Raw genomic sequence first — 53,076 nt, 5'->3', positions numbered from 1 at the left:
ATGCCGGGCCAGCACCGCGTCCACCTCCGGCGTCAGCGCCGCCGCCAGACGAGCCGCCGCGGGGCGGCCCTCGTCCCGCAGGGCGTCGACGGCGGCGAGCAGCACGGTGCGGCCGGCTCCCTTCGGCACGCCGGCCGCAGCCCGCTCGTACAGCTCCGCGCCCTCCTCCAGGACCAGGCCCGGGTCGATGCCGGCCGGGATCTTGATGCCGGCCGCGTGGCGCCAGGTGGCCACCGGATCGCTCCAGGCCTCCACCCGGTACGACCAGCGGCCGACGGCGTTCGCGGTGACCTCGGCGCCCCAGCGATCGCTGCCGGGCCCGAGCTCGCGCATCGGCGTCCAGGGCCCGGGGCGCCCTTCGGGGTCCTTCAGGACGACATTGGCCGCCACCGCGTCGTGCCCCTCACGGAACACGGTGGCGGTGACCTCGAACGTTTCACCCACGACCGCCTTCGCCGGCCGGTCGCCGCTCTCCACGGCCGGGCGGACGTCCCGTACCGGGATTCGGCCGATGGCCCGGGTCCTTCTCATGGTCCTCACCTCCAGCGTGCTCGAAAGCCGGGCCGCAGGGCCCGGTCAGGGGACGGGGATGTTCGGGAAGGCCGTTACCTTCCCGCCGGGGATCTGCGCTCGGCAGCCGGGGATCTCCGCTCCGCCGCCGACGGCCTGCGTCGGACCGCCGTGGCCGGACGAGGCCGTTCGCCGGGTTCCTGCAGACAGGTGACGTGCTGCTCCTGGAGGCAGGTGATCTGCTGTTCCTGCAGGTAGGTGACGTGGTTCGTGCGCAGGTACCGCTCGGCCGCGTCCGCGGCCTCCCGAGCGCAGCGCTTGCCCATCAGCACACAGAGCGTGTAGCCGGAGTCCTCGAAGGTGGTCCGCACCGTGCGGTCGTTCGGTGCCGCGAGCATCACGCGTTCCCAGGCCCGGTAACGCCGCAACTGCCGGGCGACTTCGGCTTTGGCGGGTAGCAGCATGGCGCCGATCACCTTTCGGGGCTCGAGGGACACGGTCTCCCGACGGTCGGACGGCGGCCGTGCGCACAGCGACACGGATCCGGACGGCGATCGAGTTCTTCACACATGGTGCATGCGTGGCGACGCACCGTCTTGTTGGATCTTCAACCAGTAATGATTTCCCTGGGCCGTTCAGGTCACCCGAACCCGCTCACATGCGTGTACGGCCACCTCAGCTGTGCGCTCGTGTTGCACGAACGGACTATCACCCTCAGGCTGAGTGTGACTCAGAAGCGATAGGCGCTCACGTTCCGTGTTCGGGGCTCGTCCCGCAGGACCGCGGGAGCGAGAAGGAGCTGAGCTTCGCGGTGAGGAGCCGACCGATGAAGACCGCAGTGCCCTGCTACTACCACCTCGACGTGGAAGTCAGCCCGGAACGGGTGGGACAGGTCAGCCGTATTCTGGCCGCTCACCTGAAGTTCTGGGACCTGGACAACCTGGTCCAGCCCGTCTGCGGCGGTGCCGAGATGCTGCTCAAGGCCATCGACGAACACGCCACGGACAAGAACACGTCGATCGAGATGTGGTGGAACGGGCAGCACCTGATCACCGCCATCGGGGACAACGACCGCGCCCTGCGCCCGGACCAGGAACTGCGAGGCTGCCTCGAGCACCTCGCCGCGATGAGCGACGGCTGGGGTTGCTGCGCGACCGAGACCGGCAGCAAGGTCATCTGGTTCTCGCAACGCGCCCGCGCCGGGGAGCGCGTCCCGCTGGTGCCGACCGCTCCCGCCCCGCGGGAGAGCGAGGGCCTCGATGTGCCCCGTGAGGAACGGGTCACGCAGCTGGCCGGGCCGGCCAGCACCCCGGGCGACCTCCTGGAGGAAGCCCGGTGACCCGCCGGCAGCCACGGAAAAGGGCGTCCGCCTGGGGCGGGCGCCCTTATCCCCTGGGGGCGGACTACGACGGTGAGGGCACCAACTTCGCGCTCTTCAGCGAGGTCGCCGAACGCGTCGAGCTGGTCCTCGTCGACGACGACGGCACGCACACCCAGGTGCCGCTGAACGAGGTCGACGGCTTCGTGTGGCACGGCTACGTGCCCGGTGTCGGCCCCGGCCAGCGCTACGGCTACCGGGTGCACGGGCCGTGGGCCCCGGCCGCCGGCCACCGCTGCAACCCGGCGAAACTGCTGCTCGACCCCTACGCGCGCGCGGTGGACGGGCAGATCGACAACCACCCCTCGCTCTACGAGCGCAACCCGGACGGCCCGGACCCGGCCGACAGCGCCGGGCACACGATGCTCGGCGTGGTGACCGACCCGGCCTTCGACTGGGGCGACGACGCCCGGCCCGGCCGGCCCTACGCCGACACGGTGATCTACGAGGCGCACGTCAAGGGCATGACCCGCACCCATCCCGAGGTGCCCGAGGAGCTCCGGGGCACCTACGCCGGGCTGGCCCACCCCGCGGCCGTCGAGCACCTGACCTCCCTGGGCGTCACCGCCGTGGAGCTGATGCCGGTCCACCAGTTCGTCCACGACGGGGTGCTGCACGACCGCGGCCTGTCGAACTACTGGGGCTACAACACCATCGGCTTCTTCGCGCCCCACAACGGCTACGCCGCCCACGGCACGCGGGGCGAACAGGTCGCAGAGTTCAAGCGGATGGTGAAGACCCTGCACGCGGCCGGCCTCGAAGTGATCCTCGACGTGGTCTACAACCACACCGCCGAGGGCAACGAGATGGGGCCCACGCTGTCCTTCCGCGGCATCGACAACTCCTCGTACTACCGCCTGGTCGACGGCGACTGGGAGCACTACTACGACACCACCGGTACCGGCAACAGCCTGCTGATGCGCCACCCCTACGTCCTCCAGCTGATCATGGACTCGCTGCGGTACTGGGTGACCGAGATGCACGTCGACGGCTTCCGCTTCGACCTCGCGGCGACGCTGGCCCGGCAGTTCCACGAGGTGGACCGGCTGTCGGCGTTCTTCGACCTCATCCAGCAGGACCCGGTGATCAGCCGCGTCAAACTGATCGCCGAGCCCTGGGACGTCGGCGAGGGCGGCTACCAGGTGGGCAACTTCCCGCCGCTGTGGTCGGAGTGGAACGGCATGTACCGCGACGCGGTCCGGGACTTCTGGCGCGGCGAGGACCACACCCTCGGCGAGCTGGCCTCCCGGCTCACGGGCTCCTCGGACCTGTACCAGCACAGCAGGCGCCGGCCTCGTGCCAGCGTCAACTTCGTCACCGCGCACGACGGCTTCACCCTGCGCGACCTCGTCTCCTACAACGACAAGCACAACGAGGACAACGGCGAGGACAACCAGGACGGCGAGAGCGCCAACCGGTCCTGGAACTGCGGTGCCGAGGGGGCGACCCGCGACCCGTCCGTGCTGGACCTGCGGATACGTCAGCAGCGCAACCTCCTCGCCACGCTGCTGCTGTCCCAGGGCATCCCGATGCTCTCCCACGGGGACGAACTCGGGCGCACCCAGGGCGGCAACAACAACGCCTACTGCCAGGACAACGAGATCTCCTGGATCGACTGGCGGCTCACCGAGGAGCAGCGCGAGCTGCTGGAGTTCACCCGGTACGTCATCCGGCTGCGTACGGGACACCCCGTGCTGCGCCGGCGTCGCTTCTTCCTCGGTGAGACCCTGACCCGGGCGGACCAGCCGCTGCCCGACCTGGTGTGGCTGGCGCCGGACGCCCGCGAGATGACCGACGACGACTGGCAGCGCGGCGACGCGCACTCCGTCGGTGTCTTCCTCAACGGCGACGCCATCGCCGAACCCGATCCGCGGGGGCGCCCGGTCGTCGACGACTCGTTCCTGCTGCTGCTCAACAGCCACTGGGAACCGGTCGACTTCCGTCTCCCGAACGCCTCCTACGGGGAACGCTGGAAGGCCCTCATCGACACGGCCGCCCCGGAGGGCACCCCCGACGAGTCCGAGCACAAGGCGGCGACGGGCCTCACCGTCGACGCCCGCAGCCTGGTCCTGCTGTCGCGGCCGTCACGGGCCGCACGTGAAAGGGAGTGACAAGCAGGGTCAGCGGTCGCGGCGCGCGGTCACCGTGAACTGCGCACCGTCATGGTCGCGCAACACCGCCTCGTCGCTGCCCTTGGACAGGACGCTGCCGCCGTGGAGTTCCGCCGCACGGGCGCAGGCCTCCACGTCGTCGACGGAGAAGTGGACCTGCCAGTGCGGCCGGATCGCCGGGTCGGGGGCCGCCTCCAGCGCCCCGGACTCGATCCGGGCCACCACGTCCCCGCGGCTGCGCAGCACGACCTCGCCGCCCTCGTAATGGACCTCGCAGCAGCCCGGCCGCTGGGTCGCCCACTCGAGGATCTCGCCGTAGAAGATCGCCGCGTCGAAGGCGTCCCGGGTGTGGAGCGTGATGAAGGCCGGCTGCGCGTTGCGCCAGGTCTCCCAGTCGGTGAAGAGGTCGCCCTCCCAGATGCCGAAGGTCGCCCCGTCCCGGTCGGCCAGCAGCGCCGCCCGCCCCGGCGGCAGGGAGATCGGCCCGACCGCGACCGTACCCATGCGCTCCTGCACCCGCGCCACCGCTTCGTCCGCGCTGCGCACCGCGAAGTAGGGCGTCCACGCCACCGCCATCTGCCACATGGCCGCAACCCCCGCGATGCTGGCCACCGGCGAGCCGTCCACCAGCGCGATCCGGAACCGGTCGCCGAGCTTGGCGGGCCGCCACTGCCAGCCCAGCACGGCCCCGTAGAACTCCTCGGTCGCCTTGACGTCCCGGCTGGTCAGGCTCACCCAGCAGGGTGCGCCGAACACGGAGTGTGATGAGACGACGTCCTTCGTGCCGGAGGAGGTGGGCATGTTGTGGTTCATGGCAGTCGCGTCCTGATCTCGTCGGCCTGGCAGCCACCGGAGGATTGACACCAGTGTCCAACCGGAACCGCTGTGGGCGCCTGCCGAGTACCCCGGCGAGGGCGCCGAAACGGCGTCCGGCCTGGTCCGCCCCGGTGGCACCGGGCGGACCGAGTGACGACGATGGATGGGTCGGACACTGCGTCAAGGTACTCAAGCATCCGGTGGGACCTTGAGGGCAGCGGCGCACCGGACCCGGAGGTGACCATGCCCACGGACGGGGGCTCGGATCGGATCCTCGAACTTCAGGAGGAGGTCCAGCAGCTGAAGGAGGCCGTCGTCTCCCACGCCGTCGTGGACCAGGCGATCGGGATGGTGGTGGCGCTCGGCCGGATCTCCCCCGACCAGGGGTGGGCCGTGCTGAAGGAGGTCTCCCAGCACACCAACATCAAGCTGCGCAACGTCGCCGAACTGATCCTCGTCTGGGGACGCACGGGCGTGATGCCCGAAGAGATCGGGGCCGCGCTGGAGGACGCCCTCGACCGGGCCGGACCGACGCAGATCCCCGGATCGCCGCCGCAAGGGTGATCCCCGGAGGCACGAGGGGCCGGTCGCCCCCCGCCTCACCGGGCCTCGGCGAGCAGCTCCTCGCGCAGATGGGCGAAGCAGCTGCTGAGCAACCGGGAGACGTGCATCTGCGAGATGCCGAGCTGTTCGGCTATACGGCTCTGCGTCATGCCCTTGAAGAACCGCAGGTAGAGGATGATCCGCTCGCGCTCCGGCAGAGCCTCGAGACAGGGCCGGACGGCCACCCGGTCGACGATGATGTCGAAGGCCGGGTCGGGCCCGCCGATCGCGTCCCCGAGGGCGTAGCCGTCGGTCCCGGGCATCTCCGCCTCCAGCGACAGCGCGGAGAAGCACTCCAGGGCCTCCATGCCGGTGCGCACCTCACCGTCGGTGAGCTGGGCGAACTCGGCGATCTCGGCGACCGTGGGGGCGCGCCCCGGGGTGGTCTGCGACAGTTCCTTGACGGCGTGCCGCACCCGGTTGCGCAGGTCCTGGACCCGGCGGGGCACGTGCAGCGTCCACATGTGGTCGCGGAAGTGGCGCTTGATCTCGCCGGTGACCGTCGGTACCGCGTACGCCTCGAAGGCGTTGCCGCGGGCCGGGTCGTAGTGGTCGACCGCCTTCACGAGGCCGAGGGCCGCAACCTGGTAGAGGTCCTCGAGGGACTCGCCACGGCCGCGGAAACGGACGGCGATCCGCTCGGCCATGGGAAGCCAGGCCTCGACCAGCTCGTCCCGCAGGGCCTTGCGCTCGGGCCCCGCGGGCAGCCGCGCGAGACGCGCGAACGCCGCCGCGGTGTCGGGGGCGTCGTCGTGGGGGTGCGTTCGGGTGCCGCCGGCGATACGCATGGTGCGCACCTCCCTGAGCAGGTGCTGAATGGGACAGACACCGTGGGAAGCGCGGCCTCGGACCTCACGAAAGCACCGGGAGTCCGGTCGGCCGGCTCCCCACGCATGTGCCTCCTGTCCGAAGCACTGACAATTCAGACAATACGGCATTTGAGGGATGGAGGCGCTCTGAGTGTCGCTGCCCTTTCGGGGAACGGCTCTTGATCTCTCTTGGCCTCGTCTCGGGCAGCTTGGCTCTGCTGCAGAGCTAATCCCGGCGGCATGAAGCCGGAGGCCTTCCCCGAAGAGCCGGCCGACGCGCTCGTCGGGGTCCAACGGCTGATCCGACGGCGCCTGCGGCGGCAGATGCCCACCACCCTGCTGCCCGTGCCCTCGTCCAGGCCGTCGTGGTGCTCCTCTGCGCGCTCTCCTCCTCGGCGCGCCCCACCATCTGGCGTCCGACTTCGCGGTGCTGTGCCTCGCCGCCGCACTCGGCGTCACCGCGGCCTCGGCCCTGCTGGGCCGTCTGGCCCGTTGATCTTCACTCGTGGAAGTGATGTGCGGCACGCCCGGGCAAGCGCTTTCTCCCGGTCTTTCCGGATAACCGCTGGGCACGGCTTGATCACCGATCAAAAAGGATGAACTGCCAGGCCACAGTGCATTCTGCTCATTTGACAGTGCGCTGAGACCACAGATAGGAAGCAGCTTCCAGAGGTCGAGAGGGTGCAGCGTGTACGAGCCGAACGTGGTCGGGGACTGGCAGGAGTACGACGAGCATGCCGGTCTGCGCGTCCGCGTCCACCGTCTGGAACCGGCCGAGCCGCCCCGCGGCCGGGACGACGCCGCCGAGGGACTGATGTACTTCTGCCTCCGCGTGACGGTCGAGAACCGCGGCAGCCGTCATCTCGGCGTGCACCTGGAGGACGGCCAGATCGACGTCCGCCTCGGTCCGGACGGGGAGAGCGCCTTCATCGACTGGCGCAACTCGCAGTTCATCGAGGGCTTCGACGTCTACCCGCTGCGCCGGGCCACCGCCGTGCTGTACGCGGCCGGCGCCGAGGCGTCCCTGAGCCTGGTGGACGTCCAGGTGCAGTTGCGCGTCGAGGAGGAGTGGACCGATCGCCGGCTGTGGTCGGGCGGCATCGGCGCGCACGAGGGGGCCGCCGGCGGTCAGCAGGGCGCGGTGCGCGACAGCCTGGCGCACCAGGTGAGCGTCTTCCTGCGGGATCAGGCGGAGGAAGGCACCGCCTGATCCGGCGTCAGGACGTCGCGGGGGTCAGTGCGGGATGCCGTCGATGATCTCGCGGGCACCCTGACGCAGCAGGGCCACGGCGACCGAGGTGCCGAGCGTGGCCGGGTCGAGCCGGCCCGCCCACTCGTGGGCGTTGAGTCGCGTCTTGCCGTCCGGAGTGAACACGCAGGCCCGCAGGGACAGTTCGCCACTGCGGTCCACCTGCGCGAACCCGGCGATGGGGCTGTTGCAGTGCCCCTGGAGCACATGCAGGAACATACGCTCGGCGGTGGTCTCCCGGTAGGTGTCCGGGTCGCCGAGACCGCTCACCGCGTCGATCAGCGCGACATCGTCCTCGCGGCACTGCAGCGCCAGCACGCCCGCGCCGATGGGCGGCATCATCGTCTCCGTCGAGAGGATCTCGCTGATCACGTCCTCACGGCCGATGCGCTCCAGGCCGGAGACCGCGAGCAGCAGGGCGTCCGCCTCCCCCGCGGCCAGCTTCGCGAGTCGCTTGTTGGCGTTGCCCCGGAACGGCACGCACTCCAGGTGGGGATGCGTGGCGGCCAGTTGCGCGACGCGGCGCACCGAGGAGGTGCCGATCCGTGTCCCGGCCGGCAGTTCGTCCAGGGTGAGCCCGCCGGGGTGAATCAGGGCGTCGCGGATGTCGTCCCGCTTGAGGAGCGCCGCGAACACCGTGCCCGCCGGGAGCGGCCGGTCGGCGGGTACGTCCTTCACGCAGTGCACGGCGAGGTCGGCCTCGCCGGCCAGCAGCGCCGCGTCGACCTCCTTGGTGAACGCGCCCTTGCCCTCGACCTGGGACAGATCGCCCATCCACTTGTCGCCGGTGGTCTTCACCGGCACGACCTCGGTGCGCACTCCGGGATGGGCGGCGGCCAACTCGGCCCGGACGCGGTCCACCTGGGCGAGGGCCATGGGGGAGTCGCGGGAGACGATGCGAATCAGTTCGGGGACGGACATGCGGACACGATAGACCCTCGCAAGGGGGCGTTCGTGCCGTATCTCCCCCGACCGCCGGGCGGGGAACGCCAGTTCGGCACGAGTGGATCATCCCGCGGTACGGCGTTCCCTCACGGCCCCGCCGGGTGCCGACGGAAGCCGGACCCGGCCGGAAGACCCGCTCCCGGCCGGACCGCGTGCGTCAGGCGTACGGGTCGAAGGCGATGCCGGAGGGCTTGGCCTTCGCGAGGTGGTTGGCGAAGTTGCCGTCCTTCAGCCCGAAGTTGGCGCTGCCGAAGTCGTAGGACGTGAGCTTGTCGCGCACCCCGGCCGGGTAGCCGTTCCAGCCGACCAGCGCCGGGTACTGCCAGGTGTGCTTGTGGTTCTCCGGCGGCTCGTCGTTCGCGTTCGCGGCGCGGAAGCAGTGCGTGCTGATGCCGTCCTTGTGGTAGACGATCTTCGCGTGCGTGCCGTCGAAGCGGATCGCGGACGCCGCGTGCACGGTGAACCCGCCGTGGTTGGACGTCGACACGTACTTGACCTGGTTGTCCTGCACGAACACCGCGACGTGCTCGAAATCGTGCCGGTGGCCGCCGATGCTGCTGCCGGCCACGGCCTGGTCCTTCTCGAAGTAGAGGGCGTACAGGACGGCGCACCAGCCGTTGTTGCACTTGGAGCGCGCGTAGCCGTTGGTGTTGTCGAGGTCCGAGGCGTCCCGGCAGTTGCCGTTCAGGGCGCCGGTCGGGTTGAGCCCGCCGTTCACGGTGCCGTCCGGGCCGATCGCGGGCGTGGAGTAGCAGCCGTCGGTGTCGTAGTCGTAGGCGGGCTGGTACGTCTGCTCCAGCGTGTCCGCGTTGGCGGGCAGTGCCGAGGGCGGGGCGGCGTGGGCCGTGGCGGGGACCGCGAGGACGAGGGCGGCGGCACCGGCCGCTCCGGTGAGCCATCTCCTGCGGTGGTGGGCGAACGGGCGTGACGACACTGCGTCCTCCTTGGTCCGGGCGCAGCCCAACGGCTGTGGGGGAAAGGGAGGTTCAGCTTCCAGGCTGATCGCGTCCATGCCAAGAGGGGTGGAGGATCCCAACAGTGAATCGCTGCCCAACAGTTGGCCACCGGCCGTCGTTTCAGACCAGGTCGTCCGGGATGTCCGCCGCCGCGTCCTCGGGTGCCAGGTCGGGCCGGAGCCGCAGCCAGGACGGCTGCCTCAGCAGCCCCTCCCGGGTGCGGGTGCTGTAGCGGACCTCACCGACCAGGCGGGGGACGACCCAGTGCGCACCCGGCGCGCGCGGGGCGGGGTCGAAGGGGCAGACGCCGGTCGCGGCGGCCCGCAACAGCGCGGCGAGTTCGGCGCGTTCGGCCTCGCTCCAGCCCGTGCCCACGCTGCCGACATAGCGCAGCCGTCCTGCGGCACGCTGCCCGACCAGTACCGCGCCCGGCAGGCCGGTGAGCCGTCCCTTGCCGGGCTGCCAGCCGCCGACCAGGACGTCCTCGGTGCGCATGTTGCGGATCTTGATCCAGGCCCGGGAGCGCGTCCCCGGTTCGTACACGGAGTCCAGCCGCTTGCAGACCAGGCCCTCCAGACCGTGCTCACGGGTGGCGCGCAGCGCCTCGGCGCCGTGGCCGACGAGCGCCCGCGGGGTCGACCACGAGGGTCCGGCGAGGCCGAGGTCCTCCAGCGCCGTGCGGCGGCGTGCGTAGGGGAGCCGCAGGAGGGAGTGGTTCTCCAGATGCATCACGTCGAACAGCACGAGATGGACCGGGACCTCCGCCGCCCGCCGCGCGGCCCTGGCGGGTGCGTGGGCCAGGCCCATCCGGGACTGCAGCAACTGGAAGCTGGCGCGGCCCTCGGCATCCAGGGCCGTGACCTCGCCGTCCAGCACGGCTGCCGTGGTGCCGAGGGCGGTGCCCAGCGGCCGGAGTTCCGGATAGGCCGCGGTGATGTCGTCCCCGGAACGGGCACGCAGCAGCACACTGCCGTCCCCGGGCAGATAGACCACCACCCGCTGGCCGTCCTGCTTGGTCTCGTAGGCCCACCGCGCGTCCTGCGTGGCGGGTGGCAGGGTGCCGGACGTGGCGAGCATGGGCGGGATCAGCGGCAGGTCCACGGGTGAGGTGTCGACGAACCGACCGGTCCTCACGCGTGTTTTCCGGCTGTTTCCCCTGAACGGCGCCGACCCCGGCAGCGGCGGCGAGGCCATCGCCAAGGTTCGCCGACGTCGGCGCCGTGAACAGGTGCACCGGCGGCCCGGGCACCAGCGCAAAGGCCAGGTCCGTCAGGGCGGACAATCGGCGCACCACCGGCGTCCGCCCGTACCGCCCGCCCGCCCGGCCTCCCGGATCCCGGATTCGCTGGCCCGGCATTACCCCGCCCTGGCCCGGGCGCCAGCGCAAAGGCCAGGTCCGTCAGGGCGGACGATCGGCGCACCACCGGCGTCCGCCCGTACCGCCCGCCCGCCCGGCCGGCCTCCCGGATCCCGGATTCGCCGGCCCGGCATTACCCCGCCCGGCCCCCATGACCCCGTCCGGTAGATCTCCCAGTAGCTCATCGGTGCTCCGTCCAGCAGGCCGAGCAACGGCACGCTGCGCCCGTCGCCGGCCGGCTGGGCGCGCACAGCTCCAGGCCGTGGCCGATCTCGTTCTCGCCGCTGTTTCGGCTACACACCGGGCCGCCGTCACCAGCGCTCCCGGGACCCGGTGAACTGACCTGTCTACCGGGCGGTAATAATGCGCGGCAGGCCTTCAGAGGAGGAACCGTGTCCCGGTCCGAACGCTCACCCCTGCTGCTCGCCGGCCTGCTGGCCACCGCGGGCATCGCCCACTTCGCCACCCCACGCCCGTTCGACGCGACCATCCCGCGCGGCCTGCCGGGCACGCCCAGAGCCTGGACCTACGCGAGTGGCGCCGCCGAGCTCGCGCTGGCCGCCGGCCTTGCGCTGCCGCGCACCCGCAAGGCCGCCGCCCTGGCCACGGCGGCCTTCTTCGTCGGAGTGTTCCCCGCCAACGTCAAGATGGCCGCGGACTGGCGCCACCGCCCCACCCCGCAGAAGGCCGCCGCCTTCGGACGCCTGCCCCTGCAGGTGCCCCTCGTGCTCTGGGCCCGCGGCGTGGCACGGAACGCGGAGGGCAGGTCGTGAGCGCGCGCGTGGAGACCGGAGACACGGTCGAGGACTTCGCCCTGCCCGACGAGACCGGCACCGTCCGCAGCCTGTCCGGCCTGCTCGCCGAGGGCCCGGTCGTGCTCTTCTTCTACCCGGCCGCCCTGACCCCGGGCTGCACGGCCCAGGCCTGCCACTTCCGCGACCTCGCCGCCGAGTTCGCCGCCGTCGGAGCACGCCCCGTCGGCATCAGCGGCGACGCCGTCGAGCGGCAGCAGGAGTTCGCCGGACGGCACGGCCTCGGCATGCCGCTGCTGTCCGACGCCGACGGGGCGGTCCGCGAGCGATTCGGTGTGAAGCGCGGCTTCTCGCTGGCGCCCACCAAGCGCACCACGTTCGTCATCGCACAGGACCGCACCGTCCTCGACGTCGTCCGCAGCGAACTGCGCATGAACGCTCACGCCGACCGGGCCCTCACCACGCTGCGCGCCCACCGGGCCTGACACTGTCCCGAACGTCCCGCAGCGGTTGATAGAGGGCTGAAAAGGGATAATCCTGGACGAATGGAGGACGCCTCCGCTGCTGCGATCATCGACGCCCGCGGCATCGTGACGGGGTGGAGCGAGGGTGCCCGGCGGCTGACCGGCTACCCGGCCGAGGAGGCCGTGGGGCGGCCCGTGGGGGAGCTGCTCGCCGAGGACGTGCCTCCCGAGGCGGTGTCCACACTGTCGGGCACCGTCATGGTGCGGCACCGAGACGGCTTCCTCGTCGGGGTCCGCGTCAGCGCCTGCGCCGTGTCGGGCCCGGGCGGGGCAACGGACGTCTATGTGATCACCGCCGCGTCACCCGGCCGCGAGGAGACGTCCCTCGCGGGCCGCGCCTTCCAGCAGGCGTCCATGTCGATGTCCGTCTTCGACACCGGCCAGCGCTATCAGCGGCTCAACGAAGCCGCCTGTCACGTGATGGGCGTGTCCGAGGAGACCCTGCTCGGCCGGCACTTCCCGGAGACCGTGGAGGAGGCCGAGCACATGCGCGGCTTCAACTGGCATCTCCGGCACGTCGTGGAGACGGGCCGGCCGGTGCGCTACGAGAGCTACACCGGCGCGCCGGCCCTGAACCGGGAGCACGCCTGGGTCACCGAGATGTGGCCGGTCCGGGACGCCGCCGGCGCGCTCGTGGGGACCGCTCTGGCAGCGTTCGACAGCACCGAGCAGTACTGGGCCCGCCGGCGGCTGGCCCTGCTCAACGAGGCCGCGGCCGCCATCGGCACCACACTGGACGTGGTTCGCACGGCCGAGGAACTGATCGAGGTCATGGTGCCCCGGTTCGCGGACTTCGCGAGCGTCGACCTGTTCGACTGGGTGCTCGGCGCGGACGAGCAGCCCGCGGTGCCCGCCGAAGAGATCACCCTCAGGCGGGTCGCGCACGGCTCCGTCACCGAGGGCACCCCCGAAGCGGCCGTGCATCTGGGAGAAGTCGACGTCTACACCGCGTTCTCGCCGATCGCACGGGCCCTGCGGGAAGGCGGAGCCGTCCTCAGCCAGGCAGGAGAACCCGCCTTCATGCGCTGGGTCGCCGAGTGCAATTCCCGCGCCCCGGAAGGACGCCCTTACCGCACAGGCGCCCATTCGATGATGGCCGTACCGTTGCGGGCCCGCGGCACCACGCTCGGTGTCGCCATGGCCGTGCGTGTGGCACAGCCGGAGGACTACGCCGCCGACGACGCCGTGTTCGCCGAGGAGCTCGCCAGCCGGGCCGCGGTCTGCGTCGACAACGCCCGCCGCTTCGCCCGCGAGCGCACCACCGCCCTCGCTCTCCAGCACAGCCTGCAGCCCAGGGGCCTGCCCGGACAGGCAGCCGTCCAGGTCGCCCACCGCTATCTGCCCTCCGGCTCGGCCGCCGGCATCGGCGGCGACTGGTTCGACGTGATCCCGCTGTCCGGCAGCCGCGTCGCGCTGGTCGTCGGGGACGTCGTGGGGCACGGCATCCCCTCGACGGCGACCATGGGCCGGCTGGTCACCGCCGTCCGCACCCTCGCCGACGTCGACCTGGCGCCGGACGAGCTCCTCACCCACCTCGACGACCTGGTCACCCATCTCGCCTCGGACGAGCAGGGCGACGACGTCGCCGAACTCGGCGCGACCTGCCTCTACGCCGTCTACGACCCCGTCACACGCCGTCTGAGCCTGGCCGCCGCCGGGCACCCCGCGCCCGCACTGGTGCTGCCCGACGGGTCCGCCCGGCTGGTCCCGATGAGCGCGGGACCCCCGCTGGGCGTGGGAGGGCTGCCGTTCGAGGCGACGGAGCTGCAGCTGCCCGAGGGCTCCGTCGTCGCCCTCTACACCGACGGACTCGTCGAGGACCGCGACCGCGACGTCGACCACGCCACCGACGAGCTGTGCCGGGCCCTGACCGCGCCCGCCGACTCGCTGGACGCCCTGTGCGACACCGTGCTGAAGGCCGTACTGCCGGAGGAGCCCAGCGACGACGTGGCCCTGCTGCTGGCCCGGACCCGGGCGCTGGGCGCCGACCAGGTCGCCACCTGGGACGTGACGCCCGACCCCGCGGAGGTGGCCGCCAGCCGGCAGGCCGCCACCGACCAGCTCACCGCGTGGGGCCTGGACGAGACGGCCTTCGTCACCGAACTCGTCGTCAGCGAACTGGTCACCAACGCCATCCGGTACGGCGCCCCGCCCATCCGGCTCCGTCTGATCCGGGACCAGACGCTCATCTGCGAGGTGTCCGACGGCAGTTCCACCTCCCCGCACCTGCGGCGGGCCCACCAGGACGACGAGGGCGGCCGCGGCCTGCTGCTGGTCGCCCAGCTCACCCAGCGCTGGGGCAGCCGGCAGACCAGCCGGGGCAAGACCATCTGGTGCGAACAGTCGCTCACACCGGAGTTCTGACCGGCCCGGCAGCTCTGACGGGCCCGGTCGCGAGGAGGCGCTCCTCGCCGCTCACTCCGCGCCCGCGGCTGCGTCCGACGCGACCTGGGCGAGTGTGCGGCCGGACTTGGCCGAGCGTGCACGACGCGGATCGGGAGCCCCGTGCGCACGGGCCGCGCCTCCGGCCCGCTTCACCAGCAGCCAGGCCTCCTCGCCGTCACCTCCCCGACCGCTGCGGAACCGGGTCAGGGCGTACTCGCCGTGCACCTTGGAACCGTTCAGCCGGAACGTGGCGTGCCCGCGCTCCAGCGACTGTGCGAAGTCGACGGGCCGCCCCTCGCGGTCGTGGCTCAGCGGCTCGTACGTGCCGTGGTCCCAGACGATCACCGTGCCGCCGCCGTACTCGCCGGGCGGGATGACTCCCTCGAACTCCTCGTACTGCAGCGGATGGTCCTCCGTGGGCACGGCCAGGCGTTTGTCCCTCGGGTCCGCCGAGGGGCCCTTGGGGATCGACCAGGACTTCAGCACGTCGTCCACCTGCAGCCGGAAGTCGAAGTGCATCGTGCTCGCGTCGTGGATCTGCACCACGAACCGGGGCCCGTCCCCGGCGGACGCCCCGCGTCCCCGGGGCTCGCCGGTCCGGTCGAAGTCGCGCTTGCCGCGGTAGTCCCGCAGCCGGTCCCGCTCAGCCACCTGCGGCTCCCTCCTGTCTCGCGCGGCCCCGGGTACCCGTCAGAACTCCTCGTGCACCTCGGGGTCGCCCCCGACCCTCCGCTGCGCCCGGTCCGCGACGGCCCGCATCTCGTCCTCGCCCAGCTCGAAGCCGAAGACGTCGAGGTTGGCGCGCTGCCGCTCGGGATTGGCCGACTTGGGGATGGGCACCGCCCCGAGCTGTGTGTGCCAGCGCAGCACGACCTGCCCCGGCGACACCCCGTGCGCCTCGGCGATCCGCGCCACGGCGGGGTCCTCCAGCAGAGGCGTGCCCCGGCCCAGCGGGCTCCAGCTCTCGGTGACGATGCCCTTGCCCGCGTGGAAGGCGCGCAGCTCGTCCTGCGGCAGCAGCGGGTGCAGCTCGATCTGGTTGACCGAGGGCAGCACCCCGGTCTCCTTCTCCAGCCGCTCGATGTGCCCGGCCGTGAAGTTGGAGACGCCGATCGAGCGGACGAGCCCCTCCTCCCGCAGTTTGATCATGGCCTTCCAGGAGTCGACGTACCGGTCCACGCGCGGCAGCGGCCAGTGGATCAGGTACAGATCGACGTACTCCAGGCCGAGGCGGGCCCGGGACTCCTCGAAGGAGGCGAGGGTCTCCTCGTAGCCGTGGTGCCGGCCCGGGAGCTTCGTCGTCACGACGACCTCCTCGCGCGGCACCACCCCGGAGGCCACACCCCGGCCGACCCCCGTCTCGTTGCGGTAGTTCGTCGCCGTGTCGATCAGGCGGTAGCCCGCCTCCAGTGCCGAGAGCACCGCCTGCTGCGCCTCGTCGTCGCCGAGCGGCCAGGTCCCCAGGCCCAGGGCGGGGAGCGTCGTACCGTCGTTGAGCGTGTGTGTCGGGATGCTGATCACCGTCGCACCTTCCCGTTGACCGTGTCGTCCCTCCAGCGTCACGGACAGGGTGAGCAGTGATCAACCGGACAGGTGGGAGACGGGGCGCCGGACGGCATGGGCGGCACCCGCCGCCCAGCCCGGCTCGGCCACCGGCCCGACCCCGTGGCACACCCTGCGCCGCAGCCGTGCGGCCGTGTCGGCCTGGTCACCGGCCTGGCCTGTAAACGAGGTGTCTCGTCCGAGACCCTCGCACGGGTCGTCATCGCGTTTCTGCCCGAGGTCTATCGCTGTCTGAACTCGCCTGCACGCCGTGCGCGTTCAGGTGACGCCGTGACCACGGCAATCGGGGAGGCCGGTGCCAAGGCCGTGATTGCACATTCATTGGAACGGCCGCGGGGCACGGCCGGATGTCCGGCGGCGGGTGCACATGGCCGACGCGGGTGATCTCGTGGCGCTGCCCCGTCGCCTGGGGTGACAGATTTCCCGTGGACCAACACGAAGAGATGCACATGGCGTTGGCGGACTGCCACACCTTGCCGATGTATCTCAGGAGCGGTTCGACAGCTGCCGCGGCCGCCCCGTTCTGCGCATGACCGGACCGGATCCGCAGCGAGACTCTGTCGCCCCGCGCGGAGATCACTGTCACGATCTTCGGGAAGGCCACACCACGCCCACGACCATCGGAGTGCTCATGACGACGGACAGCCGGACGACGGACGAGGCCGCGCGGAAGGCCGGTGTGGAGGTGAAACCGGTCGCCGGGTACATCGGGGCCGAGATCGCCGGGGTCGATCTGGCCGGGGATCTCGACGACGCCGTGGTCGCCGCGATCCGGGCGGCCGTGCTGCGGTGGAAAGTGGTGTTCTTCCGGGGGCAGCGGCTGGACCACGCCGGGCACGTGGCGTTCGCGCGCCGGTTCGGCGAGATCGTGGAGTTGCCCCGGCGGGGCAAGGCCTCGCCCCCGGACTTCCCCGAGGTCGAGACGACCGCCGACCGGCTGGAGCTGGGCGGACGGTTCGGGATGGAGCACGACGAGTGGCTGCGGCGCCGCCGCCACACCCTGCTGCGCGGCTGGCACTGCGACCACGGCGCCCGCGTCGATCCGCCCGCCGCGACGATCCTGCGCGCCGAGACCGTACCGCCCTACGGCGGCGACACCACCTGGTCGAACCTGGCGGCGGCGTACGCCGGACTCTCCGCGCCGCTGAGGCGGTTCGTCGACGGACTGCGGGCCGAGCACCGGCTCGGCGTCGGCTACCAGCCACGGCCCGGCGACGACGCGTACGTCCGGCACCTGCTGGACCGGCAGGTCGCCACGCTGCACCCCCTGGTGCGCGTCCACCCGGAGACGGGCGAGCGGATCCTGTACGTCAACGGCTACTACGTCGAGCAGATCGACGGCCTCTCCCGGCCCGAGAGCGGCGCGGTCCTGGAGATGCTGCTGGAGCAGGCGGTCCGGCCCGAGTACACGGTGCGGTTCCGCTGGGAGGCGGGCAGCGTGGCGTTCTGGGACAACCGCGCCACCATGCACCTCGCCCCCGGCGACACCGCCCACCTCGATCATCCCCGGATCATGCACCGCGTGATGCTTGCCGGGGACGTGCCCGTCGGGGTGGACGGCAGGCCGTCGGAGCCGATCACCGGGACCACGCCCGGCCGGTGGTGACCCTGGTCCGGGCCGGAGGCCGGGCTGCGCGTGCAACCCTCGTCGGTCGCCGCGGGGCCCATGTGGACGTACCGGGGAACGATCACTCCTAGCTGGGCAGCGGTGCAGGAGTCCACGGCGAGGCCGTTCACCGTCAGCCGGTCGACGAGTCGTTGCGGCGTGGGAATGCGCTCCACTGCGTCGCCGTGACGCTCCGACAGGGTCCCCGTGAAGCTGGTCGCCAGCACGCTACCGAGGCGGAAGTCAGGGAACTCACCAGGCATGGAACCGCCTTAGCAGGTTGCGACATGGCTCCGAGGGCTGCTAGAACCTTCTAAGCCGGTTCCACGATGGCCAGGAGGCCTCATGCCCCGTCTGACCAGCGACGTGCAAGCATGCGAAGCCCACGCAACCGACGCCGACCTCGATGATCTCCGCGCGCGACTGGCCGCGGCGCGACTACCGGAGTCCGAGACGGTTCACCGTGCCGCGCCCGGCCCTCGCCGATGGGACCAGGGCGTTCCGCTCGCCGACCTCGTCGAGGTGGTGAACTACTGGCGCACCGGATACGACTGGCGGTCGTTCGAGGAACGCCTTGACCAGATCGGCCAGTTCCGCACGACCATTGATGATCTGGGAATCCACTTCCTGCACCGCCGATCCGCTCGCGCGGACGCCACTCCTCTGATCTTGACGCACGGCTGGCCGGGCAGCATCGCTGAATTCGTCGATGTGGTGGAGGAGCTGGCAGATCCTGAAGACGCGGACGCGCCGGCGTTCCACGTCGTGGCTCCGTCGCTGCCGGGCTTTGGTTACAGCGACAAGCCGGCCACCACCGGCTGGGGCACCGAAAAGATCGCGGCCGCATGGGTGGAACTGATGGGAAGGCTCGGATACGGCGAGTTCGTAGCCCACGGCGGCGACTGGGGAGGCAATATCACCACGGTTCTCGGTGGCAGGTTCCCGGCGCACGTTCTCGGCATCCACACCACGTTCGCTGAGGGACCGCCCGGGTTGCCGACGGACGGGCTGACGGCGGTCGAGCGCAAGTGGGCCGAGGATACCCGCCATTTCTGGCGTCACCGCGCGGCGTACGCGAAGCAGCAGGCGACCCGGCCACAGACCATCGGCTACTCGCTCGTCGACTCACCGGTCGGACTTCTCGCCTGGATCCTCGACAAGTTCGCCGAGTGGTCGGACACCGAGGACAGCCCGTTCGAGACGATTTCAAGGGACCGCATTCTTGACGACGTCACCCTGTATTGGCTGACGCGGACCGGCGCATCGGCGGCCCGCATCTACTACGAAAGCCACAACTCGCTCGATCCCGAACTGCGGGTCGACGTCCCGTCGGCAATCACCATGTATCCGCGCGATGTCGAGAAGTGTCCGCGCCCCTGGGCGCAGGAGCGGTACCGGCAGATCGTCCGATGGGGGACGCCCGAAAAGGGGGGTCATTTCCCGTCGCTGGAGGTTCCCGAGTATTTCGTCGAAGACCTGCGCGAGGGTCTCGCGGCCGTGCTGGCCGCTCATCGGTGAACGCCGCGTCGACCGCTCCGGGACTCAGCGCCCCGCCCGGAGCATCTGGCTGGCGGCCAGCTCGCGATAGAGGGCACTGCTGACCAGCAAGTCCTCGTGACGTCCGTCGGCGGCCGTGCGGCCGTCCTGGAGCAGCACGATGTGGTCGGCGTGCTGCACGGTGGACAGACGGTGGGCGATGACCAGCAGGGCGCACTCCTGGGCGACGTCCTTCATGACAGTGGTGAGCGCCGATTCGTTGATCGCGTCGAGGTGCGAGGTGGGCTCGTCCAGCAGCAGCAGCGCGGGCCGGGCCAGCAAGGCGCGGGCCAGGGCGACACGTTGACGTTCGCCGCCGGAGAGGTTGCAGCCGTGTTCACCGATGACGGCGGCCAGGCCCCCGGGCAGCCGGTCGACGACCTCTTCGAGCCGGGCCAGTTCGACGACGCGCCGAATCTCCGCATCCGTGGCGTCGGGCACGGCGTAGGTGATGTTGTCGCGCAAGGTGCCGTGGACCACATGGGTGTTCTGGTCGACCACTGCGATGCCCCGGCGGCAGTCACCGCGAGTGAGTTCGGTCGCCGGTCGCCCGTTGAAGAGCAAGGTGCCCGCATCCGGCTCGTAGAACCTCGCGACCAGGGCGAACACCGTGCTCTTGCCGGCTCCGGACGGGCCTACCAGGGCCACGTGCCGGCGCTGCGGGACGGCGAACGACACACCGCGGAGGACCGGCCGCTCCGGGTCGTAGCCGAAGTGGACGTCGCTCAGGGCGAGGACGGGCTCTTCGCGGGTCCCGGACGGTCCGGCCGGTTGCGGTGCGGGTGCGCGGTCCGTCGGGTTCCGGGGCGCGGTGGGTTCCACGGGGAGGCGGAGTGCCTCGTCGATGCGCTGGTAGGCGCCCATCCCGCGTTGGACGAGGCCCACCGCGCGGAAGACGGACGACAACGGGAGCACGAGGTACGAGGCGTACAGCAGGAACGCGACGAGGTCACCGAGGGAACCGGCGTGACCGCCGACGCGCAGCCCGCCGACGACCAGGACGATGAGAAAGGAGCCCTGTACGGCGAGTTCGACGGCGGAGCTCATCACGGAGGCGAGCTTGGCGGTGCGCACCCCCGCGCCGTACGCCGCGTCCACGCGGGCGCCGATGCCGCCCGCCTCCCGCTCCTCGGCTCGGTGCACACGGACCATCGGCAGGGCGCTCAGGGCGCGTTCGAGATCGGCGGCGACGGCACCGACCGAGCCCTGCATGTGTTCGGAGGCGTTCCTGATGCCCGTGAGCAGTGAGGCGACCACCACGGCCGACGCCGCCACGGTCACGGCGACCAGGAGCAGCAGCAGCGGGTCCAGCCACGCCATGAGGGCGATCGCCCCGGCCGCGACCAGGCTTCCCGTCACGAGGTCGACCAGGGCCTGGGAGACGACCTCCCGCAGCAAGGTGGTGTCGGCGGTCACCCGGGAGATGAGGTCGCCGCCCCGGTGACGGTCGTACTCCCTCATCTCCAGTCGGAGCAGCCGGCCCACCAGCCCGTGCCGGAGTTGGCGTACGACGCCTTCGCCCATCCGTTCCAGAAGGAAGCGCCCCGCCGCCCCCGTCCCCGCCTCGACGACGAACAGCGCTCCCAGGAGGGCCAGCAGCGGCCAGATCACCTGTCCGCGGCCGCTCGCGTCCACGACCTGCTTGGCGACGAGCGGCTGGGCCAGTCCCAGGGCGGAGCCGACGAGGGTCAGCACGCTGGCCACGGCGATGGCGCTGCGATGCCCGGCGGTGAGCCGGTACATCGTGGCCACCGCCGCCAAGGTGGACTTGCCGGATCCGGACCCGGACCCGGACCCGGCATCGGCGGTCGCGGCCCGGCCGCCGTGCGGGACCGTCGCGCCGCTCACCGGTCGGCGGGCCCCGGCAGCGGGGCGACGGCCACCAGCCGTGCGAAGTACCCCTGCGGGACTCCCTCGCCGACGGGAAGGCCGTCAGCCTCGACCCAGGCGTGCGCGGTGAAGGGCGGGGTGACCCGTACGCCGGTGCACCAGGTCGGCCACGTTCCGCCGAGCCGGCACAGCAGTGCCGCTCCCAGGGAGCGCGGCAGGCACCCCCGCGGCCCGGCGCAACGCAGGCTGACGGCGCACATGGCGTCGCGTGCGTTCTGGGCCTGCCCGGTGGTCGCGGGTGCGGCGCCGCGCCGCAGGACGCCGAGCACGGTGCGGATGTGGCGGGGCGGCAGCAGAGCGAGGGCGACGGCGGGGAGCAGGACGAGGCGGGCGGTCAGGCGCCGGGCCAGGGGAACACCGGTGGGCCGCTCCAGCGCGCTGGGCGTCGTCATGAGGCGAGCCCCGACTCGCGCAGCTCGCGGACGAGCGTCTCGACGTCCTGGAGGGCTTGCGCCCGGTCGATGTCGAACTCCCGGACCAGGGCGGCGGCCGCGTCCGCCTCCTCGCCGCCGTCCAGCAGCGTCCGCACCACCAAGGTGGCCGTCGGGTTCAACTCCCAGTAGGAGCCGACCTGTTCGTCCAGGAGGACCGTGCCGTAGTCGGTCTCGGCCGTGGAGACGTTGTCGCCGAACCGCAGGGGCATGTGGGGGCCTTTCTGATGTGTCTGACGGGGTGTCGGTCAGGGCTGCGGGACACGGGCGCGGCCGCGGGCGAGCCCGCGCAGCCACACCTCCGCGGCGATCGTGGAGTAGAGGATGGCGTCGGAGAGTCCCGGGGAGGCGGGCCGCCGGGCGAGGCGACGCAGCTCGGCGCCGTCCACCAGGCCCAGCTCCGCCAGCCGTGAGTCCTCCCACAGGGCCAGCAGGTCGGCACGGTGTTCGCGCAGTCCGTTGGAGGCGTCCATGGAGGCCGTGGCCTTGTTACTGCGCCGCAGACACTCCTCGGGCACGATCCCGCGCATCGCGGCGCTCAGGACGGGCTTGTACCGCCAGGGCGTGACGCGCTCGCTCGGGCGTACGGCGAGACACTCCTCGATGACGCGGTCGTCCAGGAAGGGAGAGGCCATCGGCAGCCCTGCGCGGGCCGCCATCCGGTCCCACTGGCGGATGACGCGGGTGCACGAGCGGACCTGCTCCAGGTCGGTGTGGAGCCCGCGGTCCGGATGCAGCGCAGAGGTCGTCGCCGCCGCGTCGAGCAGTGCCCGGCGCGCCATCCGCTCGGCCTCGGGAGTCACCCAGTCGAACAGGCGCGGGGCCATGCCCCAGCCGAGACCCGTCGCGACGGACGGGGGCAACGGGCCACGCAGGTCACCGGCTGCGTCGGCGAGCCACCTCCGGTACGGCCGGGAGTCGGCGAGCGCGCGGAGTGTGCCGCCGAGCGGCCATTGCCACAGCGACCGGAATCCGCGCAACTGGCGCAGGGCGAACAGCGGACGGGTGCGCAGCAGCCGGTGGTAGTACGCCTCGGAGCACCATGCCACGTGGTCGCCGCCGATGCCGGTCAGGTGCAACCGGCTGCCGCGTGCGGCGAGGCCGGGCAGGTGGTGCAGCACCCGGGAACGGTCCATGACGCCGATGGTGGGTTCGTCGAGGAGGTCGTCGATGCCGAGCAGGTCCTCGTAGACCAGCGGCGAGGCGTCGGCGTCCCAGACGACGTGCTCGACGTCCGGCAGGTGCCCCATCGCCCGCTCGGCCCAGATCAGGTCGGTGTCCGCCGGATCCCGCCCGGGCCACGTACTGGCCACCACGCGGGCGGGGGAGCGGTCGGCCAGGAAGCAGACGGAGGTCGAGTCAAGGCCTCCGGACAGATCGCAGCTCACCACGCCGCCCTGACGGGTACGCGCGCCGACGGCCTCCTCCAAGGCCGTCCGGATCAGGGGAGCCGCGTCGGCGAGCGGCCGGGCCGGCTCCGGCGCCGTCCACCACCGGGTGTGCCGTACGCTGCGGCCGTCCGCGGCGACGAGCACGGCCTCCTGCGGGGGAACGGCGGTGACCGCCCGCCACATCGAGGTCTCGAACAGCGGGTACGGGGCGGGCCACAGCAGCCTCACGGCCAGTTCCTCCACGTCGGGCTCCAGGCCCAGGACGGTGGCCAGGGTGTCGGCGCGGGTCGCTGCCACGCGCACGCCGTCGATCTCCGCGTGGAAGACGAGCCGCAGTCCGGAGGCCGTGCCCTGCACTCTGATCCGGCCGTCGAGGGCGCCGACGAGATGGAAACTGCCGGGGAGGGATCGGGCCAGTGCGTCGAGCTCCGCGAGATCACGCAACCGTGCGGCCCGGCGCCGCAGTTCGTCGGCGCCGATCGGGCAGCAGCCGACGACGGCGAGGGAGGCGCCGCCGACGCTCGCCGTGACGATGTCGTCGTCGTGCCAGTGGCCGACCAGCCAGGGCCGGCCCGACGCGTGCGCGAGGGTCCGGCTGCCGGGGCGGGCGAAGGAGCGGGCCGCGGCGGCCGCGTCCGCACGGTCGGTGAAGACCGCGAAGTGCGCGTCGCCGGGGCCCGTCCCCGCACTTTCGTGCAGTTCAGTCATGACGTCGGGTCAAGGACCGTCGGTCGTCAGTTCTTGCTCAGGATCAGCCGGTCGTTGCCGGAGCTCCCAAGGAGCCCCGTCTCCTTCCGGAACGTGCCGAGCCGGACGAGCGTCGGTGCCTCGTATGCCTTCTTCATGACCACTCCTCACGTGCAGGTTCGCAGACCGCCTCCCTGACCGGCGGCCCTGGGAACGGGCCCAGGTGCTGCCGGTCGGCGCCGGGCTCATCGGGAACCCGGGCCGGGAAGCGGACGCACCACCAGCTAGCTGCAGAGCGTGAGACCAAGGCAAGAGCCTTCGCGAAGCTCGGATAATATGCAAAGTCCGAATCTATCGGGTGGGGTGTCGGCTCTCGTTCGGCCAGGATCAGCGCGGACGGATGGTGCGGCCCGGGTGTGCAAAGGTCCGCATGAACGTTTTGACCTGCGCCTCCGGCAGATGCTCACGGCACCTGCCGGCACGGGTCCGGCCGCGGCCCGGGTGGGCGCCGCCGGGGCGCACTGCGCTCCTGCGGCGTGCTCCCCTTGGCTTGGAATTTCCCACGTCGGCTTGGACGCCCCCGAGCTTCTTCGCCGAAGACGGCACCGACAGGCCTCAGGTGCCCGGGTGCCATCCCAGGACCGGGCCCAGCGTGGTCGCCGTGTCGTTGCGCAAGCGGTCGCGGGATCGGCGGCACGAGCCCTCCGTCATCGAACTTCCGATGACGAATGACGGTGCCAACCTGGCGGCGTCCCCGGCTGTTCCCGCCCGGTCAGCGCAGCGGGATCGTCACGTCGTCCTCGACCGGCGGGTCGATCTCCTGGGCGCGGTTGCCGGTCGCCGCGTAGCAGCGCAGCCGGACCGCTTCCGGGGAGACGTCCAGGCGCAGGAAGCACTTGAAGAACGGCGGGCTGTAGGTCGCCGAGCTCGGCGAGAACAGGGACGTGTAGATCTTCCGCACGGGCAGCCGGAACCGCTTGGCCCGGTCGGGGCGGCGGCCGGTGCCCAGCAGTCCGGCGACCAGGCGGGCGCGCCGGGTGACACGGGTCGAGGCGCCCGCGGTGCGGGTGGGCTTGATCCCGAGCCGGCCGGCGATCACAGCCGTCGCCTCCGCCTCGGTGAGGGTGAAGAAGCGGCGCATCCGCAGCCGGCGGCCGTAGAGGCGGCTGTAGAAGGCCAGGGAGTCGCCGCGCAGCGGGTAGCAGCGGAAGTCCTGCTCGGTGACGCCCGCGACGTCGACGCGGGGGATCGTGTGGGTGGCGTGCATGAACGCGCCGCCCCCGCCGGCGACGACGTACTGGAGCGTGCGGCCGTCGGCCAGCCGGACCGGGTAGCGCTGGTAGTTGTGGATGTCGCCGCCGATCGCCACCACGTAGTGGTGCTCCGGGTCGCGGACGATGTCGTCGACGGTGCCGCCGCCTTCGATGGCGCAGGGCTCGCGCCGGCCGTCCACGTACAGGGGCGAGCCGGTGACCAGGACCTTCGGGCGGGGGCCCCGGGACACCTCGCGCAGCCAGGCGCCCTGCTCGGCGTCGAGGGTGCCGAGCAGACCGGTGTCGATGCCGATGATCCGCAGCGGGCCGGCGTCGATCGCCCAGTACGGGCCCGGCTGGACGGCCTGCTGTTCGGGCGCGTCGCGCAACGTGCGTGCCTCGGCGAGGCGTTGTCCCGCGTCCGGACGCGGCCGGTGCCACAGCAGCGACCGAAGCCAGGCCCGGGTGAGCCGGCGCGGCCGGGGTTCGGGCGGCAGGGGCGGGGCGTCGTCGCAGAAGACGCGCATGAAACCGCCGAGGTCCTCGTACCAGTCGTGGTTGCCGGGTATCGCGTAGATCGGCGCCCGGTAGTCCCGGTACGGGCGGAAGAACTTGGTGCCGTAGTCGTCCGCGCTGCCCACTGGGTAGATCACGTCACTGGCCAGCACCGCGAAACGGGTGTCCTGACCGGTCCTCAGGAAGCCCGGCACGACGGCGTACTGGGGATCGTCGCCCTCGCCGGTGTCACCGATGACCAGGAAGGAGAACCGGTCCGGGTCGTCCCGGCGGATCACCTTGTCGGCCGGTGCGCCCGAGGCCGCCCGCTGCGCCACCCACCGGCCGCGTGTCCGGCCGGTGGGGTCACCGAACCAGGAGGCCAGCACGCCGTTGCGGGCGACCCACAGCATCTTCGGGTTCAGCCAGGAGATCTTCTCGGACTTCGGCGGCATCAACCGCCGGTACGCGCCCCGTTCGCTGGTGCCCCAGCCGGCGCCTTCGGCGGTATCGCGTGAGGAGTCGGACACCGGTGCACCGTAGCAATCGACGATCACGCCGCGTTCGGGGGTGGGCCCGGGGTGGGCCGCTCACCGCTCGTGCGTGGACGAGGCAGTCGTGCGCCACGACGGGCGACGTGGCGCCGTGGAGTCGGCGGCCGGCGTGTCCGGCCGTGCGGACGTCCGCTCGCCCAGCACCAGCAGCGGGTCGAACATCACCACGACCCCGGCCAGCAGCAGGAAGACAACCGGCCCCAGCAGCATCGGCAGCAGCAGGGAGGTGGGCGACTCGCCCGCCCACGTCCCGCCGGTCGCGTCGTGCACATGGACACTGACGGCGGCCATGCCCGTGTAGTGCATCCCGGACACCGCCACACCCATCACCAGGCTCGCCCCGAGGCTCATGAGGAAGCCGCGGATGGTGACGGCCGACCACAGTGCGGCGGTCGCGGCCCCGACCGCGATCAGCACGGACAGCGCGACACCGAGGGGGTCGTAGCCGACGTCGCCGTTCAGCCGCAGCGCCGCCATGCCGAGGTAGTGCATGCCCGCCACGCCCAGTCCGGTGACCGCCCCCGCGACCGCCAGGGTGACAGCGCTCGTGCCGCGGTGGCCGACGATGAACACGCCGACGCCCACCACGGCGACGGCCACGACGAGACTGAGCACCGTCGTGGCCGCGTCGTACCGGACCCGGGTCTCCTCCACATGGAAGCCGATCATGGCGATGAAGTGCATTGTCCAGATGCCGCACCCGATGGAGGCAGCGCCTAACGCCAGCCAGCCCGTCTTCCACGACTGTGCGTCGAGCAGGGAGCGCACGATGCACCGCAGCCCCAGGGCCCCTCCCAGGCAGGCCATCAGATATGCCGCCACCGGGGTCACCGCACCGTAGCGGAACCCGTCGACCGTGCCGTCCAAGAGTCAACTCCCCCCAGAGTCCTGACTGGTGTTCGGCAAGGTCTACGCGCAGAGATCATGGGAGGGCAAGCCCTTACCCTCGGTAGGCCGCCAACTCGCGACACCGGGGAGTCGATTGGGGTCAGAATGTGCGGTTCAGCAGGTCCAGCAGCGCCGACCAGTGCCGCTCGTCGCCCTCTTGGTGGTAGGCCGCGGTGTCGGCCTGTGTGAATCCGTGCGGTGCGCCCGTGTACACCTCGCACCGGTGGCGCACGCCCGCCGCCGTCAGGGCCTCCTCCAGGCGCTCGATCTGCTCCTCGGGCAGGGAGTGGTCCTGGTCGGCGTGGCCGAAGTACAGCTCGGCGGTGACCTTGCCGGCCACCAGGTGGGGGCTGTCCGGGGTGTCCGTGGCCAGCTGCCCGCCGTGGAAGCCGGCCGCCGCCGCGACGCGCTCGGGGTAGGTTCCCGCCGTCAGCAGCGAGAGGCGGGCGCCCATGCAGTAGCCGGTCAGTGCGACCGGACCGTCGGCCACCGCGGGCGACTGGGCCAGCCAGTGCAGATACGCACCGGCGTCCCGCATCGCCCGCTCGTTCGTCAGGTCCTGCATGACCGGCACGATGCGCTCGAATATCTCCGGACGCGCCCCCGGGTCGATGAACTCGGGAAGATCGAACAGGGGCGCGCGACCGTGCCGGTAGAACACGTTGGGCACCAGCACCGTGTAGCCCTCGGCGGCCAGCCGGTCCGCCATGGCCCGCAGCTGCGGACGCAGACCGAAGGCGTCCATGAACACCAGGATCGCAGGGTGGGCGGCCCCGTCGGCGGGGCGGGCCAGATACGCGTCGGCGGTGCCGTCCTCGGTGGGGATGTCCACGGCGGTTCCCTGTACGGCGGTCATGGCTGGGCTGCCTCTCTGCGGGGGTGGGGATCTGCAACCCGTCCGCGTGACCGGGCGGATCATGGTCATCGTGACACGCCCGTCCCGGGGCATTTCGCCCACCCCCGGCGCACGGTTGAACCGTGAACGGCCTTTGGGGCGCTCTTTACTCGAACCGTGAGGGGTCGCCCGCGCCGTGCCGCACGATCTCGGCCTCTCCGCCGGAGAAGTCGACGACCGTCGTCGGCTCGGTACCGCAGTCGCCGGAGTCGACCACCCCGTCCAGCACGTGGTCGAGCAGGTCCTTGATCTCCCAGCCCTGCGTCATCGGCTCCTCCTCGCCGGGCAACAGCAGGGTGCTGGACAGCAGCGGCTCACCGAGTTCGGCGAGCAGGGCCTGGGTGACGACGTGGTCGGGGATGCGCACCCCGACCGTCTTCTTCTTGGGGTGCTGCAGCACGCGCGGCACCTCCTTCGTCGCGGGCAGGATGAACGTGTAACTGCCTGGCGTCGACGCCTTGATCGCGCGGAACACGTCGTTGTCGATCCGCACGAACTGGCCGAGCTGGGCGAAGTCCTGGCACACGAGGGTGAAGTGGTGCCGGTCGTCCAGCTTGCGGATCGTGCGGATCCGGTCGATGCCGTCACGGCTGCCGATGCGGCAGCCCAGTGCGTAGCAGGAGTCCGTGGGGTAGGCGACAAGAGCGTCGGCGCGGATGCTGTCGGCGATCTGGCCGATGGTGCGGGCCTGCGGGTTGTCGGGGTGCACGTCGTAGTACTTCGCCATCCGTCGAGCTTATGCCGCCGCCGCGGGTCGGCGGCGCAGGGAGGGTGCGAGCCCGGGGACACCGGCCCCCGGGCCGTCCGCTGTCCGGGCCGGAGGGATCGCCCTGCGGACGTGAGGTAACGTCCCCGACCGGTGTGCCGGAGGCGGCGCAAGGAGCGAGGGGAAGGCCGAGGTGGCTGGCCGAGAGGACGGGAACCGGCAGCGGGAGACGCAGACCGGCACGGGTCCGGCGTGGGCGGAGGAACTGCTCGAGCATCTGCGTCCGGCCGGGCGCGATGTCCGCAGGGTCGTCGCCTGGCTCGGCGGCGCCCTGGGCGCGACCGTGGCCCTGCAGGACGCCGCCGGGAACCTCATCGCCGGAAACCGGCTCCCGCTGGACGGGGACCTGGTCGCGGACATTACCGCCGGCCGGATCGCCTCCGCGGCCTGGGAGAGCCGGGAGCGCCACCTGCGCCTGGTCAGGGTGGAGCACCCGTCCCACGCGTGCGTGCTGGCCGTCTCCCGGCAGGACCCTTTCGACCGACAGGCCTCCGGCGTCGTCACACACACCGCCCAGGTGATCGAGCTGCTGCTGACAGCGGGCGAGTCGACCGCGGCCGGGCACCGGCTGCGCCGGGCCACCTCCGATCTGCGCCTGGCGATCCTGCAGCTGCTGATGGTCGAGGACACCATCGCCGCCCGTCGCGTCGCCGCCGGACTCTGGCCCGGCCTGCTCGACGCCGAAACGGCGTGTGTGTACGTCGTCGAATCCGCTCCCGACGTGCGCGACCGCGTCGCCGAGGAGTGCCTGGACAGCACCCGGGAGGACGCCCTGGTCGTGCGCTGCCCGGCCATGGACGGGCATGTGATCGTCGTCGGCCCCCGGGAGACCACGGGCGATGCCCTGCGGTCCCTCGTCGGACGCCGCCCGGACCTCTTCCTCGGCGGCAGCGTCCGCCAGAGCCTCGCCCAGACCGCCACCGCCTACGGGCAGGCCGTCAGCGCGTTGGCCGTCGCCCACTTCCGGCCCGACAAGACGGCCGTCTACGCCGAGCGCACCCACCCCGAACGCCTGATGGACCCGGTGGCGCTGCGCGGCTGGACGTCCCGGGTGCTGCGCCCCCTCGACACCCTGCCGCACCACACCCGCGCCGAGCTCCTCGCCACCACCCGGCTGGGCCTGGAGTTCACCGCCGTCAACGCCGCCAAGGTCCTCGGCGTCAGCCGCAACACCGTCCGCGCCCGCATGGAACGCGTCGAGGCCCTGCTCGGCACCGACTTCGCCGACCTCACGGTCCGGGCCGTAATCCACCTGGCGCTCAACACCCGGATCGGCCTGCCCGATGTACCGCCCGACGGCGCCGAAGACCCGGACCTGCGGCTGGCCGACCTGCTGTCCGGTCCCGCCGTCCGCACCTGGGGGCACGATCTGCTGGGGCGGCTCGACGCCGACGCCCGCAATCCGCGCCGGACGCTGCGCACCTGGATCGCCGTCGGCGGCAACGCCGAACGGGCCGCACAGGCCCTGGGCGTGCACGCCCAGACCGTGCGCGAGCACGTCCGCAGCGCCGAACCCGTCCTGGAGCGCCAACTGCTCGCCGCGGGCACCGACCTGTACGAGGTCGTCCTGGCGCACCTGACCGTGGGCGACCTCGACCTGCCGGTCCTGCAGAGCCCGGCGTGAGCCTTTTGCCTCCGGGGTAACCGGTCGGCCGGATCCGGGTGGGACGAAACCGGGCCATCCGGACTCAGCTGTGCACGGGTGAGCCCCGCCGAGTGTCCAGCGGGCATCGACACGGTTCACAAGGCCTCGGGCAGGGACGTAAGTTCAACTCACCGCGGGGGCACGACCGGAACGGGGGACCGGTCGCGCTCCCGCGCGCTGCCCTGCGAGGCGGCATCCCTGCGGGGGCGTCAGCTCCCCAGCCGGACCGGGATCTCCTGCCAGCCGAACGCGATGAACGACGGCACCTGCCGCAGTCCGTCGTCGCCTGCGGCCAGGCGCAGGCCGGGGAACCGGTCGAACAGCGCCGGCAGCGCGGTGAGGGCTTCCAGACGGGCCAGCGGCGCCCCGATGCAGCGGTGGACGCCGATCCCGAACGCCAGATGGTCGTCGGCACCGCGGGAGGCGTCGAAGTGGTCGGCGTCCGGACCGTAGTGCTCGGGGTCGAGCCCCGCGGCGGCGTACGTCGTGATGATGGCGTCGCCGGCCGGGATCGTGACCTCGCCGACCGCGAGATCGGTGACGGCGAAGCGCAGCGGCAGCGACGCGATGGACGGGTGGGCGCGCAGCGTCTCGTCGACGACGGCGTCCCAGCCGATCTCCCCGGACCGGACGGCCGCCAGCTGCTCGGGACGGCGGAGCAGGGCGACCACCGCGTTGCCGATGAGGTTCACGGTGGTCTCGAAACCGGCGCCGATCACCAGCAGCAGCGTGTACAGCAGCTCTTCGTCGCTCAGCCGGTCGCCACCCTCGTCCCGGACCCGGATCAGCTCCGACGTCATGTCGTCCCCGGGGTGCGCGGCCCGGTGGGCTATCAGGGCCGGCAGCACCGTCCCGATCTGCCGCTGCACGGACGCTGCGTGCTCCGGGCTCGGATCGGAGGTGTCCATGATGGCCGCGATGAGCCGGCCGGTGTCCTCCCGCAACTCGTCCGGCACGCCCATGAGTTCGCAGATCATCCGCATCGGCAGCGGATGGGCGAACCCTGCCTTGACGTCCACGACCTCGCCGTCGGCGGCCTCCAGAGCGGCCAGCAGCTCCGCCGTGATCGCCTCCACCCGGGGCCGCATCGCCTCGGTCCGCCGGTGCGTGAAGCTGGGCGCGACCAGCTTGCGCAGCCGGGTGTGGTCCGGTCCGTACGTGGAGAGCATGTTCACCACGCCGACCCAGCCCAGGATCCACGCCCAGGACGGTTTCTCGGCGATCTCGGGCCACAGCCGCCAGTGCAGCCGCGGGTCCTTGCTGACCCGCGGGTCGAGGATGAGCTCCTTCAGCGTGTCGTAGCGCGTCGGCGCCCAGGCCGGGATGCCGCCGGGCAGCTCCACGGGCACGATCGGGCCGAGGGCACGCAGCCGGGCGCTCTCGGCCGCGATGTCGGCGCCTGTGGGGTCCAGAGCGATGCGGTCGGTCACGGTCACGGTCGTCCTCCTGGCTGGTCGGGGGAGCGGGGGCTGAAACGGACGGGCAGGGCCGTCAGCGAGCGGTGGAACGGACCGGGCCGCCACGTCAGGCGCTCGCGGGGCAGGACGGGTTCGAGGTCGGGCAGCCACTGGGTGAGCCGTTCGATCGCCTCGGTGGCGATGAGCAGGGTGTGCTGCTTGACCGGGCAGGCGTGCGGGCCCGCCGACCAGGACAGGTGAGAGGCGTCCGACGGGTGGCGCTCCGCGCCGCGCCCCTGCTCGGCGGCCTGGGCGAGCGCGCCGTAGGAGATCACCACCGGCACCGCGGCTCTGATCCACACACCGTGCAGGGTGACCGGTGTACGGGCGTAGTGGATGCCGTAGTTGGCGAGCGGCGTCTCGTGGTGCAGGACATCCAGCACCGCGTCCGTCACGGGGCGGGCGCCGCTGGTCAGCGTCGAGTAGTAGGCCGGGTTGCCGAGGACCCGGGACAGCGCGTTGGACACCAGGTTGGCCGTCGGCTCGTGCCCCGCCCCGAGGGTGAGGAACACCTGCCAGGTGACCTCCTCGGGGCTCAGGCCCGCCGGGTGGTCCAGCAGCCAGCTCGGCAGATCGTCGCCCCGCCGCTCGGTCTTGGCGGCGATCAGCTCCAGCACGTACGCGCCGAACTCGGCCTCGCCCTCGGCCGCCTGGGCGCCGCCCTCGATCAGTTTGCCCAGGGCGGTCTCCAGCCGGTCGCTCGCGCTGTCGGGCAGCCCGAACAGACTGTTGAACACCAGCGCCATCAGCGGCCGGGTGAACTCGCCCACCAGGTCGGCCTCACCGCGCGGCCCGATCCGGCTCACCAGCAGGTGCACCGCCCGGTGCACCCGGGCCCGCAGATCGTGCGGTTCCACCAGATCGAAGGCGTCGATCAGCGAGGTGCGGTAGCGCAGGTGGGCGCCGCCGTCGGCGAACAGGGTGTTGGGGCGCCAGCGCATCATGCCGAGCACCGGCGAGTCGTCGGGGACGGTCGCCTCCCACGGCCGGGGATCGTGCGAGAACGTCTCGGTGTCGTGCAGCAGGTCCAGCGCCGCCCGCCGGTCCGTGACGACGTACGCCGGGACGCCGGGCGCGAGTTCCGCCCGGCCGACCGGGCCGTGAGCGCGCAGGGCGGCGTAGTAGGGGTGGGGATCGCGGGCGAAGCCGTCCTCCCAGAGGCGGACGGGCGCCGCGAGGGAGAAGGCCTGCTCGGCGGGGGAGGGGTGGGTCACCGGGGCTCCGGGGGGTGGTGGTCGATCAGGTGCTGCACCAGCGCGAGCAGGGCGTCGATGGAGGAGTCCGTCTCCCGCGCGTCGCACGTGACCATGGGAGTCGCGGGCTCCAGGTCCAGGGCGGCGCGCAGCTGCTCGGGCGTGTGGTGGCGGGGCGCGTCCGGGAAGGTGTTGAAGGCGACCGCATAGGGCAGTCCCGACTCCTCCACCAGCCCCAGCACGTCGAACGAGGCGTCGATCCGGCGGGCGTCGACCAGCACGAGCGCGCCGAGCGCCCCGTAGGCGATGTCGTCCCACAGGGCCCGGAAGCGTTCCTGGCCTGGTGTGCCGAACAGGTACAGCACGACGCCGCCCGGCAGGCTGATCCGGCCGAAGTCGATGGCGACCGTGGTGGTGGACTTGTCCCGTACCCCGGCGAGATCGTCGACCTGTGCGGACGCCTGCGAGAGCTGCTCCTCCGTGTGCAGCGGCCGGATCTCGGAGACGGAGCGGATCAGGGTCGTCTTGCCCACCCCGAACGGTCCCGTGATCAGGATCTTCACCAAGTCCTGGGCGGTGTCGGGCAGGTGGACGCCCGCACCCCCCGGCTCGGCGTCAACGGTGCTTGAGGTCGCGGAGGCCATCGGCCACTCTCTTCAGAAGGTCGGGGTCGAAGCGCCGGGCGGGCGGGATCGGCGCACGGGCCAGGACCAGGCCACGGTCGAGCAGGTCGGCGGCCAGTACCAGCACCGCGGAGACCGGCAGGCGCAGCAGGGCCGCGGCCTCCACCACCGTCAGCGAGCCGTACTCCAGCTCATCCAGCAGGGCCGCCTGGGCGGCGGGCAGTTCGGCGGGGGCCGGCTCACCGCTGCCGGTGAGGACCGACAGCCGCTCCAGATGCGCACGGGAGGGCCGCGCCACCCCGCCGGTCGACAGGTACGCGGGAACCAGGGGACGGCCGCCTCGGCGGCCGGTCATGCCGGCGTGCCGCCGTCGGCACCCCGGGGCCCGGCGGCCATCGCCTTCTCGCCCAGCCGCGCGACCTGCGAGTGCACCCGGTGGGCGAGCAGGTCCAGCCGCACCTCGGGATCGCCGTACGCGGCGACGCAGGTACCGTGGTCCGTCGGCACGATCAGCACGTAGCCGTGGTCCGACTCGATGACGACCTGGCGGATCTCCGCCCGGTCGGTGTCGGCGAACGCCGCAGCGGCGGTACGGCAGGCGCCCTGCACGGTACTGGTGATGGCCGCGACCCGCTCGGCCGACGGCCGCGACAGCGCGTCGGTGTAGCCGGTGACGAGTCCGTCCCGGGTGAGCAGGGCGGCGGCCACGACGTGCGGCACCTCCAGGACCGGTTCGAGCACCCATGCCGTGTCCCCCGCTGCGCGGCTGGTCATCGAGCCGTTCCCCCTTCGTGTTCGGTGCTGTCGGTGTCCTCGGATGCCGCGTCGGCCGTGGTCGCGGCCGGCGCACCCTCAGGTACGGCTGGAACGGCGCCGGTGTTCGACCGTGCGGCGGTACGGGCTGCCGCGGTGCCGGACTGGAGGGCGCCGAGGGCGGCGGCGGACTCCTCGGGACGGCGGGAACGGCGTGGTGGTGCGGGGTCGACGGCGGCGGGCCCGGCCGCGGTCGTGGCGCGACCGCGGCGACGCCGCTGGGGCAGGCCGCCGCTGTCCCGCGGGCCGTGGTGGCCGGGGACGGGAGCGTCGTCGTCGGCCAGGTGCTGCTCCCTGCCGTAGCCGTGATCGTCGCCTGCGGCGCCTGGGCTTGTGCCTGCGTCCCCTGTGTCTGTGTCTGTGTCTGCGTCGGAGGGGGGCGGTCCGGCCCTGCGGAGCTCGGCGTCCCGCTCGAAGTCGTCGGAGGCGGTGGCCGGGGCCGGGGCCGGGGCCGGGGCGGGGGCGTGCGGCGGGGTGGCCGGGGCGGGGCGGGACGTGCGCTGCGGGGCGGGCCGGCCGGGGCGGAGCGTGTGGTGCGGGCCGGAGGGGCTCGGGCCCGAACCGTGGGACGCCTCGGGACCGCTCCCCGCGTGCCGCACCGCCTCCCGCCGGGTCGAACGCGGCGCACTGGCCGCCGGGGGCAGCTCCTCGGGGTCGATGCGCGTCAGCAGGTGGCTGTCGACCCGCAGCACCGCGCGCACCCCGCCGTACGGCGACGGGGAGGACAGGTCCACGCTCAGATCGAACTGCCGGGTCAGCTGGCCGACGGCCGCGAGCCCCATGCGCGGCGGATCCCCGAGCTCGGTCAGCAGGATCGGATCCGAACCGGCGACCATCCGCTGGGCCCGGGCCCGCTCGTCCTGCGTCATGCCCAGACCGGCGTCGTCCACGGTGACGCAGGCCCCGTGGTGGACCGCCTCGAGGTTGACCACGACGTCCGTGTCGGGCGCGGAATGCCGCAGCGCGTTGTCGAGGAGCTCGGCGACGATGATGGCGACCGGCTCGACGGCGTGGGACACCAGGGCCGTACCGGCCGCGAGGTGGTTGTTGACCCGGACGCGGCGGTAGCCCGCGAGCCGGGCCTGACCGCCCGTCACCGCGTCCACGAGATGGGACTCCTCCCGGGCGAGCCCCACCCAGGCCCCGCACACCACGGCGGCGATCTGGGCGCGCCGCAGCGACTGCTCGTTCTCGTGGTCCAGTTCGAACAGGGTCTGCGTCAACTCGGGGTCGTCGTAGCGCTGCTGCAATCCCCGCAGAGCGTCCTGCAGCCGGTACAGCGCCGCCTGGATCTCCCGGGTGGCCCCGCGCATCCCGGCTTGCGCCGCCGCGTCGATCCGGGTGCGCTGCGCGGCCAGTTCGGCGTGCAGCCCCTTCAGCACCTGCTCCAGGGCGCTCCCCAGGGGCGAGCCGGCCAGCTGCGGGTTCAGCGGGCCGGGCTCGCTGACGTGGGAGTGTGCGGCCTGCCGGGCCGCGGCGGGCACCCGCCGTGCCGCCAGATGCTCGACCTCGGAGGTGAACACCCGTGTCGTACCGTCGAGTCGTGCCCGCAGCGCGGCCGTCTTCGCGCGCTCCGCGGCCAGGTGCCGCCGTGAGCGCAGCAGCCCGCCGCCGAGGGCGAACGCGGACAGTGTGCCGAGAGCGAGGGCGCCGACGGCCAGGTCCGGTACTTCGATCATCGAGTCGATTCCAGGAGGGAGTCGGGCAGGGCTGGGTCCGAGCTGCTCAGGCGAGCCACCCGCAGCACAGTACACACCGTCATCGACCGATCTCGCACGGTGGAGTGCCACTTCGTTCCGAAAGTGACCGCTGTCTATAGGCTTCCGCGGCAACTGTCTGAATTGCCGTACGGGGGAGAGGAGTTGGTGGTGTGTGCGGGTCTGACCCTCCGGTCCGGCCACCAAGCGCCTGCCGTGCCGTGCCGTGCCGCGGCCGTCTCCAGCCGAATCGGGCCCTCAGCCGTGACCGCCCGGTGAGCGCCGGCGTCCTCAAGGCGACGGCGTGGCTGGTCATCAAGTCCCCCGGCCGGCACACGGCGTCCGCGTCCTTCGCCTGCACCCGCCGCTGATCCCGCCCGGTCGGCGTGGGGGCGGGGCAGGACAGCGGACAGCCGGCGCAGCGCCGATGTGACCGCGCGGACCGCGACCGGTTCATCTCTCGATGTGATGGGCGCGGGCTGTGTGCCCGGCCGGAGGGCGGGTACCCGTCCGGCTCCTGAAGAGGTCCGCTTCGCGAGAAGGAGGCCCGCATGAGCAGTGGATCGGAGACCGGCGGTGTGACCGGTACGCAGGACAAGGACTACAATCTCATCTGGTATGTCGAGGCGTGCCTGAACAACGCCCTGCGCCTGGAGAGCTACATCCAGGACGCCGAGCGCGCCAAGGACACCGAGGTCGCGGACCTGTTCCGCAAGGCCCAGGCGGACAGCCGCAAGGGTGCCGAACTCGGCAAGGGGCTGCTGCGCGCACGCCTCGACGGAGGCTGAGGCTCACCGGCCCTCAAGGGCCCGGACCCCGCGAGGGTCCGGGCCCTTGTCCGTCGAAGGTGCCGGACGAGGTCCGTGGCACGTGAGTGATCGCGCCACCCGGGTACCCGGCCCGTCCCGCCACGACCGGCCGGGCGGCCCCTCGCGGCTCCGACCCGGTCGGCCGCCGGCCACGAGCCGAAGGAGCCCACGCATATGACGGACGTTTCCGGGACCGGTCCCGCACCGGGCGACGACCGCAAGGTACTCACCGACCGCCAGGGCCATCCGGTCTACGACAACCAGAACCAGCGCACCGTCGGCGCCCGCGGCCCCGCGACGCTGGAGAACTACCAGTTCCTGGAGAAGATCAGCCACTTCGACCGGGAACGCATCCCCGAACGCGTCGTGCACGCCCGCGGCGTCACCGCCTACGGCCACTTCGAGGCCTACGGCACCTGGGGTGACGAGCCGGTCAGCCGCTACACCCGGGCCAAGCTGTTCCAGGAGCGCGGCAAGCGCACGGACGTGGCCGTCCGCTTCTCCACGGTGATCGGCGGCCGCGACTCCTCCGAGGCGGCCCGCGACCCCCGTGGTTTCGCCGTCAAGTTCTACACCGAGGACGGCAACTGGGACCTGGTCGGCAACAACCTGGGCGTCTTCTTCATCCGCGACGCCATCAAGTTCCCGGACGTCATCCACGCCCTCAAGCCCGACCCGGTGACCTTCGAGCAGCAGCCCGGCCGCATCTTCGACTTCATGTCGCAGACGCCCGAGGCCATGCACATGCTGGTCAACCTGTTCAGCCCGCGCGGCATCCCCGCCGACTACCGCCATATGCAGGGCTTCGGCGTCAACACCTACAAGTGGGTCAACGCCGAGGGCGAGACCAAGCTCGTCAAGTACCACTGGATGCCCAAGCAGGGCGTGCGCAGCATGACCGAGGAGGACGCCGCCAACGTCCAGGCCGACACCCTCGGTCACGCCACCAAGGACCTGTACGAGGCGGTCGCCCGCGGGGACCACCCGGAGTGGGAGCTGCTCGTCCAGATGATGGACGACCACGACCACCCCGAGCTCGACTTCGACCCCCTGGACGACACCAAGACGTGGCCCGAACAGGACTTTCCGCCGAGGCCGGTGGGCCGGATGGTGCTGGACCGCATGCCGAAGGACTTCTTCGCCGAGAACGAGCAGATCTCCTTCGGCACCGGCGTCCTCGTCGACGGCCTGGACTTCTCCGACGACAAGATGCTCGTCGGGCGGACCTTCTCCTACAGCGACACCCAGCGCTACCGGGTCGGCCCGAACTACCTGCAGCTTCCCGTCAACCAGGCCAAGAACGCGGACGTGCGCACCAACCAGCGCGACGGCCAGATGGCCTACCACGTGGACGGCGGGGGAGAGAACCCGCAGGTCAACTACGAGCCGTCCATCACCGGGGGCCTGCGCGAGGCCCGCTACCCGACGCACGACGAGCAGGGGCCCGAAATCCAGGGCCGGCTCACCCGCAAGCGCATCCCCCGCACCAACGACTACCTCCAGGCCGGTCAGCGCTATCTGCTGCTGGAGGACTGGGAACGCGACGACCTGGTGAAGAACTTCATCGGTCAACTGTCCCGGTGCGACCGGGCGATCCAGGAGCGCATGGTCTGGCACTTCCTGCTGGTCGAGAACGACCTCGGCCTGCGGGTCGGCGACGGGCTGGGCATCGGCCCGGAGGACGTGGCCGGACTGCAGCCGCTGGCGAGCCAGGACCTCACGGACGAGGACCGCGAACGCCTCGCCAACCTCGGCAAGAACGAACCGCGCGACGTGGAGGGCCTCACGATGACCCACTGCGTCCCCGACGAACGGCACGTCGTGACCCGCTGACGCGGATCAGCCGTCCAGGGCGGTACGGGCCACAGTGAGGGCCTGGTCCGCGTAGCCCCGGCCGAACAGCACGGCGTGCACCAGCAGCGGAAACAGCTGGTGCACGCCGACACGTTCGGTCCAGCCGTCGGCGAGCGGCGCGACCTCCTGGTAGCCGTCCAGCACCCGCTCCAGATGGGGGCAGCCGAACAGCCGCAGCATCGCCAGGTCCGTCTCCCGGTGCCCGCCGTGCGCGGCCGGGTCGATGAGTCGGACGTGTCCGTCGGCCGCCCACAGCACATTGCCGCTCCACAGGTCGCCGTGCAGCCGCGCGGGCGGCTCGGCGGGCCCGGCCAGCTCCGGCAGTCGCTCGCACAGACGCTCGACGACGGCCGCCTCTGCGCACCGGAGCGTGCCCCGGTCGACCGCCCGCCGAAGGTACGGCAGCACGCGCTGCCCGGCGTACCAGCTCGGCCAGTCGGTACCGGGCTCGTTGCGCATCGGCGCGAGCCCGATGTACGCCTCCACCGGGCCGTCCGGCGGCGCCGCCCCGAACGCGGGCGCCCCGGCGGCGTGCAGCGCGGCGAGGTCCCGCCCGAACCGCACCGCCGCCACACGGTCCGGCCGCCCCTGCGGAACCCGGTCGACGACCAGCCAGCCGTCCTCGTGCCCGTGCACCACCGGCACCCGCACGCTCCCGGCAGCGGCCAGCCACCGCAGGCCCGCCGCCTCGGCCCGGGCCGCCCCCGGCGCGTCGGACCGCTTGACGATCACGACCCGCCCGTCGTCGAGAGCGACTTCGGCGAGATCCCCCGACAGCCGCCTCTCACCGCTGACCGCCCGCCCGGTCAGCCGGGCCGCCACATCGGAACGGACGGTCATACGAGCTCCCTCTCGGTTCTCGGGACCACAGTCCACATCAAGCAACTGGATCGGCCGCGCCGCGCCGCGTCCGGACAGGTGGTGCGGAACATGGTGGGTACCCCGTTGTGGTCACTTCTGCGTGGTCCCGGGCCGTTCGCCGGGCAGCCGACCGCAGGAGCAGACCAGTCGTATCCGGCGGCCGTTGTACCGCACTTGACCGCTGTTTCGATTCCGGGACATGCGCCACGCGCCGGTCACGCGGGACGGTGAAATCCCGCCGCCGGGCGACAGAACCGGCCATCGCCGGGGGAGCAGTCGGGTCATGACGAGTACACCGTTCCAGCGCACCATCGCCCTGCCGGCCCCCGTGTGCGAACAAGCCGCTCAGCATCTGGAGCAGGCCGCGCAGCGGGCCGTCGACGGGGCCGCGATCCCGCTGAAGGCGTTCCGTGAGGCCGCGGACAACGATTTCACCCTGCCGGTCTCGGTCGTCGAGCAGGCCGCGGCCTGCCTGCTGGTCCTCGCCACCGAGACCGCCCAGACCGTCCGCCCGTCCGCCCTGCGCGCCACCATCAGCGTCGCGCTGCGGCTGCGCGACGCCGTACAGCTCGCCCACCAGCCCGCCCTCAGCAGCAGGTTCTGGTGAGCGAGAACCCGGTTGCTCAGGCTCCGCGGAAGGCGACCTCGACCTGCGTGTGACGCAGCGCCTCCAGGGTGGCGTGCTGCCGGCGGGCCCGTTCGATGAGCTCGTCGAGCTGCCGTCGGTTCAGACGTTCGTCCGTGGCGGCCAGATCGCGCAGCGTCTCCCAGCCTGCCAGTTTGCCCTCCACCCCGAGCGCCAGCGCCTCCAGCTCCCACAGGGTGCTCAGCGGAGAGCGCCGTACCAGGCTGCCGTTGCTCTTCAGCCGCCCCACCTGCTCGGCCGCCCGGCCCGCGTAGACCTTGTAGCGGCGCGCGCACCGGGACCTCCAGGCGCCGCATGAGGTGGAGCAGGGCCGTGCGGTCGTCGGCGATCTCGTCGGCGACCGGGGCCAGCGCGTCGGCGAGCGCCGAGCCGGCGCACGAGCGCAGCAGGTGGCGCACCCGCGCGGTCCCGGCGGTGGCACCGGTGAGATGGTCGTTGAGGTAGATGCCCAGCAGGGACATGTCGGTGACCGGGGCACGCTCGGAGCCCGGCGAATCCGCTCGCTGTTCCGTCATGACGCGACTCCTGTCGTACTCCGGTCCTGCTCCACGGTCACTGTCGTGGTGACCCGCACGAGACAAGGAGGGCGGGGAGTCGAGCCGGTCCCGAAGCGCACGGGGGGCTCGACCGGGGCGAGGGCGCCGAGGCTCTCGCCCATGCAGGTCACGGTGGCCGAGGTGACAGGGTGCAGATCCCGGGCGCCGTACCACTGGTGCCGTCCGGGCCGGGCGCCGGCGTGGGTGTGTGCTCCCAGCAGCAGACGGGCGGGCCGGTCCCACAGCGCGATCCAGCCCGGGCGGACGGCGAGGCGTCCCGGGACGGCCCGCAGCGCCAGGCCCGGCAGGTTCCGGCGGCCGGTGCTGAACTCCAGGTGGAGCGGCGGGGCGGTGACGGTCCAGTGCCGGCGGTCGGTGACGTGTACCTCCACCGGTACGACCCGTACCTCGTCGAAGACGTAGGTGCCGGCGACGAACTCCGCCGTCTCGCCCGTGGGTGCCAGCAGCAAGCGGTGTCCGTCGGCCTCCTCGACCATCACGTCACTGAACGGCCCGAACGGCGACCGCGGCCAGTGGCCGAGCACCACGCGGGTGCCGGACACCGTGCCGAGCCCCGCGATCCAGCCGTCGAAACGCAGCGAGCGCACCGGCGACCGGACGCCGGTACGCCGGGCCGGACCTGCGGGTTCGGGTCCGTGGGAGGACACGCGGGCCGGGTGCCCGGCGCCTGTGAGGCGAAACGGCCGCCACCGGTGTGCACGGCGGCGGCCCGGCGGTGCACGAGGCCGCCACCGGTGTGCCCGGCGGCGGCCCGGCGGCGCACAAAGACGCCACCCCTGCACGCGGCGGCTCGGCCAAGGCACAGGGAAGCGCCCGGCCCCCTCGGCGATGTGGCCGAGGCCACGTCCTGGTCGAGGTCCCGGTCACGTCCGGGGGTGGGAAGCGCCGGTTACCGTCTACGACCAGATCCCCGCTCCCTCCCCTCGGACGGCCCGGCAGTGCACGCAGACCTCTCCCCTGTCATCGCGGCGACCGCCCAGTGGCTGACCCGCGCCTTCCCCGCCTCCGGCGGCGCGCTGGCCTCCGCACTGTGCGAGGTCCAGGCCCGGCAGGCCGTGACCGTCGCGGCCCGGCTCAGGTACCCGACGGCCATGGACGCCGCCCTGCTCGACATGGCCGGCCCCGGCGGTTCCGGGCGGCTCGACTGGGTCACCGGCGCCGACGCCGCCGTGGGCGACGGCGCCGACGCCGCCCTGGGCGACGACGTGGAAGCACAGGCCTGGCGTACCTGGGTGGACGAGGTCGTGGCCTGCTGGGCGGCCAGCTTGCTCACCGACGCGGAGCTGGCGGCCCGGGCGGTGGCCGCGCTCGCCGGCGGCAGCCACAGCGCCGGCGCACCGGCCGAGTTCCGCCGGCTCGTCGCCCCCGACGACGGCGACCGGGACGCCGCCGCCCTGCTGCGCCACCCCGACCTGCTCGCCCCCGTCGCCGGCCTGCACCAGGACCAGCTCCTCGACCGCCTGAACCCGGGCCGCACGCTGATCGCCTGACGCCGCCCAGAGGCACCCGCCGACCCGCGGGACGGCTCCCCACTGACCGACCTCACCCTCCGTGACTCACCGGTTTGCCGTACGAGGCCGTGCTGTGCCCGCACGGCCGTCGGAGGCTGGGCGTGAGCTCGACGGCACTCCGCCCCCTTCGCAGACCGGGGCGCGACCGTCGTGCCGCGCACCGCCGCCGACGGAGGAGAGACCGACATGAGCACCGCCCTCTCACGGACCTGGGAACACGCCGTCGTCACCGGCGGCGCCGGGTTCGTCGGCTCCCATCTGTGCGGCGCCCTCCTGGACGCGGGCGCGGCCGTCACCTGCGTCGACGACTTCAGCACCGGCCGGCCCGAGAACATATCGCCGCTGCTCGAGCGGCCCGGTTTCACGCTCGTCCAGGCCGACGTGTCCGAGGGGCTGCGGATCAAACGGCCGCCGGACCTCGTGCTGCACCTCGCCTCCCCGGCGTCCCCGGCGGACTACCTGCGCCTCCCGCTGCACACCCTGGAGACCGGCAGCCTCGGCACCCGCAACGTCCTGGAACTCGCGCACTCCGCCCGCGCCCGCTTCGTCCTCGCCTCGACCTCCGAGGTCTACGGCGACCCGCAGCAGAACCCCCAGGACGAGCGCTACTGGGGCAACGTCAACCCCGTCGGTCCGCGCAGCGTCTACGACGAGGCCAAACGCTTCGGCGAGGCACTGACCACCGCCCACGCCGAGGCCGAGGGCACCGACACCTGCATCGTGCGGCTGTTCAACACCTACGGCCCCCGGATGCGCGGCCACGACGGACGGGCGGTGCCGACCTTCGTCCGGCAGGCCCTGGCCGACGAGCCCCTCACCGTGACCGGCGACGGCCGCCAGACCCGGTCGCTGTGCTACGTCGACGACACCGTGCGCGGCATCCTCGCCGCAGCAGCCCACGGCATGCGCGGCCCCGTCAACATCGGCAACCCGACCGAGATCACCGTGCTCGACATGGCCCGCCTGATCATCGAACTCGCCGAGTCCTCCTCCGAGATCCGCTACATCGAACGCCCCGTGGACGACCCGGCCGTGCGCTGCCCGGACATCACGCTGGCCCGCGACAAGCTGGGCTGGGATCCGCAGGTGCGTGCCGAGGAGGGGCTGCGGCGCACGATCGCCTGGTTCCGCGAGTCCGGTACCGAGGAGTGAACCCGCCCGGGCACCCCGCACCGCCGCGTCCGGGTGTCTCCCGACCGCGAAAGGCCCGCCTCCCCATGCGCATCCTCGGAATCAACGCCCTTTTCCACGACCCCGCCGCCGCCCTGGTGATCGACGGACGGACCGTCGCCGCCGCGGAGGAGGAGCGGTTCTCCCGGCGCAAACACGGCAAGAGACCCCTGCCGTTCTCCGCCTGGGAACTGCCCGAGCGGGCCGCGGCCTGGTGCCTGAAACGGGCCGGACTGCGCCCGCAGGACCTCGACGCGGTCACCTACTCCTTCGACCCGGCGCTGGCCCGCCCGGCCGGCGACATGGGCCTGGACGACCCGTGGGACCACCTGCGGCTGACCTACGCCCGCGAGGCGCCCGGCTTCCTGAAGACCGCCCTGCCGGGCCTCGACCCGGCCGTCGTCCGCTTCGTTCCGCACCACATGGCCCACGCCGCCTCCAGCGCCTTCGCCGCACCGGACGCCGGCAATTCCTCCGTCCTCGTCCTGGACGGCCGTGGCGAACGCGCCTCCCACCTGGCCGCCCGCCGGGTCGCCGACCGCCTGGAGGCGCTGCACGCCCAGGACCTGCCGCACTCGCTCGGCCTCATCTACGAGGAACTCACCGAACACCTCGGCTTCCTGCGCTCCTCCGACGAGTTCAAGGTCATGGCCCTCGCCTCCCACGGCAGGCCGCGCATGCTCGCCGAACTGCGCCGCCACGTGTACCCGACCGGCGACGGCGGCTTCCACGCCACCGGCGTGCCCTGGCACGAGCTGTGTCCGCCGCGCGGCCCGGACGAGCCCTGGACGCAGGACCACGCCGATGTCGCCGCCAGTGCCCAGGCCGTGCTGGAGGAGACCCTGCTCGACCTGGTGCGCTGGCTGCACGGCCGGACCCACGACCGGGTGCTCACCCTCGCCGGAGGCGTCGCCCTCAACTGTGTCGCCAACTCCCGTATCGCCCGCGAGGGCCCGTTCTCCCGGGTGTGGGTGCAGCCCGCGGCGGGCGACGCCGGCACCGCCCTGGGAGGCGCCCTGCTGCTGTCCGCCGCGCAGGGCGACGAGCCGGAGGCCATGGCCGGAGCCGACCTCGGGCGGGAGTGGTCGGACGCCGACCTCGCGGCCTGGCTGAAGACCGCGGCCGTACCGTTCGAACGGCCCCCGGACATCGCCGCCACCGTCGCCCGCGCCCTGGCGGACAACGGGATCGTCGCCTGGTTCCAGGGCCGCTCCGAGTACGGCCCCCGCGCCCTCGGCCACCGCTCCCTGCTGGCCCACCCCGGGCACGCCGGCAACCTGGAACGCCTCAACGACGTCAAGGGCCGCGAGCAGTTCCGGCCCGTCGCCCCGATGGTCCTCGCCGACCGCGCCGCCGGCATCTTCGACGGCCCGCTGCCCAGCCCGTACATGCTGTTCGTGCACGACGTGGCCCCCGCGTGGCGGGACCGCATCCCCGCGGTCGTGCACGCCGACGGCACCGCCCGCATCCAGACCGTCGACCCGGACCGCGAACCCCTGGTCGCCCGCGTGCTCGGTGAGTTCGAGCGGTTGACCGGGCTGCCCGTGGTCGTCAACACCAGCCTCAACACGGCCGGCCGACCCATGGTCGACGACCCGCGCGACGCCCTGGAGTGCTTCGGCTCCTCGCCCGTCGACCTGCTGGCCATCGGCCCGTACGCGATCCGGCGCGGCGACCTCTTCCGTACCGACTCCCGCAGCGGCGACGCCGGAGGCCCCCGATGACCCGACCCGAGGCCCTCACGGCCGACGCCGCGTACGCCGTCGTCATCCCGACCCTCGGCCGGCCCAGCCTTGGCGCCTGCCTGCACGCCCTCGCGGAGGCGACCGGGCCGGGCCCCGTCCGGGTGGTCCTCGTCGACGACCGGCCCGACGCGGCCCGCACACCCCTCACCGCCGACGTCCCACCGTCCCTGCGCGCCCGCACCATGGTCGTACCCGGCGGTGCGCGCGGCCCCGCCGCGGCACGCAACCTCGGCTGGCGGGCGGCCGGCGACGTGCCCTGGATCGTCTTCCTCGACGACGACGTCGTCCCAGGGCCCACCTGGGGCGACGACCTGGCCCTGGACCTGGCCGCGGCCACCGAGCGCACCGCCGGGATCACCGCCCGGATCGAGGTGCCCCTGCCCGCCGACCGGCGCCCCACGGACTGGGAACGCAACACGGCCGGACTCGCCGGCGCCCGCTGGATCACCGCCGACCTGGCATACCGCCGGACCGCGCTGACGGCCGTCGGCGGATTCGACGAACGCTTCCGGCGGGCCTTCCGGGAGGACGCCGACCTCGCCCTGCGCATGCTCGACGCCGGCTGGACGCTCACCGTCGGCCGGCGCACCACCACCCACCCCGTACGGCAGGCCGGGCGCTGGATCTCCGTCCGGCTCCAAGCCGGCAACGCCGACGACGTGCTGATGACCCGGCTGCACGGCCGTCACTGGTGGCGCCGGGCCGAGGCACACCGCGGGCGCCTGCCCCTGCACATGGCGGTGACCGGAGCGGGGGTGACGGCGCTCGGCTGCGCCCTGCTCGGCAGGCACCGGGCCGCCGCCGCCTGCGCCACCGCCTGGCTGGCCGGCACCACCGAGTTCGCCCTCGCCCGCATCCTGCCCGGGCCGGGCACCCGCGACGAGGTGCTCACCATGGCGGTGACCAGTGCCCTCGTCCCGCCCGCCGCGACCTGGCACTGGCTGCGCGGGCGGCTCGTGCACCGCAAGGCCCGGCCGCACACCCCGCTCGGGAGCGGTGAGCCGGCGCGCGCGCCACGCCCGGCCGCCCGGGAACGGCTGCGGTCATGACGCAGCGCCTCACCCCCTGGCTGCTCCCCGGGCACGTGCGGCAGCACCCGCACGTGCCCGGTGGCCCCCACCCCGGGGCCGTTCTCTTCGACCGCGACGGCACCCTCGTCGCCGACGTGCCCTACAACGGGGACCCGTCGCGGGTCACGCTCATGCCGGGCGCCCGCGGGGCCGTGGACGCCGTGCGCGCCGCCGGGGTGCCCGTCGGGGTCGTGACCAACCAGTCGGGTGTGGCCCGGGGCCTGCTGACCCGCCGCGACGTGGAGGACGTACGGCTGCGGGTGGAGGAGCTGCTCGGGCCGTTCGCCGTCTGGGTCGTGTGCCCGCACGGGCCGGGGGAGGGCTGCGCCTGCCGCAAACCGGCACCCGGACTGATCCTGGCCGCGTGCCGGCGGCTCGCCGTCCCACCGGAACGCACCGCCGTCATCGGCGACATCGGAGCCGACATGGAGGCGGCGCGGGCGGCGGGGGCCCGAGGGGTTCTGGTCCCCACGGCCGTCACACGTGCCGAGGAGACCGCGGCGGCCGACGTCACGGCACCGGACCTGTCGGCGGCCGTACGCCTCGTCCTCGGCTCGGCCGTCCCGGCACGGGAGCCGCGATGACCCCCTCTCCTCTTCCCCGCACCCTCGTGGTCCGTCTCGACAGCGCCGGAGACGTACTCCTCGCGGGGCCCGCCGTACGGGCGGTCGTCGCCGGATCCTCGTACACCGCGCTGCTCTGCGGACCGCAGGGCGCGGCGGCCGGGCGGATGCTGCCCGGCGTCGACGACGTGCTGACCTTCGACGCCCCCTGGGCCGGGCTGGGGCCGCCGCCGGTGACGCGTGCGGAGACCCGGCGGCTGATGGAGACGCTCACGGCGGGCCGCTTCGACCGGGCGCTCGTGCTGGTGTCGTACCACCAGAGCCCACTGCCGGCCGCCCTGCTGCTGAAGCTGGCCGGGATCGGACGGACCGCCGCCGACTGCGAGGACTACCCGGGTGCGCTCCTCGACCGGCGGCACCGCAGGAGGCCGCACCGCCACGAGGCCCTGGCCGCCCTCGACCTGGCCCGCGCCGAGGGCTTCACGCTCCCGCCCGGCGACGACGGCCGGCTGCGTGTCCTGCCGCCGCCGAGCACCGGTCACCTCACCGGCCCCGAGCCGTACGTCGTCCTCCACCCCGGGGCGGCCGTGCCCGCGCGGGCCTGGACTCCGGGCCGGGCGGCACGGGCCGTGGCCGCGCTGTCCGCCGCGGGGCACCGGGTGGTCGTCACGGGCGGGCGCGCCGAGCGCGAACTGACCGCACAGGTCGCCGGGCGGCACGCCCTGGACCTCGGCGGCGCCACCGATCTGCCCCACCTGGCCGGCGTCCTGGCCGGAGCCCGGGCCGTGGTGGCCGGCAACACCGGCCCGGCGCATCTCGCCGCCGCCGTGGGCACCCCCGTCGTCAGCCTCTTCGCACCGGTCGTGCCGGCCGACCGGTGGGCCCCCTACGGCGTACCGCACCTCCTGCTCGGCGACCCGCACGCGGCGTGCGCACAGACCCGGGCCCGGCACTGCCCGGTGCCGGGGCACCCCTGCCTCGACGGCATCGGCGACGGCGAGGTGCTCGCCGCCGTGGCGGCCCTCACGGGCCCCCCGGCGGGCCGGGGAGAACCGACCGAGCGAGGAGCGGCCGTATGAACATCCTCCTGTGGCACGTGCACGGCTCCTGGACGACCGCGTTCGTCCAGGGCCCGCACACCTACCTCGTCCCCGTCACGCCCGACCGCGGCCCGGACGGCCTCGGGCGGGCCGAGACCTTCACCTGGCCCGCCTCGGTACACGAGGTCACCCCCGCGGAGCTCGGCGACACGCCCGTCGACCTGGTCCTCCTCCAGCGGCCGCACGAGGCGGCGCTGGCCGAACGGTGGCTCGGCGGGCGCCGCCCCGGGCGGGACGTGCCCGCCGTGTACCTGGAGCACAACGCGCCCGACGGCGACGTGCCCGACACCCGGCACCCGTGCGCCGACCGCGACGACCTGACGCTCGTGCACGTCACCCACTTCAACCGGCTGTTCTGGGACGGCGGCAGCACCCGGACCGAGGTGATCGAACACGGCATCGTCGACCCGGGCCACCGCTACAGCGGCCGGCTCGCGCGCGCCGCCGTCGTCGTCAACGAACCCGTGCGCCGCGCCCGGTACACCGGCACCGACCTGCTGCCGGCCCTGGCCGAGGCCGTCCCGCTCGACGTGTTCGGGATGGGCACCGAGGGCCTGGCCGGACACCTCGGCCTGTCACCGGAGCGCTGCCACACCGCCGACCTGCCCCAGAGCGAGCTGCACACGGCGCTGGCCGAACGCCGCATGTACCTGCACCCGGTGCGCTGGACCTCCCTCGGCCTGTCCCTGCTGGAGGCGATGCACCTCGGCATGCCCGTGCTGGCGCTCGCCACCACCGAGGCGGTCGAGGCGGTCCCGCCCGGTGCCGGCACCCTGACCACCCGCCCCGACGTCCTGGCCCGCGCGGCCCGCCGCTACCTCCACGAACCCGAGGCCGCGACCGCGGACGGAGCCCGCGCCCGCCAGGCGGCCCTCGAACGCTACGGGCTCAAACGCTTCCTGGCCGACTGGGAGCGCCTGATCACGGAGGTGTGCTCATGACCCCGTCCCTCAGCCCCTTCCCGTCCGGACCGCTCGGCGGCGGTCCTCTCGACCCGGGCGTCCTCGCGATCGCGCTCGTCTCCGAGCACGCCAGCCCCCTGGCCGCACTCGGCGGAGTCGACGCCGGCGGGCAGAACGTCCACGTCGCCTGCCTCGCCGGGGCACTCGCCGACCTCGGCCACCGTGTCACCGTCCACACCCGCCGCGACGCGCCCGACCTGCCCTGGCGGGTGGAACTGCGCGACGGCGTCGAGGTCCACCACGTACCCGCCGGGCCGGCCGAACCGCTCCCCAAGGACGAGCTGCTGCCGCACATGGACGAGTTCGGCCGCCATCTCGCCCGCGGCTGGCGCACCCGGGCGCCGGACCTCGTGCACTCCCACTACTGGATGTCGGGCCTGGCCGCGCTGCGCGCCACCCGCGAGCACGGCCTTCCCCTGCTGCACACGTACCACGCCCTCGGCACCGTGAAGCGACGGCACCAAGGGCTCGCCGACACCAGCCCGCCGGAGCGGATCCTCGGCGAGATCGAGATCGGACTGAACTGCGACCGCGTCATCGCCACCTGCCGCGACGAGGTCCACGAACTGGCCCGCATGGGTGTTCCCCCGCACCGGATCGGCATCGTGCCGTGCGGTGTCGACACCGACCGGTTCACGCCCAAGGGCCCGGCCGCACCGCGCGGCCCGTACCCGCACCGGATCCTGCAGCTGGGCCGGCTCGTGCCGCGCAAGGGCGCCGCCGTGACCGTCGCCGCCCTGGCCCGCCTGCCCGGCACCGAGCTGGTCGTCGCCGGCGGGCCGCCCGCCGCACGGCTCGACGGCGACCCGGAAGTGCGGCGGCTGCGCGACATCGCCCGGGACGCCGGCGTCGCCGACCGCGTCCGCTTCACCGGTGCCCTTCCCGGCGAGGAGGTGCCGGCACTGCTGCGCTCCGCCGACGTGGTGGTCTGCCCCGCCGACTACGAACCCTTCGGCATCGTCCCGCTGGAGGCCATGGCCTGCGGCGTGCCCGTGGTGGCGAGCGCGGTCGGCGGGCAGCTCGACACCGTCGCCGACCCGGGCACCGGGCGACTGGTTCCGCCTCGCGACCCGGCCGCCCTGGCCGGCGCCGTCGCCTGGCTGCTCGCCGATCCGGAGGCCCGCGCGGCCTGCGGGGCGGCCGGCCGCCGCCGGGTGCTCAGCAGGTACGGCTGGGGCCAGGTCGCCGCGGCCACCGAGGCCGCCTACTGCGAGGTCCTCGACACCGAGTCCGCCGCCACCGGTGCCGGCTGACCCGGCCGGTTCCGCCCACCGCCCGAAGGAGGTGTGGGTCCCGCCGTCCCCGCACGGCGTGTGCCCCATCCGCATGAGCGAATCCTCTGCACAGCCCGGCCTCGACGCCGCCCGTCTGCACTGCCGGTCGCTGGAGGAGGCCCTGGGCCGCTTCCGGGAGAACGGCCTGGACCGGATCGCGGACTGGGGCGGCCGCCTCGCCGACGTCCTCGGCGGCGGCGGCCGGCTCCTCGCCGCGGGCAACGGCGGCAGCGCCGCCCAGGCCCAGCACCTCACCGCCGAACTGGTCGGCCGCTACCGCCGGGAACGCCGCGCCTACTCCGCGCTCGCCCTGCACGCCGAGACGTCCAGCATGACCGCCATCGGCAACGACTACGGCTTCGACCACGTCTACGCCCGTCAGGTCACCGCCCACGGCCGCCCCGGCGACGTCCTCATGCTGCTGTCCACCTCGGGGCGCAGCAGCAACCTCATCGCCGCCGCCGTGACCGCCCGGCAGGCCGGGCTGCGCGTCTGGGCGCTGACCGGGCGGGGCCCGAACCCTCTGGCGGAAGCCGCCCACGAGGCCCTGTGCATCGACGCGGACACCGCCGCCAACGTCCAGGAGACCCACCTCGTCGCCGTCCACCTGCTCTGCGAGTGCTTCGACACGGCCGTCTCCACGCCTCTGGCACGGCGCGCGGTCCTGACCCACGGGGGTACACCATGACCGGGCCGCACCCCCTCGTCGTCGTCGGGGACGTTCTCCTCGACGAGGACATCGAAGGCGTCTCCACCCGCCTCGCCCCCGACGCCCCCGCCCCCGTCGTCGACGTCACCGGCGGCCGCCGCCACCCCGGCGGAGCCGGACTGGCCGCCGCCCTCGCCGCCCGTGGCGGCAGGGACGTGGTCCTGGTGACCGCGCTCGGCGACGACGAGGCCAGTGAGGCGGTACGACGCGGGCTGCGCGGCCGGCTCCGGATCCTGGAGATCCCGCTGGACGGCACCCTGCCGGTCAAGACCCGCGTCCTCGCGGGCGGCCGTCCGGTCGTCCGCATCGACCGGGGCGGCGGCACCCCGGGTGAGCCCGACGACGCGGTCCGCGAGGCGCTGGCCGACGCGCACGCCGTCCTGGTCGCCGACTACGGCCGGCACACCGCGGGTGCCCTGCGACCGCTCCTGGAGGACGCCGCCCGCCGCACGCCCCTGGTCTGGGACCCGCACCCCACAGGCGACCCGCCCGTGCCCGGAGCACGCCTGGTCACCCCCAACGCGGCGGAGGCACGGGCCCTGCACCCCGGCTCCGGAGGGACCTCGCTCGGCGCGTACGCCGAGCGGGCGGCCCAGCTCGCCGAGCGCTGGCGTGCCGCCGGGGTGGCCGTCACCCTCGGCGAGCGCGGAGTGCTGCTGGCCCGGCCCGGCCCCGGCACCCCGATGCTGGTCCCGGTGCCCTACCGGGCCGCCGGGGACCCCTGTGGCGCGGGCGACTGCTTCGCCGCCACGACGGCGGCCGCTCTGGCCGACGGTCTGCTCCCCGAAGAGGCGCTGCAGCGGGCCGTCGCGGAAGCGGCCGCGTTCGTCGCCGCGGGCGGCTCGGGCAACCCCGGTCTGTGGCGGACCGAGCCCGCGCCCGGCACCGCCGACGAGCCCGCGACCGACGCGTTCGGGCTCGCCGAGCGGGTCAGGGCCCGCGGCGGCACCGTCGTCGCCACCGGTGGCTGCTTCGACCTGGTGCACGCCGGTCACGTCGGGCTGCTGGAGAGCGCCCGGCGCATCGGCGACTGCCTCATCGTGTGCCTGAACTCCGACGCGTCCGTCACCCGCCGCAAGGGGCCGGGGCGCCCGCTCAACCCGGCGGCGGACCGGGCCCGCGTCCTCGCCGCGCTCGGCAGCGTCGACGCCGTCGTGGTCTTCGAGGAGGACACGCCCGAGGCGGTACTGGCCCGGTTGCGGCCGGACGTCTGGGTCAAGGGCGGCGACTACTCCGTCCAGGACCTGCCCGAGGCGAAGGTGCTCCGCACCTGGGGCGGGCAGGCGGTGGTCCTGCCCTACCTCGACGGCCGCTCCACGACCCTGCTGGCCCGGCGGGCGGCGGAGGCGGCGTCGCGGCCGTAAGGCGCACGCGGGGGAGCGGAGCTGTACGGACCACACGTCAGGAGCTGCCCTCGTACGGCGCTTGCTCGGGTCGCCGGGACGGGACGGGACGGGGCGGGGCGGTGCCGGTCGGCCCGGCGGGTGCGGTGCCGGTGGGTCCGGTGGGTGCGGTGCCGGTGGGTCCGGTGGTGCTTGCTGGGTCGCTGGGGTCGGTGCCGGTGGGTCCGGTGGTGCTTGCTGGGTCGCTGGGTGCGGTGCCGGTGGGTCCGGTGGTGCTTGCTGGGTCGCTGGGGTCGGTGCCGGTGGGTCCGGTGGTGCTTGCTGGGTCGCCGGGGTCGGTGCCGGTCGGTCCGGTGGGTGCGGAGCCCGCTCAGGCCGCCGGGCTCAGGGCCGGCCGGCCCGGCGCTTCGTGCCCCTCCTTGCGAAGGACGACCGGTGCCGGGGCCCGGCGCCGGCGCAGCAGGGAGCCCGCCCCGATCGCGCCGGCGATGAGCAGTCCGCCGGTGACGAGGGCCCCGCGCGGCCCGGCCAGTTCCATGAGGAGGCCCAGGGCGGGAGGGCCGCCCAGCCCCCACACCGTGCCGATGCTGCCCCACACACCCAACACCCGTCCCCGCAGGTGCGGGGGCGGGTCGGTCTGGAGAACGGCCGTGCCGGCGGTGTCGGAGACGGACTCCACCACGGCCATCGGCAGGACCAGCGCGATCAGCACCGCCAGCGACGGTGACAGCCCCGCCACCACCTGCAGCAGCGCCCCCGCGGCCGCCAGTGCGCCCACGAGCCGCACGGACGGCCGGCGAAGCCGGGCGCCGAGCACCGCACCGAGGATGCCGCCGACGGCGAGCACGGTCGACACCGTGCCGAACGAACCGGCACCACCCGCGAGCGGCCCGGTGACGAGCACCGCCAGGGTGAGCCCGTAGTTGCGGCCGAACACGGAGCTGATGCCGGTCACACCCGCCAGCGCGACCAGGCGCGGCCGGCGCACGAAGTAGGCCAGCCCCTCCCGGACGGTCAGGTCGGGCCCGGTGCCCTCGGGAGCCGGGGTGTCCTGCCGCACCGCACCGGCCGCCGGACGCAGGAAGGGGATGACCGAGGCCACGAAGAGGAACGACAGCCCGTTG

Annotated in this window: 50 protein-coding genes and 3 pseudogenes (1 of these 53 running past the window's edge); 24 read left to right on the top strand and 29 right to left on the bottom strand. The window is 73.1% G+C overall.

The features are described 5' to 3' along the window. Positions 1-531: maltotransferase domain-containing protein (locus ACZ7EG_RS35995; RefSeq protein WP_471088411.1), on the bottom strand; the 531-nt coding region annotated here is incomplete at its 3' end. A gap of 74 nt (positions 532-605) precedes the next feature. Further along, entirely contained in the window at positions 606-974 is a 369-nt protein-coding gene (locus ACZ7EG_RS35990; RefSeq protein ID WP_362246177.1) for a DUF5133 domain-containing protein, read from the bottom strand. 362 nt (positions 975-1,336) lie between these two features. Between ACZ7EG_RS35990 and ACZ7EG_RS35985 the strand changes: the two genes are divergently transcribed. Continuing rightward, on the top strand, positions 1,337-1,849 hold the full coding sequence (locus ACZ7EG_RS35985) for a pep a2 (protein WP_471088409.1): 513 nt from the start codon (positions 1,337-1,339) through the stop codon (positions 1,847-1,849). Continuing rightward, entirely contained in the window at positions 1,846-3,999 is a 2,154-nt protein-coding gene (glgX, locus tag ACZ7EG_RS35980) for a glycogen debranching protein GlgX (RefSeq protein ID WP_471088407.1), read from the top strand. The genes ACZ7EG_RS35985 and glgX overlap by 4 nt, the downstream gene beginning before the upstream one ends. A gap of 9 nt (positions 4,000-4,008) precedes the next feature. Here glgX and ACZ7EG_RS35975 read toward each other — a convergent pair whose 3' ends face one another. Next, the gene (locus ACZ7EG_RS35975) at positions 4,009-4,812 is read right to left on the bottom strand and encodes a VOC family protein (protein ID WP_471088405.1); all 804 of its coding nucleotides are present in this window, start codon (positions 4,810-4,812) and stop codon (positions 4,009-4,011) included. A gap of 246 nt (positions 4,813-5,058) precedes the next feature. Between ACZ7EG_RS35975 and ACZ7EG_RS35970 the strand changes: the two genes are divergently transcribed. Further along, positions 5,059-5,379: an ANTAR domain-containing protein gene (locus tag ACZ7EG_RS35970; RefSeq protein ID WP_471088403.1), complete on the top strand. Its 321-nt coding sequence runs from the start codon at positions 5,059-5,061 to the stop codon at positions 5,377-5,379. A gap of 35 nt (positions 5,380-5,414) precedes the next feature. Here the strand turns inward: ACZ7EG_RS35970 and ACZ7EG_RS35965 are convergent, their stop codons facing one another. Further along, entirely contained in the window at positions 5,415-6,206 is a 792-nt protein-coding gene (locus tag ACZ7EG_RS35965) for an RNA polymerase sigma factor SigF (RefSeq protein ID WP_471088401.1), read from the bottom strand. A 261-nt stretch (positions 6,207-6,467) separates the two neighbouring features. On the opposite strand from ACZ7EG_RS35965, the pseudogene ACZ7EG_RS35960 reads away from it, so the two are divergent. Continuing rightward, positions 6,468-6,545 (top strand): annotated as a pseudogene (locus tag ACZ7EG_RS35960) (MarR family transcriptional regulator); the annotation flags it as partial. A 370-nt stretch (positions 6,546-6,915) separates the two neighbouring features. Further along, complete coding sequence (locus ACZ7EG_RS35955) at positions 6,916-7,437, top strand: hypothetical protein (protein WP_471088399.1); 522 nt, start codon at positions 6,916-6,918, stop codon at positions 7,435-7,437. 24 nt (positions 7,438-7,461) lie between these two features. Here the strand turns inward: ACZ7EG_RS35955 and hemC are convergent, their stop codons facing one another. The 4 genes and pseudogenes from hemC to ACZ7EG_RS35935 form a co-directional block, all read right to left on the bottom strand. Then, a complete protein-coding gene (hemC, locus tag ACZ7EG_RS35950) occupies positions 7,462-8,397 on the bottom strand; it encodes a hydroxymethylbilane synthase (RefSeq protein WP_471088397.1) in 936 nt (311 codons plus the stop codon). A gap of 181 nt (positions 8,398-8,578) precedes the next feature. Then, a complete protein-coding gene (locus ACZ7EG_RS35945; protein ID WP_471088395.1) occupies positions 8,579-9,355 on the bottom strand; it encodes an NPP1 family protein in 777 nt (258 codons plus the stop codon). 142 nt (positions 9,356-9,497) lie between these two features. Continuing rightward, complete coding sequence (ligD, locus tag ACZ7EG_RS35940; protein WP_471088427.1) at positions 9,498-10,478, bottom strand: non-homologous end-joining DNA ligase; 981 nt, start codon at positions 10,476-10,478, stop codon at positions 9,498-9,500. A 417-nt stretch (positions 10,479-10,895) separates the two neighbouring features. Beyond that, positions 10,896-10,985 (bottom strand): annotated as a pseudogene (locus ACZ7EG_RS35935) (GNAT family N-acetyltransferase); the annotation flags it as partial. Positions 10,986-11,126: 141 nt separating this feature from the next. Between ACZ7EG_RS35935 and ACZ7EG_RS35930 the strand changes: the two are divergent. From ACZ7EG_RS35930 to ACZ7EG_RS35920, 3 genes are read left to right on the top strand one after another with little or no spacing between them, the layout of a single operon-like run. Continuing rightward, entirely contained in the window at positions 11,127-11,507 is a 381-nt protein-coding gene (locus ACZ7EG_RS35930; RefSeq protein ID WP_471088393.1) for a DoxX family protein, read from the top strand. Next, a complete protein-coding gene (locus ACZ7EG_RS35925) occupies positions 11,504-11,971 on the top strand; it encodes a peroxiredoxin (protein ID WP_471088391.1) in 468 nt (155 codons plus the stop codon). Before ACZ7EG_RS35930 ends, ACZ7EG_RS35925 begins: the two co-directional genes overlap by 4 nt. Positions 11,972-12,031: 60 nt before the next feature. Then, positions 12,032-14,374, top strand: a complete 2,343-nt coding sequence (locus ACZ7EG_RS35920; RefSeq protein ID WP_471088389.1) for a SpoIIE family protein phosphatase — start codon at positions 12,032-12,034, stop codon at positions 14,372-14,374. A gap of 51 nt (positions 14,375-14,425) precedes the next feature. On the opposite strand, the gene ACZ7EG_RS35915 is transcribed toward ACZ7EG_RS35920, so the two are convergent. Continuing rightward, positions 14,426-15,046 carry a DNA polymerase ligase N-terminal domain-containing protein gene (locus tag ACZ7EG_RS35915; RefSeq protein ID WP_471088387.1) on the bottom strand — a complete coding sequence of 207 codons (621 nt, stop codon included), beginning with the start codon at positions 15,044-15,046 and terminating at the stop codon, positions 14,426-14,428. 39 nt (positions 15,047-15,085) lie between these two features. After that, positions 15,086-15,916, bottom strand: a complete 831-nt coding sequence (locus tag ACZ7EG_RS35910) for an aldo/keto reductase (protein ID WP_471088385.1) — start codon at positions 15,914-15,916, stop codon at positions 15,086-15,088. A gap of 673 nt (positions 15,917-16,589) precedes the next feature. On the opposite strand from ACZ7EG_RS35910, the gene ACZ7EG_RS35905 reads away from it, so the two are divergent. Both ACZ7EG_RS35905 and ACZ7EG_RS35900 read left to right on the top strand, forming a co-directional pair. Then, positions 16,590-17,564, top strand: coding sequence for a TauD/TfdA dioxygenase family protein (locus ACZ7EG_RS35905; RefSeq protein ID WP_471088383.1), 975 nt, complete (start codon positions 16,590-16,592; stop codon positions 17,562-17,564). 345 nt (positions 17,565-17,909) lie between these two features. Then, entirely contained in the window at positions 17,910-19,082 is a 1,173-nt protein-coding gene (locus ACZ7EG_RS35900) for an epoxide hydrolase family protein (protein WP_471088381.1), read from the top strand. Between the two features lie 24 nt (positions 19,083-19,106). Here ACZ7EG_RS35900 and ACZ7EG_RS35895 read toward each other — a convergent pair whose 3' ends face one another. The 9 genes from ACZ7EG_RS35895 to ACZ7EG_RS35855 all read right to left on the bottom strand — a co-directional run bounded on the left by ACZ7EG_RS35895 (position 19,107) and on the right by ACZ7EG_RS35855 (position 28,311). Then, positions 19,107-20,948, bottom strand: coding sequence for an ABC transporter ATP-binding protein (locus ACZ7EG_RS35895; RefSeq protein ID WP_471088379.1), 1,842 nt, complete (start codon positions 20,946-20,948; stop codon positions 19,107-19,109). After that, positions 20,945-21,382: a lasso peptide biosynthesis B2 protein gene (locus ACZ7EG_RS35890; protein WP_471088377.1), complete on the bottom strand. Its 438-nt coding sequence runs from the start codon at positions 21,380-21,382 to the stop codon at positions 20,945-20,947. The genes ACZ7EG_RS35895 and ACZ7EG_RS35890 overlap by 4 nt, the downstream gene beginning before the upstream one ends. Further along, positions 21,379-21,633 (bottom strand): lasso peptide biosynthesis PqqD family chaperone, encoded by a 255-nt coding sequence (locus tag ACZ7EG_RS35885; protein ID WP_402702876.1) that lies wholly within the window; start codon positions 21,631-21,633, stop codon positions 21,379-21,381. The genes ACZ7EG_RS35890 and ACZ7EG_RS35885 overlap by 4 nt, the downstream gene beginning before the upstream one ends. A gap of 36 nt (positions 21,634-21,669) precedes the next feature. After that, positions 21,670-23,520 (bottom strand): lasso peptide isopeptide bond-forming cyclase, encoded by a 1,851-nt coding sequence (locus ACZ7EG_RS35880; RefSeq protein ID WP_471088375.1) that lies wholly within the window; start codon positions 23,518-23,520, stop codon positions 21,670-21,672. A 26-nt stretch (positions 23,521-23,546) separates the two neighbouring features. Continuing rightward, the gene (locus ACZ7EG_RS35875) at positions 23,547-23,657 is read right to left on the bottom strand and encodes a keywimysin-related RiPP (protein ID WP_441270615.1); all 111 of its coding nucleotides are present in this window, start codon (positions 23,655-23,657) and stop codon (positions 23,547-23,549) included. 614 nt (positions 23,658-24,271) lie between these two features. Beyond that, a complete protein-coding gene (locus ACZ7EG_RS35870; protein WP_471088373.1) occupies positions 24,272-25,777 on the bottom strand; it encodes a metallophosphoesterase family protein in 1,506 nt (501 codons plus the stop codon). A gap of 60 nt (positions 25,778-25,837) precedes the next feature. Beyond that, a complete protein-coding gene (locus tag ACZ7EG_RS35865; RefSeq protein WP_471088371.1) occupies positions 25,838-26,668 on the bottom strand; it encodes an MHYT domain-containing protein in 831 nt (276 codons plus the stop codon). A gap of 121 nt (positions 26,669-26,789) precedes the next feature. Further along, positions 26,790-27,545, bottom strand: coding sequence for a dienelactone hydrolase family protein (locus tag ACZ7EG_RS35860; protein ID WP_471088369.1), 756 nt, complete (start codon positions 27,543-27,545; stop codon positions 26,790-26,792). A 145-nt stretch (positions 27,546-27,690) separates the two neighbouring features. Then, complete coding sequence (locus ACZ7EG_RS35855; RefSeq protein ID WP_053672481.1) at positions 27,691-28,311, bottom strand: L-threonylcarbamoyladenylate synthase; 621 nt, start codon at positions 28,309-28,311, stop codon at positions 27,691-27,693. A gap of 172 nt (positions 28,312-28,483) precedes the next feature. Between ACZ7EG_RS35855 and ACZ7EG_RS35850 the strand changes: the two genes are divergently transcribed. Then, positions 28,484-29,974, top strand: coding sequence for a helix-turn-helix domain-containing protein (locus ACZ7EG_RS35850; RefSeq protein WP_471088367.1), 1,491 nt, complete (start codon positions 28,484-28,486; stop codon positions 29,972-29,974). A gap of 230 nt (positions 29,975-30,204) precedes the next feature. Here the strand turns inward: ACZ7EG_RS35850 and ACZ7EG_RS35845 are convergent, their stop codons facing one another. Genes ACZ7EG_RS35845 through ACZ7EG_RS35820 form a run of 6 tightly spaced genes read right to left on the bottom strand, consistent with a single transcriptional unit; the run spans position 30,205 to position 35,760 of the window. After that, on the bottom strand, positions 30,205-31,431 hold the full coding sequence (locus ACZ7EG_RS35845; protein WP_471088365.1) for a cytochrome P450 family protein: 1,227 nt from the start codon (positions 31,429-31,431) through the stop codon (positions 30,205-30,207). Beyond that, entirely contained in the window at positions 31,428-32,666 is a 1,239-nt protein-coding gene (locus tag ACZ7EG_RS35840) for a cytochrome P450 family protein (protein ID WP_471088363.1), read from the bottom strand. The genes ACZ7EG_RS35845 and ACZ7EG_RS35840 overlap by 4 nt, the downstream gene beginning before the upstream one ends. Next, positions 32,663-33,289, bottom strand: a complete 627-nt coding sequence (locus ACZ7EG_RS35835) for a GTP-binding protein (protein WP_471088361.1) — start codon at positions 33,287-33,289, stop codon at positions 32,663-32,665. Before ACZ7EG_RS35835 ends, ACZ7EG_RS35840 begins: the two co-directional genes overlap by 4 nt. After that, positions 33,261-33,623, bottom strand: coding sequence for a DUF742 domain-containing protein (locus tag ACZ7EG_RS35830; RefSeq protein ID WP_471088359.1), 363 nt, complete (start codon positions 33,621-33,623; stop codon positions 33,261-33,263). The genes ACZ7EG_RS35835 and ACZ7EG_RS35830 overlap by 29 nt, the downstream gene beginning before the upstream one ends. After that, complete coding sequence (locus ACZ7EG_RS35825) at positions 33,620-34,042, bottom strand: roadblock/LC7 domain-containing protein (protein ID WP_352100236.1); 423 nt, start codon at positions 34,040-34,042, stop codon at positions 33,620-33,622. Before ACZ7EG_RS35825 ends, ACZ7EG_RS35830 begins: the two co-directional genes overlap by 4 nt. Further along, the gene (locus tag ACZ7EG_RS35820) at positions 34,039-35,760 is read right to left on the bottom strand and encodes an ATP-binding protein (RefSeq protein WP_471088357.1); all 1,722 of its coding nucleotides are present in this window, start codon (positions 35,758-35,760) and stop codon (positions 34,039-34,041) included. The genes ACZ7EG_RS35825 and ACZ7EG_RS35820 overlap by 4 nt, the downstream gene beginning before the upstream one ends. Positions 35,761-36,329: 569 nt before the next feature. Between ACZ7EG_RS35820 and ACZ7EG_RS35815 the strand changes: the two genes are divergently transcribed. Continuing rightward, a complete protein-coding gene (locus ACZ7EG_RS35815; RefSeq protein ID WP_031139576.1) occupies positions 36,330-36,566 on the top strand; it encodes a hypothetical protein in 237 nt (78 codons plus the stop codon). Positions 36,567-36,761: 195 nt separating this feature from the next. After that, complete coding sequence (locus ACZ7EG_RS35810; protein WP_471088355.1) at positions 36,762-38,420, top strand: catalase; 1,659 nt, start codon at positions 36,762-36,764, stop codon at positions 38,418-38,420. A gap of 6 nt (positions 38,421-38,426) precedes the next feature. Here ACZ7EG_RS35810 and ACZ7EG_RS35805 read toward each other — a convergent pair whose 3' ends face one another. Then, positions 38,427-39,281 carry a fructosamine kinase family protein gene (locus ACZ7EG_RS35805; RefSeq protein WP_471088353.1) on the bottom strand — a complete coding sequence of 285 codons (855 nt, stop codon included), beginning with the start codon at positions 39,279-39,281 and terminating at the stop codon, positions 38,427-38,429. Positions 39,282-39,585: 304 nt separating this feature from the next. On the opposite strand from ACZ7EG_RS35805, the gene ACZ7EG_RS35800 reads away from it, so the two are divergent. Then, positions 39,586-39,909, top strand: a complete 324-nt coding sequence (locus ACZ7EG_RS35800) for a hypothetical protein (protein WP_471088351.1) — start codon at positions 39,586-39,588, stop codon at positions 39,907-39,909. Between the two features lie 16 nt (positions 39,910-39,925). Here the strand turns inward: ACZ7EG_RS35800 and ACZ7EG_RS35795 are convergent. After that, positions 39,926-40,463 (bottom strand): annotated as a pseudogene (locus tag ACZ7EG_RS35795) (hypothetical protein). Next, positions 40,460-41,092 (bottom strand): hypothetical protein, encoded by a 633-nt coding sequence (locus ACZ7EG_RS35790; protein ID WP_471088425.1) that lies wholly within the window; start codon positions 41,090-41,092, stop codon positions 40,460-40,462. The pseudogene ACZ7EG_RS35795 and the gene ACZ7EG_RS35790 overlap by 4 nt, the downstream one beginning before the upstream one ends. Positions 41,093-41,443: 351 nt before the next feature. Here ACZ7EG_RS35790 and ACZ7EG_RS35785 point away from each other — a divergent pair, with 351 nt between their 5' ends. The 10 genes from ACZ7EG_RS35785 to rfaE2 all read left to right on the top strand — a co-directional run bounded on the left by ACZ7EG_RS35785 (position 41,444) and on the right by rfaE2 (position 51,973). After that, positions 41,444-41,995 (top strand): hypothetical protein, encoded by a 552-nt coding sequence (locus tag ACZ7EG_RS35785; protein WP_471088349.1) that lies wholly within the window; start codon positions 41,444-41,446, stop codon positions 41,993-41,995. Positions 41,996-42,202: 207 nt separating this feature from the next. Continuing rightward, on the top strand, positions 42,203-43,168 hold the full coding sequence (locus tag ACZ7EG_RS35780) for an NAD-dependent epimerase/dehydratase family protein (RefSeq protein ID WP_471088347.1): 966 nt from the start codon (positions 42,203-42,205) through the stop codon (positions 43,166-43,168). Positions 43,169-43,233: 65 nt separating this feature from the next. Then, positions 43,234-44,910: a carbamoyltransferase family protein gene (locus ACZ7EG_RS35775; RefSeq protein ID WP_471088345.1), complete on the top strand. Its 1,677-nt coding sequence runs from the start codon at positions 43,234-43,236 to the stop codon at positions 44,908-44,910. Continuing rightward, positions 44,907-45,980, top strand: a complete 1,074-nt coding sequence (locus tag ACZ7EG_RS35770; RefSeq protein ID WP_471088343.1) for a glycosyltransferase family 2 protein — start codon at positions 44,907-44,909, stop codon at positions 45,978-45,980. Before ACZ7EG_RS35775 ends, ACZ7EG_RS35770 begins: the two co-directional genes overlap by 4 nt. Next, the gene (locus tag ACZ7EG_RS35765; RefSeq protein WP_471088341.1) at positions 45,977-46,585 is read left to right on the top strand and encodes a D-glycero-alpha-D-manno-heptose-1,7-bisphosphate 7-phosphatase; all 609 of its coding nucleotides are present in this window, start codon (positions 45,977-45,979) and stop codon (positions 46,583-46,585) included. The genes ACZ7EG_RS35770 and ACZ7EG_RS35765 overlap by 4 nt, the downstream gene beginning before the upstream one ends. Then, a complete protein-coding gene (locus ACZ7EG_RS35760) occupies positions 46,582-47,643 on the top strand; it encodes a glycosyltransferase family 9 protein (protein WP_471088340.1) in 1,062 nt (353 codons plus the stop codon). Before ACZ7EG_RS35765 ends, ACZ7EG_RS35760 begins: the two co-directional genes overlap by 4 nt. Continuing rightward, on the top strand, positions 47,640-48,605 hold the full coding sequence (locus ACZ7EG_RS35755; RefSeq protein WP_471088339.1) for a glycosyltransferase: 966 nt from the start codon (positions 47,640-47,642) through the stop codon (positions 48,603-48,605). Before ACZ7EG_RS35760 ends, ACZ7EG_RS35755 begins: the two co-directional genes overlap by 4 nt. Beyond that, positions 48,602-49,879: a glycosyltransferase gene (locus ACZ7EG_RS35750; protein ID WP_471088337.1), complete on the top strand. Its 1,278-nt coding sequence runs from the start codon at positions 48,602-48,604 to the stop codon at positions 49,877-49,879. Before ACZ7EG_RS35755 ends, ACZ7EG_RS35750 begins: the two co-directional genes overlap by 4 nt. Before the next feature lie 73 nt (positions 49,880-49,952). Further along, the gene (locus tag ACZ7EG_RS35745; protein ID WP_471088336.1) at positions 49,953-50,588 is read left to right on the top strand and encodes a D-sedoheptulose-7-phosphate isomerase; all 636 of its coding nucleotides are present in this window, start codon (positions 49,953-49,955) and stop codon (positions 50,586-50,588) included. Next, a complete protein-coding gene (rfaE2, locus tag ACZ7EG_RS35740; RefSeq protein WP_471088334.1) occupies positions 50,585-51,973 on the top strand; it encodes a D-glycero-beta-D-manno-heptose 1-phosphate adenylyltransferase in 1,389 nt (462 codons plus the stop codon). Before ACZ7EG_RS35745 ends, rfaE2 begins: the two co-directional genes overlap by 4 nt. A gap of 349 nt (positions 51,974-52,322) precedes the next feature. Here rfaE2 and ACZ7EG_RS35735 read toward each other — a convergent pair whose 3' ends face one another. After that, positions 52,323-53,076: the 3' portion of an MFS transporter gene (locus tag ACZ7EG_RS35735; RefSeq protein WP_471088423.1), read on the bottom strand. The gene runs 533 nt beyond the window's last position; 754 of the gene's 1,287 nt are visible here — the last part of the coding sequence; its start codon lies off the right edge, out of view; it ends in the stop codon at positions 52,323-52,325.

The organism is Streptomyces sp. NPDC037100, assembly GCF_055606225.1.
This window is presented reverse-complemented; position numbering and strand designations above follow the sequence as displayed.

Coding starts and splice junctions, on each gene's coding strand:
- ACZ7EG_RS35990 (WP_362246177.1), bottom strand. CDS start 974: ATGCTGCTACCCGCCAAAGCCGAAGTCGCCCGGCAGTTGCGGCGTTAC.
- ACZ7EG_RS35985 (WP_471088409.1), top strand. CDS start 1,337: ATGAAGACCGCAGTGCCCTGCTACTACCACCTCGACGTGGAAGTCAGC.
- ACZ7EG_RS35975 (WP_471088405.1), bottom strand. CDS start 4,812: ATGAACCACAACATGCCCACCTCCTCCGGCACGAAGGACGTCGTCTCA.
- ACZ7EG_RS35970 (WP_471088403.1), top strand. CDS start 5,059: ATGCCCACGGACGGGGGCTCGGATCGGATCCTCGAACTTCAGGAGGAG.
- ACZ7EG_RS35965 (WP_471088401.1), bottom strand. CDS start 6,206: ATGCGTATCGCCGGCGGCACCCGAACGCACCCCCACGACGACGCCCCC.
- hemC (WP_471088397.1), bottom strand. CDS start 8,397: ATGTCCGTCCCCGAACTGATTCGCATCGTCTCCCGCGACTCCCCCATG.
- ACZ7EG_RS35920 (WP_471088389.1), top strand. CDS start 12,032: ATGGAGGACGCCTCCGCTGCTGCGATCATCGACGCCCGCGGCATCGTG.
- ACZ7EG_RS35905 (WP_471088383.1), top strand. CDS start 16,590: ATGACGACGGACAGCCGGACGACGGACGAGGCCGCGCGGAAGGCCGGT.
- ACZ7EG_RS35900 (WP_471088381.1), top strand. CDS start 17,910: ATGCCCCGTCTGACCAGCGACGTGCAAGCATGCGAAGCCCACGCAACC.
- ACZ7EG_RS35890 (WP_471088377.1), bottom strand. CDS start 21,382: ATGACGACGCCCAGCGCGCTGGAGCGGCCCACCGGTGTTCCCCTGGCC.
- ACZ7EG_RS35885 (WP_402702876.1), bottom strand. CDS start 21,633: ATGCCCCTGCGGTTCGGCGACAACGTCTCCACGGCCGAGACCGACTAC.
- ACZ7EG_RS35880 (WP_471088375.1), bottom strand. CDS start 23,520: ATGACTGAACTGCACGAAAGTGCGGGGACGGGCCCCGGCGACGCGCAC.
- ACZ7EG_RS35875 (WP_441270615.1), bottom strand. CDS start 23,657: ATGAAGAAGGCATACGAGGCACCGACGCTCGTCCGGCTCGGCACGTTC.
- ACZ7EG_RS35860 (WP_471088369.1), bottom strand. CDS start 27,545: ATGACCGCCGTACAGGGAACCGCCGTGGACATCCCCACCGAGGACGGC.
- ACZ7EG_RS35855 (WP_053672481.1), bottom strand. CDS start 28,311: ATGGCGAAGTACTACGACGTGCACCCCGACAACCCGCAGGCCCGCACC.
- ACZ7EG_RS35835 (WP_471088361.1), bottom strand. CDS start 33,289: ATGGCCTCCGCGACCTCAAGCACCGTTGACGCCGAGCCGGGGGGTGCG.
- ACZ7EG_RS35830 (WP_471088359.1), bottom strand. CDS start 33,623: ATGACCGGCCGCCGAGGCGGCCGTCCCCTGGTTCCCGCGTACCTGTCG.
- ACZ7EG_RS35825 (WP_352100236.1), bottom strand. CDS start 34,042: ATGACCAGCCGCGCAGCGGGGGACACGGCATGGGTGCTCGAACCGGTC.
- ACZ7EG_RS35820 (WP_471088357.1), bottom strand. CDS start 35,760: ATGATCGAAGTACCGGACCTGGCCGTCGGCGCCCTCGCTCTCGGCACA.
- ACZ7EG_RS35815 (WP_031139576.1), top strand. CDS start 36,330: ATGAGCAGTGGATCGGAGACCGGCGGTGTGACCGGTACGCAGGACAAG.
- ACZ7EG_RS35810 (WP_471088355.1), top strand. CDS start 36,762: ATGACGGACGTTTCCGGGACCGGTCCCGCACCGGGCGACGACCGCAAG.
- ACZ7EG_RS35805 (WP_471088353.1), bottom strand. CDS start 39,281: ATGACCGTCCGTTCCGATGTGGCGGCCCGGCTGACCGGGCGGGCGGTC.
- ACZ7EG_RS35800 (WP_471088351.1), top strand. CDS start 39,586: ATGACGAGTACACCGTTCCAGCGCACCATCGCCCTGCCGGCCCCCGTG.
- ACZ7EG_RS35780 (WP_471088347.1), top strand. CDS start 42,203: ATGAGCACCGCCCTCTCACGGACCTGGGAACACGCCGTCGTCACCGGC.
- ACZ7EG_RS35775 (WP_471088345.1), top strand. CDS start 43,234: ATGCGCATCCTCGGAATCAACGCCCTTTTCCACGACCCCGCCGCCGCC.
- ACZ7EG_RS35770 (WP_471088343.1), top strand. CDS start 44,907: ATGACCCGACCCGAGGCCCTCACGGCCGACGCCGCGTACGCCGTCGTC.
- ACZ7EG_RS35765 (WP_471088341.1), top strand. CDS start 45,977: ATGACGCAGCGCCTCACCCCCTGGCTGCTCCCCGGGCACGTGCGGCAG.
- ACZ7EG_RS35760 (WP_471088340.1), top strand. CDS start 46,582: ATGACCCCCTCTCCTCTTCCCCGCACCCTCGTGGTCCGTCTCGACAGC.
- ACZ7EG_RS35755 (WP_471088339.1), top strand. CDS start 47,640: ATGAACATCCTCCTGTGGCACGTGCACGGCTCCTGGACGACCGCGTTC.
- ACZ7EG_RS35750 (WP_471088337.1), top strand. CDS start 48,602: ATGACCCCGTCCCTCAGCCCCTTCCCGTCCGGACCGCTCGGCGGCGGT.
- ACZ7EG_RS35745 (WP_471088336.1), top strand. CDS start 49,953: ATGAGCGAATCCTCTGCACAGCCCGGCCTCGACGCCGCCCGTCTGCAC.
- rfaE2 (WP_471088334.1), top strand. CDS start 50,585: ATGACCGGGCCGCACCCCCTCGTCGTCGTCGGGGACGTTCTCCTCGAC.